The 57,671-nt window shown below is 43.6% G+C and carries 45 protein-coding genes, 1 tRNA gene and 1 pseudogene (1 of these 47 running past the window's edge); 16 read left to right on the forward strand and 31 right to left on the reverse strand.

The features are described from left to right. A pseudogene (locus tag FN815_RS18970) lies at positions 1 to 313 on the forward strand (IS110 family transposase); the annotation flags it as partial. A gap of 284 nt (positions 314 to 597) precedes the next feature. Here FN815_RS18970 and FN815_RS15520 read toward each other — a convergent pair. The 5 genes from FN815_RS15520 to FN815_RS15545 form a co-directional block, all read right to left on the reverse strand. Beyond that, complete coding sequence (locus FN815_RS15520) at positions 598 to 1,683, reverse strand: TolB family protein (RefSeq protein WP_142455575.1); 1,086 nt, start codon at positions 1,681 to 1,683, stop codon at positions 598 to 600. Positions 1,684 to 2,171: 488 nt separating this feature from the next. Continuing rightward, positions 2,172 to 4,655 carry a TonB-dependent receptor gene (locus FN815_RS15530; RefSeq protein WP_142455576.1) on the reverse strand — a complete coding sequence of 828 codons (2,484 nt, stop codon included), beginning with the start codon at positions 4,653 to 4,655 and terminating at the stop codon, positions 2,172 to 2,174. Then, positions 4,636 to 6,006 (reverse strand): HTTM domain-containing protein, encoded by a 1,371-nt coding sequence (locus FN815_RS15535; protein ID WP_142455577.1) that lies wholly within the window; start codon positions 6,004 to 6,006, stop codon positions 4,636 to 4,638. The genes FN815_RS15530 and FN815_RS15535 overlap by 20 nt, the downstream gene beginning before the upstream one ends. A gap of 153 nt (positions 6,007 to 6,159) precedes the next feature. Continuing rightward, positions 6,160 to 7,269: an imelysin family protein gene (locus FN815_RS15540; RefSeq protein ID WP_142455578.1), complete on the reverse strand. Its 1,110-nt coding sequence runs from the start codon at positions 7,267 to 7,269 to the stop codon at positions 6,160 to 6,162. A 72-nt stretch (positions 7,270 to 7,341) separates the two neighbouring features. Next, positions 7,342 to 8,511 carry a DUF4856 domain-containing protein gene (locus FN815_RS15545; RefSeq protein ID WP_246075325.1) on the reverse strand — a complete coding sequence of 390 codons (1,170 nt, stop codon included), beginning with the start codon at positions 8,509 to 8,511 and terminating at the stop codon, positions 7,342 to 7,344. Between the two features lie 329 nt (positions 8,512 to 8,840). On the opposite strand from FN815_RS15545, the gene FN815_RS15550 reads away from it, so the two are divergent. After that, positions 8,841 to 9,272, forward strand: a complete 432-nt coding sequence (locus FN815_RS15550; protein WP_142455580.1) for a sll1863 family stress response protein — start codon at positions 8,841 to 8,843, stop codon at positions 9,270 to 9,272. A gap of 8 nt (positions 9,273 to 9,280) precedes the next feature. Here FN815_RS15550 and FN815_RS15555 read toward each other — a convergent pair whose 3' ends face one another. Continuing rightward, complete coding sequence (locus FN815_RS15555) at positions 9,281 to 10,780, reverse strand: hypothetical protein (RefSeq protein ID WP_142455581.1); 1,500 nt, start codon at positions 10,778 to 10,780, stop codon at positions 9,281 to 9,283. Positions 10,781 to 11,460: 680 nt separating this feature from the next. Between FN815_RS15555 and FN815_RS15560 the strand changes: the two genes are divergently transcribed. Continuing rightward, the gene (locus tag FN815_RS15560) at positions 11,461 to 11,829 is read left to right on the forward strand and encodes a carboxymuconolactone decarboxylase family protein (protein ID WP_142455582.1); all 369 of its coding nucleotides are present in this window, start codon (positions 11,461 to 11,463) and stop codon (positions 11,827 to 11,829) included. A 19-nt stretch (positions 11,830 to 11,848) separates the two neighbouring features. On the opposite strand, the gene FN815_RS15565 is transcribed toward FN815_RS15560, so the two are convergent. The 3 genes from FN815_RS15565 to FN815_RS15575 all read right to left on the reverse strand — a co-directional run bounded on the left by FN815_RS15565 (position 11,849) and on the right by FN815_RS15575 (position 13,394). Next, positions 11,849 to 12,196, reverse strand: a complete 348-nt coding sequence (locus FN815_RS15565) for a HepT-like ribonuclease domain-containing protein (protein WP_142455583.1) — start codon at positions 12,194 to 12,196, stop codon at positions 11,849 to 11,851. Then, a complete protein-coding gene (locus tag FN815_RS15570) occupies positions 12,186 to 12,473 on the reverse strand; it encodes a nucleotidyltransferase family protein (protein WP_142455584.1) in 288 nt (95 codons plus the stop codon). The genes FN815_RS15565 and FN815_RS15570 overlap by 11 nt, the downstream gene beginning before the upstream one ends. A gap of 99 nt (positions 12,474 to 12,572) precedes the next feature. Beyond that, positions 12,573 to 13,394, reverse strand: coding sequence for an NAD-dependent epimerase/dehydratase family protein (locus FN815_RS15575; RefSeq protein ID WP_142455585.1), 822 nt, complete (start codon positions 13,392 to 13,394; stop codon positions 12,573 to 12,575). A gap of 196 nt (positions 13,395 to 13,590) precedes the next feature. On the opposite strand from FN815_RS15575, the gene hemH reads away from it, so the two are divergent. After that, complete coding sequence (gene hemH, locus FN815_RS15580) at positions 13,591 to 14,661, forward strand: ferrochelatase (RefSeq protein WP_142455586.1); 1,071 nt, start codon at positions 13,591 to 13,593, stop codon at positions 14,659 to 14,661. A gap of 66 nt (positions 14,662 to 14,727) precedes the next feature. After that, on the forward strand, positions 14,728 to 16,068 hold the full coding sequence (hemG, locus tag FN815_RS15585; RefSeq protein ID WP_142455587.1) for a protoporphyrinogen oxidase: 1,341 nt from the start codon (positions 14,728 to 14,730) through the stop codon (positions 16,066 to 16,068). Positions 16,069 to 16,361: 293 nt separating this feature from the next. On the opposite strand, the gene lat is transcribed toward hemG, so the two are convergent. Both lat and rocD read right to left on the reverse strand, forming a co-directional pair. After that, the gene (lat, locus tag FN815_RS15590; RefSeq protein WP_142455588.1) at positions 16,362 to 17,699 is read right to left on the reverse strand and encodes an L-lysine 6-transaminase; all 1,338 of its coding nucleotides are present in this window, start codon (positions 17,697 to 17,699) and stop codon (positions 16,362 to 16,364) included. A 142-nt stretch (positions 17,700 to 17,841) separates the two neighbouring features. After that, on the reverse strand, positions 17,842 to 19,104 hold the full coding sequence (gene rocD / locus FN815_RS15595; RefSeq protein WP_185957327.1) for an ornithine--oxo-acid transaminase: 1,263 nt from the start codon (positions 19,102 to 19,104) through the stop codon (positions 17,842 to 17,844). A 120-nt stretch (positions 19,105 to 19,224) separates the two neighbouring features. Between rocD and FN815_RS15600 the strand changes: the two genes are divergently transcribed. After that, positions 19,225 to 19,297 (forward strand) — tRNA-Met (locus tag FN815_RS15600). Positions 19,298 to 19,485: 188 nt separating this feature from the next. Here FN815_RS15600 and FN815_RS15605 read toward each other — a convergent pair. The 12 genes from FN815_RS15605 to FN815_RS15660 all read right to left on the reverse strand — a co-directional run bounded on the left by FN815_RS15605 (position 19,486) and on the right by FN815_RS15660 (position 37,060). Beyond that, positions 19,486 to 20,109, reverse strand: coding sequence for a hypothetical protein (locus FN815_RS15605; RefSeq protein WP_142455590.1), 624 nt, complete (start codon positions 20,107 to 20,109; stop codon positions 19,486 to 19,488). 271 nt (positions 20,110 to 20,380) lie between these two features. Next, complete coding sequence (locus FN815_RS15610; protein WP_185957328.1) at positions 20,381 to 21,514, reverse strand: BT4734/BF3469 family protein; 1,134 nt, start codon at positions 21,512 to 21,514, stop codon at positions 20,381 to 20,383. Positions 21,515 to 21,603: 89 nt separating this feature from the next. Further along, complete coding sequence (locus FN815_RS15615) at positions 21,604 to 22,587, reverse strand: AAA family ATPase (RefSeq protein WP_142455592.1); 984 nt, start codon at positions 22,585 to 22,587, stop codon at positions 21,604 to 21,606. Continuing rightward, the gene (locus tag FN815_RS15620) at positions 22,577 to 22,807 is read right to left on the reverse strand and encodes a hypothetical protein (RefSeq protein ID WP_142455593.1); all 231 of its coding nucleotides are present in this window, start codon (positions 22,805 to 22,807) and stop codon (positions 22,577 to 22,579) included. The genes FN815_RS15615 and FN815_RS15620 overlap by 11 nt, the downstream gene beginning before the upstream one ends. Continuing rightward, positions 22,804 to 23,097, reverse strand: coding sequence for a helix-turn-helix domain-containing protein (locus FN815_RS15625; RefSeq protein WP_142455594.1), 294 nt, complete (start codon positions 23,095 to 23,097; stop codon positions 22,804 to 22,806). The genes FN815_RS15620 and FN815_RS15625 overlap by 4 nt, the downstream gene beginning before the upstream one ends. A gap of 99 nt (positions 23,098 to 23,196) precedes the next feature. Beyond that, complete coding sequence (locus FN815_RS15630) at positions 23,197 to 24,375, reverse strand: hypothetical protein (RefSeq protein ID WP_142455595.1); 1,179 nt, start codon at positions 24,373 to 24,375, stop codon at positions 23,197 to 23,199. After that, complete coding sequence (locus tag FN815_RS15635; RefSeq protein ID WP_142455596.1) at positions 24,375 to 25,601, reverse strand: site-specific integrase; 1,227 nt, start codon at positions 25,599 to 25,601, stop codon at positions 24,375 to 24,377. The genes FN815_RS15630 and FN815_RS15635 overlap by 1 nt, the downstream gene beginning before the upstream one ends. 615 nt (positions 25,602 to 26,216) lie before the next feature. After that, a complete protein-coding gene (locus tag FN815_RS15640) occupies positions 26,217 to 27,434 on the reverse strand; it encodes a RagB/SusD family nutrient uptake outer membrane protein (RefSeq protein WP_142455597.1) in 1,218 nt (405 codons plus the stop codon). An 18-nt stretch (positions 27,435 to 27,452) separates the two neighbouring features. After that, complete coding sequence (locus FN815_RS15645) at positions 27,453 to 30,341, reverse strand: carboxypeptidase-like regulatory domain-containing protein (RefSeq protein WP_142455598.1); 2,889 nt, start codon at positions 30,339 to 30,341, stop codon at positions 27,453 to 27,455. Between the two features lie 290 nt (positions 30,342 to 30,631). Then, positions 30,632 to 32,095 (reverse strand): SusD/RagB family nutrient-binding outer membrane lipoprotein, encoded by a 1,464-nt coding sequence (locus FN815_RS15650; RefSeq protein WP_185957329.1) that lies wholly within the window; start codon positions 32,093 to 32,095, stop codon positions 30,632 to 30,634. A gap of 41 nt (positions 32,096 to 32,136) precedes the next feature. Beyond that, the gene (locus FN815_RS15655; RefSeq protein WP_142455600.1) at positions 32,137 to 35,508 is read right to left on the reverse strand and encodes a SusC/RagA family TonB-linked outer membrane protein; all 3,372 of its coding nucleotides are present in this window, start codon (positions 35,506 to 35,508) and stop codon (positions 32,137 to 32,139) included. Between the two features lie 127 nt (positions 35,509 to 35,635). Beyond that, on the reverse strand, positions 35,636 to 37,060 hold the full coding sequence (locus FN815_RS15660) for a GWxTD domain-containing protein (protein ID WP_142455601.1): 1,425 nt from the start codon (positions 37,058 to 37,060) through the stop codon (positions 35,636 to 35,638). A gap of 166 nt (positions 37,061 to 37,226) precedes the next feature. Here FN815_RS15660 and pyk point away from each other — a divergent pair, with 166 nt between their 5' ends. Together pyk and porW are read left to right on the forward strand one after the other, a co-directional pair. Then, a complete protein-coding gene (gene pyk, locus FN815_RS15665) occupies positions 37,227 to 38,660 on the forward strand; it encodes a pyruvate kinase (RefSeq protein WP_142455602.1) in 1,434 nt (477 codons plus the stop codon). Between the two features lie 31 nt (positions 38,661 to 38,691). Further along, positions 38,692 to 41,511 carry a type IX secretion system periplasmic lipoprotein PorW/SprE gene (porW, locus tag FN815_RS15670; RefSeq protein WP_142455603.1) on the forward strand — a complete coding sequence of 940 codons (2,820 nt, stop codon included), beginning with the start codon at positions 38,692 to 38,694 and terminating at the stop codon, positions 41,509 to 41,511. Here porW and FN815_RS15675 read toward each other — a convergent pair. Then, on the reverse strand, positions 41,498 to 42,526 hold the full coding sequence (locus FN815_RS15675; RefSeq protein ID WP_142455604.1) for a quinone-dependent dihydroorotate dehydrogenase: 1,029 nt from the start codon (positions 42,524 to 42,526) through the stop codon (positions 41,498 to 41,500). The two genes, porW and FN815_RS15675, sit on opposite strands and share 14 nt — an antisense overlap. A 99-nt stretch (positions 42,527 to 42,625) precedes the next feature. On the opposite strand from FN815_RS15675, the gene pabB reads away from it, so the two are divergent. The 5 genes from pabB to FN815_RS15700 all read left to right on the forward strand — a co-directional run bounded on the left by pabB (position 42,626) and on the right by FN815_RS15700 (position 49,047). After that, positions 42,626 to 43,867 (forward strand): aminodeoxychorismate synthase component I, encoded by a 1,242-nt coding sequence (gene pabB / locus FN815_RS15680; protein WP_246075326.1) that lies wholly within the window; start codon positions 42,626 to 42,628, stop codon positions 43,865 to 43,867. 59 nt (positions 43,868 to 43,926) lie between these two features. Continuing rightward, complete coding sequence (locus tag FN815_RS15685) at positions 43,927 to 45,411, forward strand: magnesium chelatase ATPase subunit I (protein WP_142455606.1); 1,485 nt, start codon at positions 43,927 to 43,929, stop codon at positions 45,409 to 45,411. A gap of 471 nt (positions 45,412 to 45,882) precedes the next feature. Next, positions 45,883 to 46,095: a 50S ribosomal protein L31 gene (rpmE, locus tag FN815_RS15690; RefSeq protein WP_142455607.1), complete on the forward strand. Its 213-nt coding sequence runs from the start codon at positions 45,883 to 45,885 to the stop codon at positions 46,093 to 46,095. A gap of 99 nt (positions 46,096 to 46,194) precedes the next feature. Beyond that, a complete protein-coding gene (locus FN815_RS15695) occupies positions 46,195 to 46,788 on the forward strand; it encodes an MBL fold metallo-hydrolase (RefSeq protein WP_246075328.1) in 594 nt (197 codons plus the stop codon). A gap of 108 nt (positions 46,789 to 46,896) precedes the next feature. Next, complete coding sequence (locus FN815_RS15700) at positions 46,897 to 49,047, forward strand: T9SS type A sorting domain-containing protein (protein WP_142455609.1); 2,151 nt, start codon at positions 46,897 to 46,899, stop codon at positions 49,045 to 49,047. Between the two features lie 99 nt (positions 49,048 to 49,146). Here the strand turns inward: FN815_RS15700 and FN815_RS15705 are convergent, their stop codons facing one another. The 4 genes from FN815_RS15705 to FN815_RS15720 form a co-directional block, all read right to left on the reverse strand. Then, on the reverse strand, positions 49,147 to 49,770 hold the full coding sequence (locus tag FN815_RS15705; RefSeq protein ID WP_142455610.1) for a tetratricopeptide repeat protein: 624 nt from the start codon (positions 49,768 to 49,770) through the stop codon (positions 49,147 to 49,149). 55 nt (positions 49,771 to 49,825) lie between these two features. Next, a complete protein-coding gene (locus tag FN815_RS15710) occupies positions 49,826 to 50,341 on the reverse strand; it encodes an LPS-assembly lipoprotein LptE (protein ID WP_142455611.1) in 516 nt (171 codons plus the stop codon). Continuing rightward, a complete protein-coding gene (locus FN815_RS15715; RefSeq protein ID WP_142455612.1) occupies positions 50,328 to 51,623 on the reverse strand; it encodes a sigma-54 interaction domain-containing protein in 1,296 nt (431 codons plus the stop codon). The genes FN815_RS15710 and FN815_RS15715 overlap by 14 nt, the downstream gene beginning before the upstream one ends. Before the next feature lie 150 nt (positions 51,624 to 51,773). Continuing rightward, positions 51,774 to 52,256 carry an Lrp/AsnC family transcriptional regulator gene (locus tag FN815_RS15720; RefSeq protein ID WP_142455613.1) on the reverse strand — a complete coding sequence of 161 codons (483 nt, stop codon included), beginning with the start codon at positions 52,254 to 52,256 and terminating at the stop codon, positions 51,774 to 51,776. Positions 52,257 to 52,481: 225 nt separating this feature from the next. Between FN815_RS15720 and serS the strand changes: the two genes are divergently transcribed. The 3 genes from serS to FN815_RS15735 all read left to right on the forward strand — a co-directional run bounded on the left by serS (position 52,482) and on the right by FN815_RS15735 (position 56,835). Continuing rightward, the gene (gene serS / locus FN815_RS15725) at positions 52,482 to 53,750 is read left to right on the forward strand and encodes a serine--tRNA ligase (protein ID WP_142455614.1); all 1,269 of its coding nucleotides are present in this window, start codon (positions 52,482 to 52,484) and stop codon (positions 53,748 to 53,750) included. 194 nt (positions 53,751 to 53,944) lie between these two features. Next, positions 53,945 to 54,700, forward strand: coding sequence for a hypothetical protein (locus FN815_RS15730; RefSeq protein ID WP_142455615.1), 756 nt, complete (start codon positions 53,945 to 53,947; stop codon positions 54,698 to 54,700). 101 nt (positions 54,701 to 54,801) lie between these two features. Continuing rightward, positions 54,802 to 56,835 (forward strand): S9 family peptidase, encoded by a 2,034-nt coding sequence (locus FN815_RS15735; protein WP_142455616.1) that lies wholly within the window; start codon positions 54,802 to 54,804, stop codon positions 56,833 to 56,835. 88 nt (positions 56,836 to 56,923) lie between these two features. On the opposite strand, the gene FN815_RS15740 is transcribed toward FN815_RS15735, so the two are convergent. The 3 genes from FN815_RS15740 to FN815_RS15750 form a co-directional block, all read right to left on the reverse strand. Further along, a complete protein-coding gene (locus FN815_RS15740; protein ID WP_142455617.1) occupies positions 56,924 to 57,271 on the reverse strand; it encodes a type II toxin-antitoxin system PemK/MazF family toxin in 348 nt (115 codons plus the stop codon). After that, positions 57,271 to 57,495: a hypothetical protein gene (locus tag FN815_RS15745; RefSeq protein ID WP_142455618.1), complete on the reverse strand. Its 225-nt coding sequence runs from the start codon at positions 57,493 to 57,495 to the stop codon at positions 57,271 to 57,273. The genes FN815_RS15740 and FN815_RS15745 overlap by 1 nt, the downstream gene beginning before the upstream one ends. Before the next feature lie 64 nt (positions 57,496 to 57,559). After that, positions 57,560 to 57,671, reverse strand: the 3' portion of a protein-coding gene (locus FN815_RS15750) for a hypothetical protein (protein WP_142455619.1). It continues 89 nt past the right edge of the window; the window shows 112 of its 201 coding nt (coding positions 90–201); the start codon falls outside the window, past its right edge — the gene reads right to left on this strand; it ends in the stop codon at positions 57,560 to 57,562.

Genomic DNA, 57,671 nt, shown 5'->3' on the forward strand with positions numbered 1-57,671 from the left:
CGGGAAACCGAAAATTTCCAAACAGGGCTCCAAATATATTCGTCGGGCAATGTTTATGCCGGCGGGTGTAGTGGTGCGAATGGGAAAAGGGCCCATGTATGAGTTATATGAGCGGTTGGTGGGTACCCATAACATTAAGATGAAGGGGCATGTGGCGGTCCAGAAAAAACTCTTAACCTATATGTACACCCTGTGGAATAACGGGCAGATATATGATCCGCAGGTGATCAAAACCCACCAAGCCACCCATAAAAAAAGTAGCCCTGCCGAAGGCAAGGCTACTGTAGATACATCACATGCAAAAGCATCATGATGTTCTTTGAAGTCATAAAAATAGAAGTTTCTCTTGATTTTTAACACAGTACCTGACGATTAAAGAAGTGCGGCCTTTATGCTTTAACAACGCTGGCATATGTGTACGGTCCGTACACTTCAAAATAAAAAACTACCCGTAACGTGTTTACCGGTTAGAAGATCACATGTAAAAGAAAATCCTTAAAGCGATTTATTAACCGACTAGTGTCCCGAATAACTCGGGGCGGTAGGCTGGGGGATATTGACAACCGGTAAACGCATTACCCTCAATTAAAAGCACATCTATTCCACCCAGTCGGCAACAAAAACATTAGTAGAGCGGGTGCCACCATTGTTACGGTTTGATGAAAACACAATCTTTTTGCCGTCGGGAGAAAACATCGGGAAGGAATCAAACATGGCATCAAAAGTAATTTGCTCAAGACCGGTGCCATCCACATTAATCATGAAAATATTGAAGGGAAATCCCCGGCTGGATTGGTGATTGGAGGAGAATACAATTTTCTCGCCGGAAGGATGGAAGTAGGGCGCCCAGTTTGCGTTGCCTAATTCTGTGATTTGTTGAAGTCCGGTTCCTTCCACATTCACTATGAAAAGCTCCATGTTGGTGGGTTCTACCAATCCCTGTTCCAACAGGTTTTTGTATTTGGTGATTTCTTCTTCGGTTTCAGGCCGGGAGGCACGGAAGACCAATTGAGTACCGTCAGGTGAGAAAAAGGCTCCGCCGTCATATCCTAATTCATCAGTAATTTGAATAACATTTGAGCCATCGGTATCCATGATGTACAGTTCCAGATCCCCGCTGCGGTCAGAGGTAAACACAATTTTATCGCCTTGGGGTGATACAGTGGGTTCAGCATCGTAGCCGGGTTCATCGGTAAGTTTGGCGATGATGTTGCCGTCCATATCCGCTTTGTAAATATCATAGGTATCGTACACAGGCCAAACATAAGCTCCTCCGGCGCCGCGTTCGGGAGGAGTGGGGCATTCCGGCCCAGATGCATGGGTAGAGGAGTAAACAAAGGTAGAATCACCCGGCAGAAAATAAGAACAGGTGGTGCGGCCGTTGCCTGTACTGATCATAGGCGATTCAAAGCCGGGTTCTTTAGACGAGATATCCATGGTGAAAATCTGGTCACATTCCACGCCCCACTCGGGGTTGTTGGATTGAAAAATGAGTTCTTCACTGTCGTAGCTCCAATACGCTTCGGCATTATCACCTCCGAAAGTTAGTTGCCGTACATTTTGAAGGTGTACCTCTTGCTCGTATTTGAGTGTATCATTGGCTGGATTGTAGGTTTCTTTTGGGGATTCTGAGGTACAGGAGATAGCAATTAGCAATAACAGTGGGACAGCAATGTATTTCATGAATAATGGGATTGGGATATCAATTGAGAAAATAAAGATAACGAAAATCACGCAGGCTCCGAGAGGTTTTTTGTAAGGAAAGGGGGTGAAATCGCTCTTACCTCTAATCAACTATCATAAATCTATTATGGAATATTGGAGAAAATCGATTCGGTTAGATGGTTGGGATTACAGATACCCATGGTATTATTTTATCACCATATGCACCAAAAACCGGGTTCATTATTTTGGAGAAATCCCATGGGATTTCCCCACAGAATAGAAGGGAATTTGGAAAACCCAAACCGGGATCATTATCTGTTATTCTAAATCAATATAAGGGAGCAGTTAAAAGATGGTGCAATCAAAACAATTATGAATTTGTGTGGCAATCCCGGTTCCATGATCACATCATCCGGAATTACAAGGCATTGCATAATATCAGGGAATACATCAAGATGAATCCTGAAAACTGGTAAACGGACTCAGAGTAATAGGTCAGACATAAATCAGTTCCCAATCCTCAATTGCAAGGTCACATAAAAGGTACGGGGCGGGGAGGGAATGATGCCCGGGCCGGGGTAACCGGTAGCACGACGTGTGAAATACCAGTCATCCAGCACATTATTAATACCGGATTCAAGGCTAAAGTTTTTCCAAGAATAAGAGGCCGATACATCCAGTACATCATAAGCGGGAATCTCGCCGCGTATACCGCTTTGGTTGTCACGGGGATTTTGGCGGGCATTGGAGGCATCGGTATACTGGCTGGATACATAGGTGTATTGCAGACTCGCCAACAGGTTTTTGTAGCCGAAGGTTACTCCTGTTTTTAGGTTGATGAGGGGCACAAATTCTACATCATTTCCTTCCACACCGGGGATTTCAGAATCCAAATATTCGGATTGGGTGAGCGCAGTGTTGAGGAAAAGACTGAATTTTAGATCTTTGCGGTTGTTGCCCATCAAAGGCAGCATATTCGTTTCTATTAGACTCTCAATCCCGTACATAAAAGCCCGACCAATATTTCCGCGAAAGCGTACTACCCGACCGGTTTCTTCCTGTTCGCCTTCAGCATTGACACGGGTTTCAGCACGTAGCACTTCACCAATGCGATTATCGTACATCAACCCAAAGCCGCCAATATCATACGATATAGCGCTTCCCAATTGACCACGAAGACCGAAGTCGGTGGTGAATCCGCTTTCGTCGGTGATGTCAGAATCTACCTGGAAAGTGGGGTTTACAATGCGGATGTCGTTAAAAGTTACCGAGCGGTAATTCTGTGAAAAGTTGCCGTAAAACTCTGTATTGGTATTGGGTAGGTAGCTCAATCCGGCCCCAAGCAGTACGAAGCTACGTTCGAACTTACGATTATCCTCAAAGGTTTGGTTTTGGATGGGGTTCCCGGCGAGATCAAAATTGACACGCTTGAAAGTGCCTATGCTTTGGGTTTTGATGTACTCAAACCGGAAGCCCGGAGTGATGGAAAGGTTGTCTTTCAGGTAAAAAATGTTCTCTCCGAAGAAAGCCACATTCTGGTTGGGAAAGGTGAAGTCAGACTGGTTGGGGTAGTCTGGGAACTGAGAATCTGCCAGTGAAAAGTCTGCCCTAGAACTGGCTGATCCGGGACCTTGAACGGATGCATTTTCAGAATCATAATATTTGGCACCAACCAGGAAAACAGAATTTTTGGAGCCAATGGTATACCGGTTTAAAAAACGGATTTCTGTTCCCCAGTTGTTGAAGTCGCCAAGGATGAGATCCCGGGGGGCATCCAGGTCATCCTGCTGGGAAACCCTGTTGGTTCGGAAACCCACGGATTTACGGGAGGCATCCAGCCCAAAAGCCATCACACTGAGACGCGTTTTGTAGGAGAACCGGTGCTCAAGTTTCAGGGAAGCGAGTTTCCAGTTTACTTCGAACCAGTTGCGGGTGCGATTGCTGACCGTGGGATCGCGATAGAACTGGGCATCCGTCAAGCCGCCGGGCTGCTGGGCGAGATAATACAAGTACGTAAAATCGCCGCTCAGGGTAGTGTTTTCACCGAGCTGGTAATCGGTGTAGAAATAAAGGTTTTGGGATTCAAAATCAGAATTGGGACGAAATCCATCCCCGCGTTTATAGTTGAAAAAGCTGTAGTAACCGAGCTTGCCGGTCGTTCCGCTCAGGCTGTTGAAGGAGGTGAAAAGTGCATTGGAACCGGTGGCCTGACGTGACACCAGCTCAATATTTTTATCCCGGGCCGGTTTTTTCATCCTGAAATTTACCAGTCCGCCAAACTGGGTGCCGTATTGCAGGGAGGCGGCCCCGCGAATCACCTGTATTTCTTCGAGTCCTTCGGCGGTAGGGGTGTAGTAACTTTCGGGGTAGCCAAGGACATCAGCGCTGATGTCGTAGCCGTTTTGACGGATGTTGAAGTTGGAGGAACGGTTGGGATCAAGTCCGCGCCCGCCGATGTTGAGCTGCAGCCCCGCATCATTGGATTCGAAAATGTTGAGGCCTGCAATTTGTCCGTAGATTTGCCGGGCATTGTTGGCAGAGGTGTTTACCACCATCTGATCCAGGTCAATCACTTCGTTCTTTTTGCCGGCATAGATGGAGGTGCCTTCAACCTCACGCATTCGTTTGATAGCAAAAATCTGCTCACGCTGATCAATCACCGCTACTTCCGACATTTCCCGGTTCAGCTTTTCCATGCCGATGCGAAGTTCTACATCTTCATCTTCTACAACTACCGGTCGGTTTATAACCTCAAAGCCCAGCTCAAAAATATAGAACACATAAGTGCCGGAGGGCAGGTTTTTGATCTCAAAATAGCCGTCTTTATTGGTGATAAAAGATTTGCCGGCTTTATTATCGTAAATCTCTACCCCTTCCATAGGCTGGCCGGTTTCCTGGCTGGTGATGTAGCCGGAAATTCGGAACTGAGCGAGGGCGTTCATCCCCATCAACCCAAATAATAAAAACAGACTAAAGGCCTTTAATCTCATCGTTGAAGGGGTGTATCCAGTTTCGGTGTTTTAATGAAGGTTCTATTTCGGTCAGGTCTACATCGGGATCAACATAAGGCCGGCTTCGGCGTCCATTCAAGGCTACGTAGCTTTCTACATAAATCTCAGGATTTTCAATGCCTTGCTGTTGATAGTGATCTTTCAGAAAATGAGCATATTCCAGGATAAAATCGGGTTGGGTAGACATCTGTTTTTCCTGGAAGCGAGTTAGAAATTGGGTGTTATCCACATAAAAACGTTGTCCGTTTTCCGGGTTTACCACTTTGAAATTGGCATAGCCGGCTTTCTCCATCAGCATCACCCGCCAGGAGAAACGATAGCCTTCTTCGGTCCAGAATAGTTCCCCCGGATACAACATATATCGAAAAGGGAGCAGAAGCTGCAGCACGAAAAAAGCGGTGATGATGCCCATGGATCCCTTTCGCTGCCAGGCTTTTGGAAATTGGTAGATACGGCTATTATCAAACAATGATTTACTGATATTGAACCACCCGGAAATTTTGGACAGGATGCGGTTGTGCAGATTGGCATCAAAAAAGATGAGTGCACTGCCAATCATGATGTAGGGAAACATCCCAATGGGGAATAAAACTCTGGTGAGTACATGAAATATCACTACAAAAATAAAAGCAAAGGGACGCGTTTTGCGGTAGAGCAGCAAAAAGGGAATGGAAAGATCATAGAGGGCGCCCGACCAGGCAAAGGCATAATGGACCCAGGTTTGCTGCAGCAAATCTCCCAGTAAGGGAATGGAATATTTGGCAGGCAGCCAGATTTGCAGCGGCATGGCTTCAAGCAGCCAATCGGAATTCAGTTTGGCCAGCCCGGCATAGAAATAGACGATGCAGATCAGGAGTTTGATGGCATCGATGGACCAGGCAGGAACTTCCTGCGAGCGCAATTTTTCATCCCGCCACGCATCGACGGAATAGTAGGTGTGGGCCGGCAAGAAAATCATCAGGAAACTGAGGATGCTGATGAAATAGTAATGGTTCAGGTAGGTGGTTTTGTCCATCAGCTCGATGTAGCTAAAGCTGAGGAAAAACAGGATGATGGATATCCGGTATTTAAAACCCAGAGCAACAAAAAGAGCAGATAATCCACAGATTATGAAAATGAGATAGGTCCAGCCACCTAAGGGCTGAACCCATTTAAATCCGTAGTAAGAAAAGAAGAATTGCGGTTCAATATACAGCTTGTAAATCCAGCCGTAAGCGGCAAAACGGATGATACTTATTAGCATCAGCAGCCCAAACAAAATCCGGAGAACGGCAAGGGGCGCCGCATTTTTGGTGCCGGAAAGATATGAGCGTAAGGATGAAGTATTCACACTTTGCAGTGGTTGTTGGTTGATTTGTTAATGGTTGAGTGGGTATCCAAGGTATTATTTCTGATCTTATTTACTAATAAACCCTTAACAAATAACGGAATAAATTTTCTGTTTTTAAGAACATATTAACTCATACTATCAGCACAAAGCACATTAATCCCCGTCGGCGTCCACATAATCTACATTGATATTTAGGGCCTGCAGCATATCCACTTTCATAAACACCACGTTTCTCTGGAGCTCATCATAAGTTGATAGCATCAATGAATTATCAGATTCAACTTGAGCCGCGAAGTCAGGGTTCAAGTTCTCTGCTTCACTGCGGGCGCTGTCAAACTGTGTGTTGATAAGAGTGGCAAGACCACTTCCTTCTTTATCAATTTCCAAATATTCCAGGTAATCATCCAGGCTTTGGCCGTTTTGATCGCTATTGAAATGGGTACCATTGAAAAAATTGATGCTTGCCGTCAGGGCTTCGTTGAAAAGAGCCTTAGAAAAATCATCGCTGTAATAAGCTTCTACATGTCCGCTTAGGGGAGATCCTGAAAACACACCGGCCGGTATGCCAATTTTGCCAGCGCGGAGATGTTTCTCGTAGTAATAGATGTAGTCGTTTACCATCATGTCGAGTGAGGCATTGGCATCGTTGCCTGTATTGCTTACAAACTCATCCCGGTAGCCTGAGGTCCAGTGGTTCAGTACTTCCTTAGTGAGGCTGTCAATGCGCTGGCTTAGGTCAACCAGGTAAGTGCGATATCCTTCAGCATTGGTATTAGTAGTGTAATAGTTAAGAATTTCTGCATCGTTTTCTCCAAGGCCATACAGTAGGTAATCCAAAGCAGGAAAGCCCTGACTGTCTAAAAGGGAGGGTAGTGCAAGATTATATTCTCCGGATTCAATACTACCTTCAATTTCATCCGTATCGGTAGGATAAATATTCAGGTTATTCCGGTAATTCAGTTCCATGGCTTTGCCCATCTCAAACATGGAAACGTGCTGAAAAGCGAGGTACGATTCTTTCCAGGCCTCGCGAAGTGCCGTCAGGTTTTGCGGAGAAGGTGTTTCAGAAAACGCCTCGGCTTGAACCTGAAGTTCAGCGGTGGTTTCAGCGAAATGGGTAAAACCGGGGATGATAAGATTATTTGCCCAATTTTCAAGAATCGCTTGTCGGTCAAAATCATCTGCATTTGGACCAGAGGGGGCGTTATTGGTACATCCCCAAACCACGAATACGGTTAATAATAGAAGTGAAAATTTCTTCATGATAGCAGGTTTGTAAAATGAAAAAAGCTGACAGTCTGCTAAGACTGTCAGCGTAACACATAAAAAGTTTATTTAGTTGGATGCCGCTTCTTGAATGGTAAACTCAAATTTCACGGCTATTTGTGCTGATATTTCGTCCAGCGTAGAGGGCTCAACATCCCAGAGACCGTTTTCGCCATCACTTAGTAGTTGTGTGAGCAGTCCTTGTACTTCACTACTGGTTAAGTAAGGCTGGTCGGAGCCGGCAACGCGGGTAAATTGCAGGCTGTAAATAAAACCGTAACCCTCGGATAATGAATGAAAAGCAGCTCCGAGATCTCCGGCCTCCATTTGTCGTTTACCAGCCTGCAGGTAATACACGGCGCGAATACCAATAATATTTGAAACAGCTTCGCGGATGATGTTTGCCTGTTCGTCGCGGATATCATATTCGCCAGCTACAATAGCGGCACGTCCTTTTTTGAAGGCATTGTAAATGTCTTCGTCAATAGATTCGAAATCCTCATCATTGGCTACCCGGGCGGTATATTTGTTGAGAAAAATGTCGTCCTCGCCAATGGTTGCATTGGGGGTAGCTGGATCAGCAGCGGTGCCATAGATATATCCATAAGCTTCATCCCATTTGTGCTCCATGGTCGTATAGTTGGAACCTTCTGCGGTTTCCCCGGCGGTGTTCTCTTCCCGGTTTGTGCTTTCATCCAGTACTGAAGTACTTAGGTAGTTATTGAGCATCTGGTCCACCATAAGGGCGCCAATCAGGCCCTTGGCTACCATTTGGTTGTACTCGAGTCCTTGGGCGTTGATGTACCGTGCGCTGGTGCCATCCACAATTTGTCCGGGCACTCCTGGTTCTGCTTGCTGATTCCAGTTAGGGAATACTTCATTAACCTGTCCGCTCATCCAGGTTTCAAAGTCATTCTTAAGTTCGGCACTTAAGGTTGCATTGGATGCAAAATAATCGCGGGAGGCAGCTACTTTACTTTTTATGCTTTTGGATGATTCGTTAAGGGCTGCTTCAGAAAATGGGTCGACATCAGAACCGTCTTCTGACAGGTTGCGATACATTCTCAGGAGATCTTGTTCGGTTGTTTGCTCAGGAGCAGACATAGCCTCGAAAAGCTCAGTGCCCATTTTGATGCGGGTGGTTTGCCCGGAAAAAGAGACGGTGGATTCGCCGTTTCGGGTAAATTCATAGGTTGCAGGTTCATCCAATTGCACATCATTATTGGAATCGCAGGACATAAAAAACCCCGTTATAAGGGCTATAACAATCAGGTGGTTAAGCTTCATTTTACTTGCTGAATAGTTGTTCTTGGTTGGTCTAACTTATTTAGATCAAGTCTAAGTTAAGAACTGTTTGCAGGCTTGTCAAAGCTTATTTGTAACAAATCTAAATTAAAGTAACTTTTGCTGCATGAAAATTCCTCTCTTGTCTTGTTGAGAAGACGGTAGCTATTGGTGTTGGGTTTTCTGTCTAAGATTTGGTGTAATGAAAAAGGGATTAAAAATTGGAACATTCACAATTGGAGCCTATTCAAGGAGGATAGAAACATCAATAAAAAACTAAATCCATGACATATAGAATAATTGCAATTCTGTTAGCAGGAATGACTTTCATTTTTACCGCTTGCTCTGAAGATACCAAGCAGCAAGCTCAAGAGATGAATAAAGAAGTTGAGCAAACCGTTGAATCCGCTACACAGGATATGGAACAAACCAAAGAAGAATTCATAGCTGAAGCAGAAGAGACGCTGGAAAACCTGAACGAGGATATCGAAGAAGCGGAAGAAGCGCTTAAGGATAAATCAGAAGAAGCTCGTGAAAATGCTGAGGAGCAAATCGAAGAGCTGAAAGGTGAGCGTGATACCTTCAAAGAAAATCTTGCCGAACTGAAAGAGTCTGGAGCAGACCAATGGGAAGATATGAAGGATGAAATGAATGACGGGCTTGAAAATCTCAAAGATGAGTATAACGAAATGCTTGAAGAGCTTGAGATTGGGTAACTAGCTCGTTAGTCGGTTTGTCTTGGGGAGACCATTTCCATGGCTTGCCCCAGGACATTTTTACCGATTTTGAAGAAACGCTCCTGATGGCCCATAGCCAGAAAACGGAGTACATGGCGTAATTCGCTTAACAATTTAGGTGGATTAGATATGAGGGAGTCTTCCGAAACTACTTCATCCCAGTTGATCGGGTGTTCAAAATCTACTCCTGCTCTCGCCATAGTTTTTAGATATACATTCGCCATAAGTCCATACCCGATGGTAGTAGGATGTAAGCCATCGAGGCTAAATATCCCGCCTTTGTAGATTTTTTTATTCTCATCCAGCCGTAAATAATCCGTAGTCAGATGTACCTCTCCATTCTCATCTACTAAATGCGCAGTGCTTTCCTTATTTTTCAACGCCTTAGCCAATCCCCGTGGCAAATCTCGAACCAATTCTCCCCCAAGCCGACGACGTGCCAGGCCGGCAACATTCTTGGCCATGGGCACCACGTGCCAGCCATATTCATCCGCCACTTTTTTTATGATGTGATTGTATTCATCCATGGTCGCATCCAGTTCCATAGCCTGCTCTTTAGTAAGAAAGGCATGCTTTTCGGGATCAAAATCTTCATCCCAAATCCAGAAGCGGGTGTAGTAATCAAAGTAGCCCTCATGTTTCTCAGACAGGTCAGAATTGACTCCGCGTATCACCGGTGGAATGGTTACATAGGGCAGGGTGGGGACGAACACCCGCTTTGCACCTAGCGCACTAATTTTGTGAGCCAGTTTCCGGTATTGTTGCTCAAAGTGTTCCGGCCGGTACACGGTATGTTTGCGCTGACCGGGAAAAACTTCAAGGTTATCATCCTCCGTCCATATGATTTTTAAATCGGTGATGGCGGCAATCATATTATTATGACCGAGGCAAACAATCAGGTTATCTATGCCGCCGTCGTCAGCAAGGGCCTGGGCGTTATCAATCTGTGAGCGTGTTTCCAGTTCTTCTTTTAAAGGAGGATTTAAAACCAGTCGGGCTGTGGTGAATTTGGCATGCTCGGGGAGCATATCAAAAACCGTAAACCGTTCGGGATTATTCTGAATGTGTTCCCGGCTGTTCCGCTCATTTACTACCCAGCTGTCACTGATATTAAATCCCCAAACCGATTGGTTGTGAAAAGGGGTGTCGCGTTCTACAGATAAATCTTTAAGGCCGCCTTCCCAGTATTTCTTGATGCGTTTAAGGGTCTTAACCGTATAACCAGCCGCGGGCAGTAGTTCTTTCCAGTTAACCTCATCCCCAAATTCTTCACTTAAACCACGAACCAGCATTTCCAGGTTAAGAGGGATGCCAGTTTGGGCAGTAAAACTGGGCTGATCAAACCGGGGTTTGGGTTCAAAACACCGGTGCAACAAGGCGGGAAAGTTGATATCGGTTCGATAAATTCCCCCGTTGTTAAATCCTTGGGAAAGGCTGTCTCCAATTACAACCAATTTGTGTTTTGCTTCTTTTTTATTCCAGAACATCTTTTTTCACTAAATCATGAAAGCATAAAAAGATAACCAAGTGCAGGACGATTCAAAACGGGATTATATAGGAAAAGGTTATCGAGCGGCGATTTATGAAGAATCCCGTCAGCGGTAACCGAATGTAGCTACACGGCTTTAGTATGCTGTCGGCCTTAGTGTGTTTGCAGACCTGTCAGGTTTTGATTCCAATCCATGCGTTCAAGGCACGTTTCTATAAAACCTGACAGGTCTTTACCCATCACTTTGACTTTGACATAACATTGGCCCGTGGTTAAAAAGGCGAACTACAAAGCAAAGTCCCTACGGGACGACCTACTGGCTGGCATTATTGGGACATTCCTCACGGAATTTGTCTTTTGTAGGGCTAAATACCACGGAGTGAACTCCGTGGCTACATTCGGTAGTCCTTAACAGGACTATTTCTCAGATCTTTCCAGTCTCTGTCTCTCTCAAGTTTACAAAGATCATAGAGAAAACCTGCCAAGAAATAGAAATAGACTTTCATGAAAATTGCTATTAGCGGCAAGAACCTGTGTCCCTTAGGAGGGACCGAAAAATCAACTTGTTGATTTTGCAGGGAGGGCAGTTAGCAATCAAATTCTTCCATCCCTTCTCCAAAAACTCCCTATTTTATGGTTCGTTATTTAGCGGAAAACAATGGACAAACAAACACCCCTATGTCAGACAAAAACCGGTTAGAACAATTCAGAGAACAGCGTGAAATCCAAAATGAAAAAGTGATGGATTTAGATCACCTTGGCATCAAACGCTTCTTCAATATGGATACCAACACGTACCGCGATGGCGCGCTGCCTAAGCAAACCAAAGAGCTGCTGGGCTTGGTAGCATCGGCGGTGCTGCGCTGTAATGATTGTATCGATTATCACCTGGAGCAATGCGCTAAAACCGGCTCAACCAAAGCTGAAATTGTGGATGCGCTAAATGTGGCTTTAATTGTTGGCGGAAGTATTGTAATCCCGCATCTGCGCCATGCCACCGAAACCTTGGAGATACTGGAAGAGGAAGGGAGTTTAAAGGTTGAATGAAATGAATGTTGGAGCTACTCTAAAAATGGTGTTTCAGAATCTCATGAATCTGTTCTTTAAGTTTGGGCAAATCATTTTGTGCTACCTCCCATACAATTCTCTCGTCAACCCCAAAATATTCATGAATTAAGATATTTCTGATGCCAATTATCTCTTTCCAGGAAACCTTAGGGTAAGATTCTTTAATTGCGGAGCTTATGTGATTCGATGATTCCCCAATAATTTCTATTTGTTTTACGGTGGCATACTTTTTCATAGAATCTGATGCAAAACTATCAAAGGAATCATTTTCAATGTATGATTCAATCTCAGCGATCGCATCTAAAATATGTTTTAATCTTGCTTTATCACCCGAACTACCTTTCATAAATCAGCTCTTTTTTTCGTTCCACTTCCGGAAGAATATATTTTGATAAAGATCGGGCGGTCACTAAATCAACCTTACTATTTAAGAGCTCTTCGAGTTCTAATTGCATTCGCACAAACTTGAGTCCTATAGGTTGACTATGATCAAGTTCTACCAAAATATCTATATCGCTGTTTTGTGCAGATGTCCCGTTAGCGTGAGATCCAAACAAGTACGCCTTAAGAACTGGCTTATCTTTAAAAAAGCCTCTGATCTTATTTTTAAGAATTGCATCCATATGAATTCATTTTATAGAATGTAATAAAAATGAATATTGTAGAATAGGTAGTTTTATAGCTGTAATCTCAAAACTGACTAAACGACTCTTTCAGAATGTTCAAATTTTGGGCGAAAACTCCATTGGATCAGGATGAACAAATTCAAAGTTAAAGGTATCCATTAATTTTTGGGGTGATACCACTTTTCCATCGGCTCCTCCATCCTGATATACCGGTGGCTCTAAATTCAGTTTTTTTGCCATGGCCGGATAAATCTTCTTTTTAGCAGGATGTTCAGGGCTGCACACATTAAATATTTCACCATGGACATTCTCTTCAATCATTAGCTCAGTGGCCCGGATGATGTCTTCGCGATGAACCAAATTAACCGGGGCATCTCCGTTTTTCAGCTCCGTTTTGCCCGCAAGGTAGGTGATAGGATGGCGGTCATCTCCACACAAACCGGTTAATCGCAAAATAACGGCTTCAGGCATTTGGGCCCGGAGCTCTCCTTCTGCAGCTAAAATAGCGTGATCATTTGCCGCATCCGGAGTAGCATCCTCTTCCGTTTTAACGCCGGTAGCGTCTCTACCATACACACTGCTGGAACTATACATCAGCACTTGTGCGTTATCATCACCCAAAACCCGGGCAAGCTGTGCAATGGCTTTCGGATAGTGACTGCGATCGCCCTGCCGGCTGCCCGGAGAGATTGAAACCACTACAGTGTCGGCCTCGGGAAGCGTAATGTCGGAAGGGTCATTAGCAGGAAGTTCAAGTTGAACGGGTTCTATGGAGTGCTCTCTCAAATCAGGAAAATTGGATTGAGAACGAGTGGTTCCAAAAACTGTGTACCCTTTATAATTAAGATACTGGCCCAGTTTTTTCCCGGTCCATCCGCAACCAATAATTAATACCGCCTTGGTTTTATCTGATTTCATACTTTATTCACATTCATTGGAGTTCTTTCTTGGTCACTAAAGAAATGATTAGGTGGTCGAATACCAAAAATTTACCCTTTGGATTTCCTTTATTAACCTGATTGCATCTAAAGATATGCAGCCAAAATGATAAAAGGTTAGTTTTGGACGGTATATTTTAAAGCCAAAGGCGCTCAATAAAACAGAACATTCTGATATGGAAAAACAATCAAAGACAGGCATTTTATTAGTTAATTTAGGGTCACCGGACAGCTATGAGCCGGCAGACCTGAAAGTATATCTGAGAGAATTTTTAACGGATAAGCGGGTCATTGATTTACCTACGCCTCTGCGCAAATTTATAGTAGAAGGAATGATTTTACCTTTTCGTCCCAAAGAGTCTGCTGAGGCTTATGAGCTTATCTGGTGGGATGAAGGGTCGCCGCTTATTGTGATTACCCAGCGTGTGATCGACAAGCTACAAAAACGCCTGGGAGACCATGTTCCGGTATCCATGGGAATGCGCTATGGCAATCCCTCTATCGAAGCAGGCTTTGACGATTTGATGGAGAAAAGTCCCGATTTGGAAGAGGTATTTGTGATTCCTTTGTATCCCCAATATGCCATGGCTACTACCGAAACGGTTATTGAAAAGGCCAAAGAAGTGTGGCTGGAGAAATATCCCAATCTAAATGTGAAGTTTAAAGAGGCTTTTTACGATGATCCCCTGTATGTGAAAGCGTTGGGCGAAAGCATTAAGCCGTATATCGAAGAGCATGATGATATTGATCACTTGCTATTTTCTTATCACGGAGTTCCTGAGCGTCAAATCAAAAAGCGGGATATTACCGGAGATCATTGCCTGAAATGCGAAGATTGCTGTAATGTGAACTCTCCGGCACACACGTTTTGCTACCGCCATCAGGACCTCATGACCACCAAAAATGCAGCCGAGTACCTGGATCTCGACAATAAAAAATTCACCTACAGTTCATCTTTCCAATCTAAGTTGGGCATCGATCCCTGGTTGACCCCTGCCACCGATGCCGAGCTGGTTCGCCTGGCCGAAGAGGAGGGGGCTAAAAAGGTAGCCGTGTGCTGCCCGGCCTTCATCTCTGATTGTATCGAGACGCTGGAGGAAATCGGGATTCGCGGTAAAGAAGATTTTGTAGAAGCTGGCGGGGATGATTTGATTTTGATCCCTTGCGTAAACGATAGCGATCTTTGGATTGATGCACTTGAAAACTGGTGTGGAGAGCTGTTGGAGCCGGCGGAGCAGATTACCTGATTTCTTGATACTGATGAACCTGTTGGATAGAAATTGGTATTTAATTGAAATAGTTGGGTCAAAGGAATGAAAAAGCAGGAAGACCATGTAGAAGTGTTGGTTTTGGGCGGAGGGATCTCCGGACTGGCAACGGCATGGTATCTTCAGAAAGCAGGTATTTCTTTTAAGCTCATAGAGAAAGAAGCTGAAACGGGAGGGGTGATTTCCTCAGTTCGGCTAAAGGATACCGTGCTCGATTTTGGCCCCAATTCCCTGCGCGACCGTGATGGTTCTATTCGAAAGCTGGCGGAAGAAGTCGGGATATCCGATGATATCATCCAGATTTCAGAGGCTTTTAAAACGCGTTTCATTGTTCGGGATGGTAAACTTCAGGAACTCATTCCTTCACCCAAAACACTGTTTACCACGAAGGTACTTTCAGGTAAAGCAAAGTGGCGGTTACTGGCAGAACCTTTTATGGGAAAAGGGAAGGCAGGTGACGAAAGTGTAGGGACATTTCTAGAACGTCGAATCGGGAGAGAAGCTGTAGACTATCTTGTTGATCCGGTTTTTTCCGGAATTTATGCCGGGGATGTGTATCGGATGAGCAAGAATCAGATTCTACCCAAACTGGCTCAAAATGAACAACAATTTGGATCTCTGCTAATGGGAGCCTTTCGTTCCGAAAAGAAAAAAAGTGAGGTTAAACCGATGGTACTCACTTTTCGAAATGGTATTCAGCAATTAACGAATGCCATGGAGCAGCGTCTTGGTGATGGTATTGCACATGAGAGCGTCACTGGAATCATCAAGTCAAATGATGGATTTGAGGTTCAAACCAATTCCGGAAGTTGGCAGGCTAAACAAATAGTATCCTGTTTGCCGGCTTATGTATTGGCTGACTTATTGAGTGAGGAAGAGGAAGATGTCGCAAATCAGCTATCAGAAATCCCTTATTCTCCCATGCTTTCTACTCAGCTAATTTTTGACAAAAATGATGTGGAGCTCTCGGCCTCAGGTTTTGGTTTTCTCATTCCACGAAAAGAAAATATTCGATTATTGGGTGCTATCTGGAAATCAAGCATCTTCCCGGAACTGAGTGGTGAGGATAAATTGCATTTCACGCTGATGACCGGGGGCGCTCATGATCCTCAGATTTTAGATGAGCCGGTTGAAAAGGTTGAAGAGCAAGTGCTGAGAGAGTTCAAAGCATTAACAGGGATTGAGGCAGAACCCGAGATCATAAAATCAAAATTGTGGGAGAAAGCCATTCCTCAGTTTGAAGTGGGATATCAGTCTGTGCTCGACAAAATAGATGAGGCAGAAAAAGACAATCCGGGCTTACATATAGGGGGAAACTTTCGGTGGGGCGTATCAGTACCTGATTGCGTTGCCGGTGGTAGGGAATTGGTTGCCAGTATGAAGTAATACACGGAACACGGTTTACGCTGATCTGGCGAATGTCAGTAGATACATTTTTCTTTTCCCAAGATCTTTTGAAGTTGCACTTCAAAAGCCAAGTACATAAAGGCTGAGCCTTGTCTGTCTTAACCATAGGTCAGATTCACTTATCCTCCTTATCACTGCAACAAAGAAATCAATTTCAGCTCAACCCGTATAATCCTTGATCTATTCGAGGCCAAGGCTTGGTGAACGTATCCAAAACGTTTCAAGACAAGCATTTACAGTAAACTAAAACCTTGCACCTAACACCTTGCTTCTTATTTCTCCAGTACAGTCTTACACGCCTTCTCTAAAATATCCAGGCCTTCATCAATTTGCTTTGTTTCAATGGTGAGTGGGGGACGGAAACGTACGGTTTGTGGTCCACAGGAGAGAATCATCAATCCATTATTTACGCATTCTTTGATCACGGCATTACGGATTTCAGTACTCGGTAAGTCGATGGCGCAGAAAAGTCCTTTACCGCGGGGATTGCTAAAATGTTCGTGATTGTCAGCCAAGGCTTCCAGGCGGGTTTGCAGGTAATTGCCAACGGTAGCTGCATTTTCTACGAGATTTTCTTCTTCGATCACATCCAGGATCTTACCAAAACGGACCATGTCCACCAGGTTACCACCCCAGGTTGAGTTGATGCGTGAGGAAACGTGGAAGCAATTGGTTTTGACTTCATCCACGCGCTTGCCTGCTAAAATACCACACACCTGTGCTTTCTTTCCAAACGCCAAGATATCGGGTTTAACAAAATGCTCGTGCGCCCAGAATTTTCCGGTCATGCCTACGCCCGTTTGTACCTCATCATAGATAAGCAACGCCTCATGTTTGTCAGCCAGGTCACGCAGGGCCTGATGGAATTCAGGGCGGAAATGACGGTCACCGCCTTCTCCCTGAATAGGTTCTATCAAAATGCCGGCAATATCGTCCTTGTGGGTTTCAAAGTATCGTTCGGCTTGTGCGATGGCCAGTTTTTCCTGGGTAACAGTGGCTTCCAGATTTTCTCTGGTAGCAGGGAAAGTCATGGCTGGACTTACTACACGTGGCCAGTCAAATTTTGGGAAATATTTCACCTTGTCGGCAACCGTATTCGTCACAGATAATGTGTAGCCAGTACGCCCATGAAAAGCTTTTTCAAAATGCAGGATCTTATGCCCTTTTTCTTCCCGGTAGCCTTTTTCGAAATTCTTCTGCACTTTCCAGTCGAAGGCTACTTTCATAGCATTTTCTACAGCCAGGGCTCCGCCGGAAATGAAAAAGGAATAAGGCATATAATCTGGAATGCCGACCCGGTCAAATGATTCCATAAACAGCGCCATATCTTCGGTATAAATATCCGAGTTAGAGGGTTTGTTAATGGCTACCCGGCCCAGTCGTTGAACAAATTCATCATCACCTGCCAATTTGGGATGGTTCATACCCAGGGGGTTGGACGCGAAAAAAGTGAAGAAGTCGAGGTATCGTTCGCCGGTTTTGGCATCGTACAAATAAGGTCCTTCACTTTCTTCGAGGTCCAGTACCAATTCGTAGCCATCAGTGAGCATGTGCTTGCTCAAAATGGATCGTACATTTTCCGGGTTGATGGTGTGAATAGCTTCGGGCATAATCTATCTCCTAATAATTTTTTCGCCTGTATATGAAGCTACCAAATACACCTCAAGGCCTCAATAGCGTTTAAATTCACTAAAGTTAGAATAGGGCTTTTTGAAGGGCCCTCCGGTGCGGAAGAGCCCTCTTTTGTACATGCTATTTATCGAATTCCAATACCGTTTTTCGAATGATTTCGACACAATCCATAAGCTGATCTTCAGTCATAACCAGGGGAGGGGCAAAACGAATGATGTTACCATGGGTAGGTTTGGCAAGCAGACCGTTGTCTTTTAATGCTACACAAAATTTCCAGGCGGTTTTGCTATCGGGTGAATCATTAATCACTACGGCGTTGAGTAATCCTTTGCCACGTACTTTCACAAAAAGGTCAAATTCCTCTACCAGCTTTTGCATTTCATCTCTGAAGATCTTGCCAAGCTTGCGGGCATTTTGCGCCAGTTTTTCATCTTTAACCACTTCAAGCGCGGCAATAGCTACTTTACAAGCCAGAGGGTTCCCGCCATACGTAGAACCGTGCTGCCCGGGTCTTATGACTTCCATGATTTCATCATCCGCTAAAACGGCAGATACCGGATAGGCACCCCCAGAAAGGGCTTTACCCAAAATCAGGATGTCGGGTTTGGTATAGGTCGCTTGTTGTTCGCAGTGGCCCTGGCAAGTACAGTCTCCACATACAGCCAGCAGGCTGCCCGTACGGGCAATGCCGGTTTGAATTTCATCGGCTATAAAAAGCACATTGTTTTTCCGGCAAAGCTCAGCTGATTTCCGGATGTAATCATCATCGGGCACTACAACGCCTGCTTCGCCTTGTATGGGCTCTGCCAGTACGCCAGCTACGTTAGGCTTCTGTAAGGCTTCTTCTAAGGCCTCAGTATCGTTATAAGGTATTTTGATGAAGCCTGGAGTGTAGGGACCAAAGTTCTTCCGTGCATCGGGATCATTTGAAAAAGAAATGACAGTGGTAGTACGTCCGTGAAAGTTATTCTCCAAGACAATGATCTGTGCCTGTTCTTCGGGGATGCCTTTTTTCTCATAGGCCCACTTCCGGCAGATTTTGATAGCTGTTTCCACTCCTTCGGCCCCGGTGTTCATGGGCAGCACTTTATCGAAGCCAAAATATTCGGTCACATACTTCTCATATTCGCCAAGTACGTTGTTGTAGAAAGCTCTTGAAGTGAGGCTGAGGGTATTGGCCTGTTCAGTAAGTGCTTTATTGATTTTGGGATGGCAATGCCCCTGGTTTACTGCAGAGTAAGCGGAAAGAAAATCATAGTACTGGTTGCCTTCCGGGTCCCATACATGAACACCTTCTCCTTTGGCTAATACCACGGGCAGGGGATGATAGTTATGGGCTCCGTATTGGTCTTCCAGTTCAATGGTTTTTTCGCTTGTGATCATAAATAGTAGCTTTAAATTTTTCTTTGAAAATAAAGAAAGGTTGACTGAAAGATTAATGAATATTTTTAAAATTTTGTTTGATATCGGGTGGAAATGATTCGTATATTCTTGTCTCGACATCGCGGGGTGGAGCAGCTGGTAGCTCGTCGGGCTCATAACCCGAAGGTCACAGGTTCGAATCCTGTCCCCGCCACTACCTAACAGGGGTTAAGGCTTTATTAATCATAGCTTTAACCCCTTTTTTATTTTGGCGCTGTGTAACTATTGTGAAACAAAGTCGCTGTTTTCTTCCTTTTCTCTCCGTGTAATAGGGGTTCGATTCGTTCAATTCTCCGAACTATATCGCAGTATATTTCCGTAAATAACCTAAAACTTTAAGGATTATAGTTCAAAGTCCGGCCAATTATCCCTTAACACTTTCGGCATATGTGCCGGGGTAAATCGCAGATAGTCGGCTCTCTGCTGTTTCTCTCTTAAGCGCTCCAGTCGTTTAAAGCGCCGGGTTGGTTTGCCGTTATAATGGGTTTGGTTTCGTGTTTCCTCTTCCAGCTTTTTAATTTGTTTATCGAGTCGCCAATATTCATCACAGTATTTGTAAATCTTTGAGCTTACCTGTGAAGGGTAAAAAATAGTGCGGTTGTAAGCGCCCCGGCTTTTCCATATCGGGGAACCATAGGCTTTATATAGTATCCGGCATCTGTTCCCGGATTCGGGGCAAACAAAATATGGAACCTTTCCTTTGCCTAAATTTGAAGGAACAAAGGTTAGCTGAATTTTATAATCGTAGTCGGTTTCTTTTCCCTCCCATGAAGTGAGTGTATAGAAAAGCCGTATATACTGCTCTTTATCAGTGTAATGGCATTCAATACTAATCCGGCTCCCATCCGTCCAGTTCATTTGTCCAGCAATAATATTACCCTCTCTGATAAAGCCCTTTTTTAAAAGATAGCTCAATTCAATTCGGCGGGTTTCTTTTGTGGTGTTTCCTGTTCTATCTCTTCCCATGTTACCAATCAGTTTCTAACGGTTCTCCTAACGAATGGGAAACGCCCCGTACTTTTGGCAGTACAAACGGCATCAATTTTAAAACAATTAACTGATTCCGCAAATCTTTGGTTATCACTTCATTCATGGTTCTTTCTCTGTTTTAGTTTCTGTTTATTTGAATCAAAATCTTTACTCCAATGGTCGGGAGCGGTTACCTTTTCAATGCGTTTTCGCTTTCTCTTCTTTTTTCGTGTGGGTTGGTATAGTACTTTCGCCATTTCATGGCCGTTCATTGTTCTGTGATTAGTTCGGGTTCAAACGTTTCATCTATATGTTTTAGAATTGGGTCGGCATCCATAGCCCGGTAATATTCTGCTTCTGCGTATTCAGCCGTACCCGGTTCCGGCGCTTCGATTTCATCCCATGAAGCCGGATACCCCCGTTTATCGAATATTTCCCCGGTATAGGGATTGAAGCCGTTAGGGGCTAAAATTTGGCTTCCATACTTTCCTTCTCCGGCGCTATCTCTCCGGGGTGCATGGTTTACCCTTGCTGAATTTCGGCTAATTGTATCCGGGGTGCGGGGAGTCTTTGTTCCGGTATCAAAACCGCTGTTTATGGTCGCCCGTACTTCATGGCTTTTCAATCCAATGGAGAGCGCCGTTTGTTCGAGTGCCTGTTTTACTTCAAATTCGTTAAGCATCCCCCCGGCAACCAAGCCGGCTAAACTTGCTGAACTTTTGAAAAGCTGATTATTTCTATTTCCTTTTTGAGCGGTTGACAGAATTTCTATTTCATCTTTGAATGCTGTTTCTGCGTAGCTGGAATAATCGTTTGAAATGTGAACCGGTGTCGGGGAATATATTTGTACTGGTTCCGGTGGGAGTTTCTTATAAACCGTGAATGAATCTTTAAGAATAGCGCCGGGGTCGTAACTGTAAAACCGAGCATCATTTGGGTTTTTTCCTTTGGAGCTATCCAGAACAATTCCGAACCCTTCAAAATCTTTGATAAGCATCTCGAAATGGTCGGCTTGTCTTTCCGGGTCGGCTACCTTAACAAGCGCCCAAACTCCAGCACCCCCGGTACTCAATCCGGCAAAGGATACATTCTTTATCTTTGCCACTTCATCCCGGATACGTTCGGCATCGGGTAGGTGCTGGTTATCTTTGCCGTCAATGTCTAAGGCAATCCATCCGGTACGGTTTACCACGTTCTCCAGTTTACGGCCATTAGAACAGACAGCGCCGACGGTTACAAGGGGTAAACTCTTCTTTAGGGAGTCGGCCTTTGTATCCCGGTACTTTAGCACTTGTTTGGCATATCGGGAACCATGTTTACACACTTTCAGCCATTGGTCTAAAGTGATTGTTTTAGGTTCGGAATGGAAGTTCTCGAATACGCTTACTTTGTCTTCAAACATGGCGTTCATGTTTTTGTTCACGGGTGAACATTAGTGTGAACAGAAGGTGTTCACGTTCATATAGGTATGTGAAATGAACAGTGAACATATTATCCGGCGCTTAAATCCTGTTCACTTATATTGGAATACTTTGAGACAGTACCTACTCCAATATCCAGCAAGTCGGCAATTTCGCGGGTCGATTTCCCTTCATCTTTTAGCCGTTGAACTTCCCTTATTTTATGAAGCCTTTTTTCTTCTTTGGTTTGAGCTTCCAGCTCCGGCGAAAACATACGTTCCGAACGTGTTATTTTTAATTCATTCATAACATCATTGAAATATATTTCCGCCCGGAGTGGGGAAAGGGGTTTAGCGCTCCGGCTTTTCACACATTGCAATTCAATTAGGTTGGAACCGTCTTTTTGATATTCGCTTTTAAGTCCGAAAACAAAATCTGCTTTGGTTCCAAAAACGCGGGAGTCCGAAATGTCTTCCACGTTGTATTCATTCTTAATTTTTGAACCTTTGCGGGTGTGAGTAATAAGGATAACGGCTACATTTGCCGAACGTGCCAAACGGGTAAACCTTTGCATGGTTATGTTTGCTTTTTCCGCTTCGTATAAATTCCCTTCGTGGAAGTCGGCAAGCGTATCAAAAATAACGGCATCAAATCCCTGGTTTTTTATTTGGTGCTCCAGTTCTCCCATGAACTCATCATTTGTGGCTACACAATACAAGCTATCGGGAAGGGGAACAGTGTAAAGTCCATCATTCGATTTGATAGCCTTAGCCCGTCGCCGAATTTCGCTTTCAGATGAATCGGCTCCAGTTAGATATATCGCTTTCCCTTTTTGGGTTGGCAATAGTTCATCATTTCGTTTTTGAAATAATATTTGATTGAAAAGAGATTTCCCACTCCCGGCGCTCCCGCCGATTACTGTGATTAATCCTTTAGCACAATAGCCATCTACAATGAACTCCAGCGGGGGAACATTAGCTTTCAGCGGGTCGGAAATATTGAACCATGTTTCCGGTTCATTATCCATTTCATTCAAATCTATATTTTCGGGGATTTTCAGTTCATTAGTTTTCATTATGAACCCCCTCAAAATTAGACTGTAAGCCTTCCAATACTTTCAGATATGTGATATGTCCATTTACTAAGGTGTGCTTTAGTACGGTTATTCTCCGGCGCTTAATAGCATTGTTTAAGCCTTTGGGATTGCCTAAATTAGTAGTGCCAGTTTTAAACTGGTTACCAATATTAAGGCCGTTCCCTTTCGCCGGGGTTCGGTCTTTTTTCTGCTCTCTCATTTTGGCTCCCCGTTGCTATTTACTTTTCCCTTGTTCAAATAGGCTTCTACTTCTTCGATATTATATCGGATAGTTCGGCCATTCTGTCGATAAGGCAACCGCCCGGAGTCTCTTAGGTGTTGAACGTGGCGACGGGAACATTGTAAGATGTCCATTACTTCGTCGGTCGTTAACCACTTTTTGCGGGTGGCTTTTCGGATAGCGCCGGGGAGAGAATCGTTTACCGTTTCTTTTACGGCATCCCGGATAAGTTCCTTTAAATCGTCTTTGGTGGGTATGTATGCGTGCATTTTATCAGTGATTAATTAATGTTCACTGATAATTTGCATTCACTTAAAAAAGGAACTCAATACCCCGTATAACTGGAATTTAAACCGGAATAACCGGAATTAGTGTTCTGTTTGCGCTTGGTCGGGTTTGTATTCATTCCAGTAAAACTTAACCCATCCATCTATGGTTTTTAAATCGGTTTTATTCAATATATCGGATTGGTTCTTAACCTCTTTTGAAATGGTTCTTACCTTTCTGTTTATAGAATCAAGTTGTTCATCAAAAATGTAATTCCTAACTATTTTTAAAGCCGTAGTAATAATTTCAGAGTCATATTTTCCAGCTTTATTTTCCTCTCTGTTACAAAATTTATCAGCTACTGTTTCGGGTTCGGGTAGCTGTTTAAATCGTTCATCAAGTTCAAATTGAATTTTAGGTTTAACACGGTCGTTTAAAAAAGCATCTTCGAGAATGCTTTCTAATGGATTGATTTTATGCGCTAACTGTACCGCCATATCTATTATCGGGTCTTTCTTTTTGGAAAGAGTTAGAACTCCGTGAATAGTGGTATCAATCAGATGTTCAGGTATATATTTGTTCTCTTTGAGTTTTTCCAGCAATGAATGACGTTCAATCAATTCTGTTTTGGCTCCGCTTAATATTAGGGCCTCAAACAGGTTTCTTATATTTCTTAAAACGTTGCTTCGGTCTTTTACTCTCTGTTCAATCTCTTCATCTGGATTTCCTTTCAGAATGGCTTGTTCCGACTCGTAATAATACACTTTTAGAACATTAGATATTTCTTGGTTCCATTCATTAAGCTGTTCGGCTTGTCTATGGAGCTGTTTTAAAATTGTATCTCTGTAATTTGATATAACGGGTAATTTTTCCGGGGGAATGGTTCCGTTTTCACTTATCCCAAACGTTTCCAGTGCCTGTTTATATTCCTCTCCCTTAAATCCATATCTGTTAATCTGAATATTTATAAAACTGAACCGGGGAGTTAAATATCCCGTTGGTTCAGATTGTGGAATCTCTTTAATTACAGGTTCTATACCGTGTTTCTTTGAACCGGGGAATTGTACCTTTTCTGTTTTACCGTTGGGTCTATGTGAACTTTTATAATTAATCGGTTCCGGTATATCAAAGTACCCATTCCAGTTAAAATCTGGTTTATTCAGTTTCCTATCATTGGATTTATTCCAATGGTAATAAATACCCCCATTCGCAGAAGTATAGGAATACTTACCCCCTAATTGAGCGCCTAAACTTTCATTTATTTCATTCCAATCATCCATCAAAACACCTTTTTCATTGCTTTATCTGCCAGCTCTTCATTCAGGCTTTTCAGATAGGATTGAGTCGTTTCAATTTTGGAGTGCCGGAGCGTTTGCATCAGTTCATATACATCTAAGCCCTTTTCAGAAACGGCATATTGTGCGAATGAATGTCGTGAAACGTGGAAGCTAATGTTTTCATCAATCCCGGCCATCTTTGCAATCAGTTTTAAACCGGTTTCGGCTCCCTCTTCTTTTTTACCGTTTACCCTCACATTATTGGAACTGATAGCCCGGCGCAATTCTACCGGGTCGCTGTAATCTTTATGGCTATTCAGAAACGGGAATATGTATTCATCAGAAGCGCCGGAGTACCTGTTCAAAATATCTTTTTGGTACTCGTTTAATTCGGTACTGAATGGCTTTTCATTTTTGTTCATCTGATAGGATAGTTTCCCGTTTTTCACATTCTGCCATTGAAGCCCGCAAATATCCCCAAAACGTATTCCCCCGCTGTAAAAGCTGAACAGGAAAGCGTTCCGAACGTGCCATTCCCAAGAACAAGGTTCAAGTTTTAGCGCTTCAATATCCTGTATCTGCTCAAAGGTAAGTTTTACTTTCTGTTTGGCTCTGCTCCGTGTGGGTACTTCATATTCTTTGAATGGGTCGTTTGCCATCAAATGAGATTTTAAAGCCCTATATATGATTTTGCGTATCGGCTCAAAGTTTTTGTTAATAGTCGAATCGCTGTTCCCGTACTCTGTTCTTAAATGGTTTTCAAACTTTTCGAGATACCCGCCATCTATCAGTTTCAGCGGGAGAGAGCGTTCCCCCTCAAACTCTTCAAACTTCTTTAAAACTACTTTCAGCGTTTTGGAAGCATAGTATTTTTTATTCGCTTCAAGCTCTTCGAGTAGCTGTTCCCCTAATTCAAAAAAATCAGCCTTTTGAGTAATTTTAATTCTCTGCCGGATAGCCTTCGCCGTTTCATGGCCGTTTCTTCTCAATTCCGTTTGAACCCGCCGGGCTTCACTTATTTTAAGCTCCAGCATTTCATTTAAAGTTTTATAAGTATCGTGGTTCCGCCGTACCTCTTCCGCTTCCGGGTTCCAGTGTTTCTTTTTAACAGATACCCCGGTACTTATATACTTATGTTTCCGGTTGTTAGTGATTCGCAGATAGATAGGATATTCGCCGTTCTTTTTCTGAAAATCTGTTCTTAGATATAGATGAAATGAAGTCGCCATGTTTTCGCCGTTGGTTACCAATTTGTTTTAAAGTGTATTCCAATATAAAGCTATTTGGTTTTACTGTAAAACTATTGTGAAACATTTTTTGTATTTAGTACTTTATTGGGAGTATTCAGAAACTCTTAATATACTCTATAAACGGCGTTTTTGTAAGTGTGAGCGTATTATTAAGGAACTGAAATGAATGGTTAATTAGTCCTGTCCCCGCCACTACAAAGGCTTCTTGATTCAGTTCAAGAAGCCTTTTTTATGGCTTATCTTTTTTTCATTACGATTCAGTTGCTGCACAAGAGTAATCTTTTGAAGTGAATTTAGTAGTATAAACTCTGCAGGCAGGGAATCTGAGACACACCACTCATTCAAAGTTTGTATCCTGTTAACCTATTAGGTTTTGGTCTCTTTCACACGTTTTACAAAACAGGTAGAAGTTGAATGGCTTTAGGGATTGTGCTAATATGATTCTTCCAGATCAAATTTTCGATTAGAAAGTGTGGATGGGCGAGTTTAGTAGAGGTGGGTAAAGGAAACAGATAATCAAAAAAACAGTGGGCATAAAAAAAGCCCCGGAATTAACCGGGGCTTTATAAGCTTTTCAGAGCTTTTGGATCCTAATTATTCGCCAGTACAGCAATTAGGATTACCGTTTCGCTCACTTTGTGTTACCGGGAAGTACTGCCATGTACCAGCACCTAAATGCCAGTTGCCAGTTCTGCGTTGGTCAATAACACGGTTACCAGTCTGCATGAGTTCTTTGTCTCGCTCTACAAATAATGTTTCCATGTCGATAGAAGCAAGAGGAGAAATGTCGTGGCTGGCACGCACTTCGTTAACCAGACCTAAAGCGTCAAGAGAACCGGTCAGCGTTCCGCCTTCCAACTCAACTTCAGCCAGCATCAGGTTGTTTTCTTGCCAGGTAATGATGTTGATTGGCGTTTCTGGCCCTTTAGTGGATCTCCAGTAGGAAAATCCGCTTTCAAGCACAACTTCTTCAATCTCCAAACGGTTTGCTTCTTCCGCATTATCAGCAATGTAGTCAGCAAATCTGCTGGCTACAGAATACTGCGTACGGCTGGCACCGGCCTGAGTGTAGAATGCATTCTGAGATTCCAGACTATGCTGAGAAGCGAATGCATCATCACCTGGTTGCAATCCAGCTTCTAAGTAAGGCTGAGCAGCGCTATGCTCGTTTTGGTAGATGTAAATTCTCCCAATCAGAGAATTAACCAGGCGAGTTTCATAATCAGAAGAGGCATTAGCTAATGCCGTTTCCAGATGAGTAACAGCCTGATCATAAAGCTGAGCTGAAGGAATAAAGTCACTGTTATCAACCGGTGACCCACCTTGTGTTGGATTAAGACCGAAATATGATGCGTAAGCTGCACGGGTTAAACCTGCGTAGAGGTTACCGTTAAACAGAGCAGCAGTTTCGAGATCAGCATCGCTGAATTCGATCTGTTCAACTTTACTTAACAGGTTGTCTGCTAAGTAACGAGCCTGCCCTAAATTAGTGTAAGGTCCGTCAACACTGTTGTTGTCGATAGGAATTTCACCTAAGTCAATTTCCTCAAAAGTTGGGAAAGTGGCATTAGGTACATTTCGGTCAAATACAAATGCATCTGAGAGCCCAACTGCAATTACAGTTAAGGCATCGTGAGTTATGTGAAATCGTCCGGTTACACCGTCCATCAGAAATTGGACCTGATCTTCAGCGACCAAGTTTTCCTCAGGAACCAGGTTAATGGGATCGTCCACATTCTGAACGTAATCTTCGCAAGACACGGCTGCAAATACTAAGACAACCAGTGCCAGTAATGTTTTGTTAAGTTTCATAATAAAATCCATATCTGATTATAGTCCGAGATTTAAAGTGGCGTAGAATACGCGTGGTACCGGCAGCGTCAGGAAGTCGGCGCCACGAGTCAAGCTTCTTGCACCGTCAAAGTTAACTTCAGGATCGTTACCTGAATAATCTGTCAGTGTAAATACGTTTCTGGCCGCAACGGAAAGAGACAAGTTACGGATAGAACCACTGAGTGGAGTTTTTTCAATCAGGTTGTTGAAGTTATAGGTGAGACTCATCTCACGAACTTTCAGGTAGTCAGCTCTTTCAATGAAGTTGCCGTCGTAGCTGGTATTCAGATTAGCAAGGTTATCTGCTGCTTCCTGATATTCTTCAGATCCCGGAGTAGCATTGGCGAAGGTGTTTGAATATTCAGCATATTCTACATCGTTACCAAACTGTATCATAAAGGATCGGGTGTTGTTATACACGTACAGGTCAGCAGCCCAGTCAATCAGAGTATAGAACTGGAATCCACGAAGGAAGCTGAAGTTCAGACGAACAGAGCCGTTATGAGTTGGGTATGGATTCCCAAAATGAACGCGCTCGCCGTTGTTAACAACATTTGGTACCGGAGCACCACTTGCAGTAGTAACTACATTACCGTTTGCATCACGGGCAGCGCCGTCAACATCCAGTACGTAGAAAGCTGCCTGAGGAAGACCTTCACGAATAACGTTTACGTCAAAGCCGTCAAAGATGGGCTGTGCACCACCTAAGTCAGTAACTTCGTTTTTCTGATAACTGTACAGAATGTTGAAGTCGAACTGGAAGTCACGGGTACGAATCGGTGTACCGTTTAATCCTACTTCAACACCATAACCTTCGGTACCACCTACGTTTAACGGAGGATCATCGAAAGTAAGACCAGAAGAAGGAGACTCTTCAAAGTCAATAATAGACTCTTGTGCTTGACGGTAGTAATAAGTTAACTCAACGCCGTAAGCATCAAGGAAGTCGGCATCAACACCTACTTCAAATTCTTTAACTCGCTCGGGCTCAATTTCCTGGTTACCAATTTCTTCAGGAATTGCACCACGGCCAATAGCATATGGCTCAGCAGTCCAGAGTACAGAAACACCATCATAAATTCCAGGAAGCTGGCCGGTCTCACCGTAAGCAGCACGGAATTTCAGAAGGTCAAAGAACTCGGGAGTAAAGTCGAACTGATCCAAACGTACAGAAGTACGTGCCTGTGGATAGAAAATTACAGGAGCTTCAGCACCGTTAGCTGATGCATAGTCAAGACGACCACCAAGAGAAATAATGTAAGTATCCATCAGGTTGATGTCATGCTGAGTAAAGATACCAGCTTCACGAGTGTGAAGGGCTGTTTCATCAGCATCTACAAATAAACCACCTGAACCAACATTAATGATAGAGCTGGATGCAAAGTCATTCTTTTGAACGAAAGAAGTATATCGTTTACGGTCAAAGATTTGAGAACCTAAGATAGAAGTAACGTTTACATCTTCATTAACGTCATATTGGTATGTAGCGTTAACGTCATAAGTAGTTTGACGGTTTTCACGGTTATAAAGGGCTCTTTCACCATTTATAACACCTGAATAATTAAAATTCGGGCTAAATACCTGAGTCTGACGTAAGTTACTACCGTCATATCCAATAGAACCTTTCAGGGTTAAACCAGGAACAGGACGGTAAGATGCAGAAACAGAACCGATGAATCGGTTGATGTTATTTTCATCGCTAATGCCTTTAATTGCTTCTTTGGGGGTGAAGTAATAAGTGTTTCCGCCTGGTGCCAGAATAAGGTTACCTAACCATCCAAAAATGTTGTTATCATTTTGTGGGCGCTGGATTTCGTTCAGGGTAAATGAAGTGTTGGCTGTAACGGTCAGTGCTTCGTTAGGATAAGCTTCAAAGTTAGCACGGAAGTTTTGGCGATCCAGTGAGTTGTCAGGACCAAGTCCTTCTTCATAACGTTGTCCCAGAGAAGTATAATAACGCAGGTTGGCAGTACCGCCGCTTACGCTAAGTTGGTTCTCATACATTGGGCTGCTGTCGATAACTTCGTTGGCTTCTTTAGCACTAATCAGCTCATCAGGATCATAATCCTGTTGTTTGGTGTTCATACCATAAACGCTGCGGTAGTCAACTTGTACATCGTTGCCAATACCACGGCCGTCTTTGGTAGTAATTAAAACAACACCGTTAGAACCACTGGTTCCGTACAGGGCTGCAGCTGCTGGGCCTTTCAGTACGTCAACACTGGCAATGTCGTTGGGGTTAAGGTCAGCTAAAGCGCCAATACCTTGTCCACCAACAGCAAAACCTTCAATTTGAGCGTTATCAACGCGGGTTCCGTCAATATAGATGATAGGTTGGCCGTCGCCACCAAGACCAGCACCGGAACGCATAACAAAGCGGATACCACCGCCAGGGTTACCGGATGCAGGCTGCACGGTTAAACCGGCAACTTTACCACCTAACAGTTCACTTACACCAGTATAGGTGTTAGCAACCTGAAGTTCTTCAGCATCAATTTTAGAAATTGCAACGGGTGAAACAGCACGTGAAGTACTGGAAGCAATACCGGTTACAACAACTTCTTCTAATCCGAGCACGTCTTCTGACAGCTCAATATTTAAAGTTGTAGTTCCGGAACCCACTTCTACAGTGGTTACGAACGATTGGAATCCAACAAAATTAGCTCTTAACCTATAAGTACCGGACTCTACGCCGCTGATTTCATATTCACCGTCGAGATTGGTAGCAGCACCCATGGTGGTGCCAGCTAATGTGATGTTTACACCGATTAATGGCTCTGATGTAGCAGCATCAGTAACAGTACCGGTTATGGTTCCTGTTTGTGCATAAATACTTGTACTAAGTACAAACACAAAGAGGAACAACATTTGTAGCTTTTTTAACATAGTAGCCTCTATTTAATAGTTTATGTTTAGCATGTCCCGCTTAATTTTAGGCAGGACTTTTAAATATGAGGAGAAGTCAGTTTTATTACAAGAAAATTATTCCGGCATTTATTTTGGGTAAAATCGGAGGGTTTAAATACCTAATCAGATATTTTTCTTTTCCCCGTCATTTTAGTCGTAATAAGTGGTAGGCATATGCTAACCAACACAATAAAGGGTAAAATAAAAAAGGCCAATTATTTAAAATTGGCCTTTTTAACTATCAATAATTCAGTAAGTACTAAAACTATTTAGTTAGCATCCCACCAAACTTGAGTGTAAGGAGTGTCGGGTCCTTGCGCATCTACAGCGGCATTGTAATTCTCGGTGTTGTTTGAAACCTCAGAACTTGGATAAGTAAATCTGAGTGGAATTTCCGGGAATGATGCAGCCGCAAATGGGTTAGGTGCCAGTTGTGGATACTCTAACCTTCTCCATTCTGACCATGCTTCGTAACCAAGTGGGAATAATGCTACCCATTTTTGATTACCAATTTTTTCATCCCACTCTGCGGAGGAGTAAGCTACGTCAGCTTGGGCAATGAAATCAGCATAGGCCGCTTCGTCGTAAACACCCCATTGGTTCCAGGAAGCTTCGATACCACTGTAATAGTGATCTTCTGCAGATCCGGAAATCCAGCCACGCTCTACAGCTTCAGCCATAGAGAAGTGTAATTCTGCCAGGGTGATAATAGGTAAAGGGGCACTTTGCTGACCTACGCTAGGTCCGCCGGCACCGATAGCAGCACCAGGGAAAGAAATTTCAGCATTTTCCAACTCGCCAGCGTTTTCGAGAAAAGGCATGCCACGAATTTCATCAAAGGTGATTACATCGTTGCCATCAGAGTAGTTAGGAGCAGGGTTGGCATAAACCAGTACACGGGGATCTTCCAGATCCTTCATGTAGCTTGCAATGGTCTCGTGGATGGCATAATCGGTACGAGTGCGAAAACGAGTATACCAGGGATTCTCGTTATCAGCATCGCTCAGGTAAGGATACATAACGTCTTCCTGAATAATACCATCGTTGATTGCATCGGCAAATTCTGCTTCTGCTAATCCAGCATCCGATTCTGATAATCGGAGGGCAGCGCGGGCTCTCAGGCTATTGGCGAAGCGAATCCATCGCTCCATGTCTCCGCTGAACAGGATATCACCGTTTACAGCCGCAGAACCTGTGTTGATTTGTTCGGCAGCTTCTTTCAGCTCAGTGATGATGTCTTCGTAGATAGCAGACTGACTATCGTAAGAAGGTTGTAGGTTGTCCCGGCCTTGCAGGGCTTCAGAATAAGGAATCATGCCCCAGCGGTCGGTAATCATCTGCATGTAATAAGCCTTAAGAATACGAGCTACTGCAATTTGGTTCTCATTACTTCCGCCGGAAAGTACATCCCCGCGGGTTTCTTCGTTCGTATTCAAGTCAATGATGGTTTGAAGATCCTGCAAAGGACCAGTATACCAGCCATTAAAGTCAGCATTGGTATTACGGTACTCCTGGTCTTCAGTATATTGCGTTTCGGCAATGTACTGAACCCAGAGCGTTCCCATAAATGCTCCGACTACATCGCTAACGTCTCGTTGAGCGTTAGTGAGTAGAAGTTCTGTTCGTACTTCTGACGGATTATTTGGATCTACGTTCGTACTTCCAAAATCGTCACAGCTTACAAATAGCACTGTCATTAAAGCGACAACTGCTATTTTTCTATATAATCTCATATTAAGTGTATTTAAAATATTCATAATTCAACTCCTCTCAATTAAAATCCAATGTTTACGTTGAATCCAATGGAGCGTGTGCCCGGCAGTGTACCGCCTTCCCAGAATCCAAAGCCATTGGCGTTGTTTTGGATAGCTGAGGGGTCAACACCATCAACACTGGTGTAAATCAACAGTGGATTGCGCATTTCTAAAGTCACACTTGCATTAGCGATAGGTAACCGGTCTGTCAGGTTAACTGGCAGGTTGTAGGTTACAGAAATCTCGCGGAGCTTAACGTAACTGGCATCTTCTAACCACTCTTCTTTATTATAGAACATGTTGATAAAGTGTCCTGAGGCTTCGTAGAGGTATGCTACTTCATTTCCACTTTCATCAACTCCTTCTACCAGTACTCCACCTGAGTTATCGGCGGCTTCAGATAATGAAACAAAGGTTTGAACATCGCCATTGGCGTCTCTTACCGGATCTCGCAAAGGGTTGCCAAGAGTGTTGTTACCTACGGTTTCTTCACCGAGGCCAGAATAGGCGTTAAACATGCGGGAAACAGAATAGAACTTGCCTCCTTTTTGGAATTCAATGAAAGCACCCAGTGAGAAATTTTTGTAGTTCACACCAAGGTTAAATCCACCATTCCAGTCAGGGATAATGCTACCTAAGTCTTTATTATACTCAAGAGCATAATGTCCCGCTTCGGTGTCAATAACTTTGTTGCCGTTTTCGTCACGCACGTAACCACCATAACTGCTGGTAGTAATGGCACGTCCCCAGGTCTTGCCTTCTTCAGCATATAACTGGATTCCGAAATAAGCACTTTCTAGTAAGCGGGTGTCGATACCTTCGGCTAGCTCATTAACCTGGCTGTGAGTAGTGGCCCAGTTTACATCTACATCTACAGAAAGATCTCTTCGTTGAATAGGGGTGGCGCCAACATATACTTCCCAGCCAGAGGTGGTGAACTCACCAGCGTTAACCAGTGTGGCTTCAAAACCACTGGAGCCAGGGGCATCCAATTCAATGATTTCGTTTTCACGAACAGAGTGGAAGTAGTTGATGTCTGTTCTGATTTTGCCTTCCAAGAACCGTAAATCTGCACCAAACTCATAATCAGAGGAGATGGCAGGTTTAAGTTGTGTGTTAGGCAGAACATTGGGAATGGTTTGTGTTGGATCGCTTCCGTAAGGAGTGGAGGTCTCGTAGGTTTGCTGGATTTCATAAGGCTCCAGATCATCACCCACCTGTGCAATAGAGGCGCGTAATTTACCAAAGCTCAGGATACCCTGATCATTAAAGGCATCAAGCTCTGTAAATACAAAGCTACCTGAAAGACCATAATAGAGGTAAGAGTTGTTGCCTTGCGGCAGGGCTGAAGACCAGTCATTTCTTAAGGTCCCATCCACATAAAACATATCTTTATAGCCGATGGTAGTAGTTCCGAATAAACTCCTAACTACTTTCTCCTGTTTGAAGCTCTCTACATCCGGACGGTTGACAGAGGCCGCAATATTAAAGTAATTGGGAGTGGATAGTCCACCTACGGTTTGTTGGATTTGATACTTATAATCCCGGTTAAGGATGTTACCACCGATGTAACCACTAAAAGAGAAGTCCTCAAAGTCTTTATTAAACTGTGCTCCCCCTTCGTAGTTAATTTCGCGTTTGGTACGGTTGGATACATAGTACCAATCCTCTTCAAGTCCACCTGATGCAATTCTGTCTTCTGCAACAAAAGAATAAGTATCCAAGTGAACTTTACCTACAAACTCAACATTGTCATTTAACTGATAGCTGAGGTTGTAATTTCCATATAAACGGTCTCTTTCGTCATTGGAGACATTTTCATTAACGGTAAAATATGGGCTATCCCAATAAAGAGGACGCACATTTTGAGGAGACCGAATATTCCAGGACATAACGGTACCATCGTCCTGACGGTATTGTTTAAGCTTATCCATATCCAGCTGGCGTTGGAACCACTGGTTAAAGGATTGTAGCGGGTTACCCTGCGGTGCAGAATAACCGGTAGCAGGACGTCCTTCAGCCTGGGTATTTACGTAATTAACATTTACCCGAGACATGAATTTATTGTTATGGCTCAAGGCACCACTAAAGTTAACAGCCGTTCTGTTTAGTTCGGCATTAGGCATTACACCATTTTGGAGCGTATTAGAAACGCCTGCACGGTAGGATGCATTCGTTGAACCGCCGGAAATAGAGAGTTTGTTTGATACCCGAATACCGGTATCAAAGAAATCCCGGATATTATCTTTGTTAGGTTCCAGAGGGATTTCGGTTCCAAAATCACTTTGGCCGTCTCCAGTAAAGTCATGATCAAACCAAGACCACCACGGACGATACATCGTGCCATCCATTCTTGGACCCCAGCTTTCATCAGCTGCGTAATTTAATGTATTGTCAACATCGCCAGTCCACTGATCACTATAGGTTTCTGAATCACTATCATAGCCTAAGTAATAATTTCCGTCATCAGGATTAAAGTTCAGGCTTCTTCCGTCTGGTGTTACACTACCAAAACTTTGAACATACCCACCGGCATATTGATTCTGGTATTCAGGTAGAACATAAACTTGTTCAAACTGTGTATTGTTTGTGTAGTTGATTTGCATGGGTTGTCCTTCTCCCATAGAACCTTTTTTGGTGGTAATCAGGATTACCCCGTTGGATGCACGGTTTCCATAGAGAGCTGCGGCTGCAGCACCTTTGAGCACCGAAACGTTTTCCACATTGCTCAGGTCAATATCTGAAGCCAGATTACCTAAGTCACGGCCCCGTGCATTTTCGTCACTCGCGCCAGCACCAATAGTAAAGGCATCATTGGTAATAGGCGTGCCATCAACGACAAAGAGTGGTTGGCCGTCGGAAAGGCCGTTAACTCCACGAATACGAATTCTTTCGGAGCCGCCAAGGGTTGTACTTCCGACTACCTGAACACCGGCAACTTTACCAGCTAAGGCACCCACAATATTGTTCTGATCAACGCGTGCAAGCTCTTCAGCCCCTACGTCTTGAACAGAATAACCAATGGATTTTTGTTGACGGCTTACACCAAATGCCGTTACAACAACGTCTTCGAGTTGCTGTACGTCGGTTTCAAGTGCAAAATTAAAAGTGTTATTGTCTTCGTCTACGGTGATTTCGCGAACCATTGTTAAGAAACCGACAGAACTAATACGGAGTGTGTACGTTCCATAGTCGACATCTTCAATAGTGTATTCACCGTCAAGATTTGTAGCAGCACCGGTTTGCAGTTCCTCTAAGAATAGAGCAGCTTGCGGAATTGGTTCACCCGTTTCTGCATCTGTAACAGTACCAGTTATAGTTCCAGATTGTGCGTAGATACTTGTACTAAGTACACACACAAAGAGGAACCACATTTGTAGCTTTTTTAACATAGTAGCCTCTGTTTATTAGTTTAGATTTAGCATACTTACTTATTTTTTTAAGTAAGCGCCCCTAATATGATGAGAAGCTACTTTTATTACAAGGAAAGAATCGTATAAATTTTCTCTAATAAATATATCAGAGATTATAATTTAAAATAAGCCCTGTACGCCATCTTTCTATTTGTTGTGACTGAATATTATAGTAGAAATTAGAGCGCTGAAGCAGAAAATTATCAAAAGGATAATATTTCGAATTCAGTTTTGTTTTATTGAAATAAAAGTTTTTTTCCGGATCTTCGCGATTATAAGAGTAAGACCAGTACATTTCATCAGAAAAAATGTCCGTGTACCAAGGTGGGCCAAAGAGTATATACATCATGCCCGGATCGGTCTTCCAGCCTTCTTTAAAGTTCGAAAATTGTTTGTTCGCCTCTTCCACACGTTCGTAATAAAGAGAGATTACACTGCGCGCCATGTTTGAGTTTTGAATGTTGGATAACCAAAACCGGTCGATAGCTTTTTTTAACGAATCGGGATCCTTAATGGCCATTAGGTCCTTGTATTCATTTCTTCCCATTAAATAGTAAAGCGGCCGTGCTAATTCTTCCGGGGTTTTAAGGGAGGGATAATTAGGGCTTTTGATACCAAAATCCCTGCCCTTGAAGATTTCGTTATCGCTTCCTTCATTGCCAATCACTTCCAGCCGGTAATTTCCACGTTCCAGATCGGTAAAGGCAAACTCGATAATCACACTCCCTGGCTGATTCAATTGCCGTGTGGAGGATTGAATGACGTCATACTCATCGTAATCAATGCCCTGATAAGGCAGGCTGGAGGGAGAGTAATTGTTAAAATTCATGGGCCGGGCAATACTGGTATCAGACCGGAATTTTAGCAACCGGGATTCAATCTCAATAGGTCGGTCAGGATTGTTATTGGTCACCTGGAATACAAATTTGATGGAATCCTGGCTGGATTGAATATCATAGGTAGTGGCAGGCTTAAACTCACTATCGGGTAGATTATTATTTTTTGTGAGTATGCGTACCTCAGTGATATGGGAGGTATTCTCGGAAGGATCAGGGATGGAGGTTTTGGTAGTACGCAGGGTTTGTTGTCCCGAGGATTTGTCAATAACGCCTACTCTTACTATATAATTACCGGCGGGGATATCAAATTCACGTTCAAAACTATATACATCCTGGCTGTCTATTACACGCTGGTTTTGGCTGGTTAGTGTTTTGGAGAAGGTAGTGCGTTCTACGGCTCGTTGTTGCTCAGTATCTTCAATGATTTGTATTTCAATTTCAACATCGGCGGTAAAAATATCGTCTTTCCCTGAGTATACAAGACTGCCATACACAATATCTCCGGCAACATTGATATAGGTGTTGCTGTTTTCACTCACGTATCCGGTGGCTGCCAAACGCAGTTCCGGATAACCCGGACGGTAGTTATAGCCCTCACCGCGGTCAATATTGTCATAATAGTTTCTTGCACATCCTGCTATAATAAAACCCAGAAATAATAGCAGAAAAAAAACAGGACCTGATCTCTTCATATGATATGAAATTTAACTTCTCTTAAGTAAAATACACTATCTGCACTAAATAGCTCTGTTATATGAATAAAAGTTTTTTAAAAAACATTTCACAATGATAACAACATTTAGCCTATCTTTAGTACAATTAAAATTCAGCTATATCTAATTTAAATATTCACTCTCTATGATTTCTGCAAGGCGCCGCACAAAAATTGTTTGCACCATTGGCCCAAGTTGTAACACCCAGGAAAAAATTGAAGACTTATTATTGCACGGGATGAACGTAGCCCGGTTAAACTTTTCGCACGGTTCGCACGAAGACCATGCAAAGGTGATCAAACACATTCGAAAAGCTGCCCGCAAATATCAGTATAGTGTACCTGTTTTAATGGACTTGCAGGGCCCCAAAATTCGCGTGGGAAATATGAAAGACGGAGCACAGAAAGTTGAGAGTGGCTCCACTATAAAAATCACAGCTGAAGATGTTGAGGGTACGAGTGAAGTGGTACCCATCGATTATAAAAACCTGATCCATGAAGCAGAGCCCGGAAATACCATTTTGCTGGACGACGGACTGCTTGAGTTTAAAGTCACCGAAAAACACCCTGATTCCCTGATGGCAGAGGTCATCATCGGGGGGATGTTGAAATCTCGCAAAGGGGTGAACTTGCCTAATGTACGTATTTCTATTCCTTCCTTAACGGAGAAAGATCTTAAGGATCTTCAGTTTGGTATCGAACAGGATGTGGATTTAATTGCTCTTTCATTCGTGAGAAGCGCCAAAGATGTACGGGATATCATCTCAAGGGTAAGGGCGGCTGGCAGCCAGGCAGCTATCATTTCAAAAATTGAAAAACCGGAAGCTTTGGAAGTGATTGATGAGATCATTGAAGAATCCGACGGAATTATGGTGGCAAGGGGTGATTTGGGTATTGAGATCCCAACTGAGCAGGTGCCGGTGGTGCAAAAAAGCATCATCGAAAAATGCCGAATGGCTGGTAAACCGGTAATTACGGCCACGCAGATGCTTGATTCTATGATCAATAACCCGCGCCCAACCCGTGCTGAAAGTTCAGATGTGGCCAATGCTGTTCTGGATGGTACGGATGCCGTAATGTTATCCGGAGAGACGGCGGCCGGTGAATATCCGATGGAGGCAGTAAATGTTATGGATCGAATCTGCCGTTCTATAGAAGATAAGCGCCCTCAAATCTACAATAGCCTGAAATATCGCAAGCCGGAATGGCGTGAAAAACAAGTGATAGAATCTTTAGCGTACTCGTGCGTTACCATTTCCGATAATGTGGAAGCTAAGGCGATAAGTACTATCACACACTCAGGAAACACCGCACGGCGAATTGCGAAGTTTCGCCCGAAAGTGCCTATTGTAGCTTTTACGGAAAGCCAGAAAGTTCGGCGCCAGCTTAACCTGGTGTGGGGCGTATATTCCGTTCGTCTTGATGAGCTTTTTGATACAGATCGCAGTGTCCGTTTGATGGAAGAATATCTGCGGGATAACGGCTTGGTTAAAACCGGCGACCGGGTAATTGTAGCAACAGGAATGCCCATTGCTAAACGCGGCCGTACTAATATGATTAAGGTAAGTACGATTGACTAACATCGTGCGTTAAAGCAGCACAATTTATTTTATGCGCAATTTTGTAATACTTATTTCTCTGGCCATTTTGCTAACCGGATGCGGGTCTGCCCTGAAATCCAACTGGAGGAATTTTAATGCCTATTACAATACATTCTACAATGCTACGCAAAGCTACGAATCGGGGCTTGAAAAAAACCTGAATCAGTCACGGGATTATAATCCCCTTCAGCCTATACGTATTCACCAGGAGCCTGTAAATGCCGGAGCCCAGGAGTTTGATAAAGCCATCACCAAGGGTGCTGATATCCTCCGTAAATATAATGATACCAAGTGGGTTGATGATGCCCTTCTGCTCATAGGTAAATCCTATTATTATCGGCAAGAATACTTTTCAGCCGATCAGAAGTTTAAAGAGCTGTACGTAACTACCGAAAATCCCGAGATGAAACAGATTTCGGTTTTCTGGCAGGGACGCGTACTGTTAGAAATGGAGCTGTATAATGAAGGGATTGCTTTTTTATCTGAGCAGATTAGTTTGCTGGAAGAGGATGAGGATGGATGGAATGAACGTCACAAAGCACAGGTACAAGCGGTATTAGCCCAGCACCATGTTGAATTGGAAAACTGGCAAACTGCAGCCGATCAGCTTTCTGAGGCTTTGCCTGATCTGCCAAAAAAGGAATATAAGGAGCGAGGCTACTTTCTTTTGGGACAAATCTATGAGCAACTGGATGATACCGATGCCGCTTTTGCTGCTTACGATAAAGTCAGTGACCACTATGTAGAATACAGGGTGCAGTACCTGGCGCTGCGTAAAACAGCTGAAGTAGCCAGAAGGCTGGGGCGCCTCGATGTAGCGTACTCTATTTTTGACAATATGGTACGGGATGATAAAAACCTGGAATATAAGGCAGAACTTGATTTTGAACTGGCCCGCACAGAACAAGATCGTGGAAATATCGAGCGTTCGGAACGATTGTATAATTCTGTGCTTCGTAATCAACAAAATAAAGCCAGTGCGGAGATTAGAGCCCAGGCATATTACGGGCTTGCCGAAATGTATCGGTACCAATATGATGATTTCAAAAAAGCAGCTGCTTATTATGATTCAGCTGCTCAGCAAAATGTAGCTCCCGAACGATTACCAGAGGATTTTAAGGCTGGTGAATTGTCTGAATCGTTTGGAGAATATGCCCGTTTACGCTCTCAGGTTGCTTTACAAGACAGCCTTCTGCGGCTTGGACAAATGTCGGAAGCGGAATTTGATTCTGCGATGGCTGAATTACGTAAGAAGAAAATTGCTGAAATAGAGAGACAGCGCCGCGAACAGCGTAACCTGCAAAACCAAATTGTTAACACCAACAACCGCCAACAGCGCGGACAGAATACAGGAAGCCTCAATAATGGCTTTCTGAATTCAGATAATCCTTCCTTACAGCAAAATGAAAAAGCACAGTTTTTAGCTATTTGGGGAGACCGTCCGTTGGCTGATAACTGGCGTGTGGCTTCTATGATCTCAAATACAGCAGGTAATGCCGACGAGAACTTATCGGAAGCCGAAGGTCAGCAGCAAACACAGGATCAGGTCCGGGTGAATATTGATATTAGTAATATTCCTTTTAAACCAGCTGAGCAGGACTCTGTTCGTAAACTTATTGCTTCTTACCAGTATGAATTGGGTAACCTATTCTTTTTATCACTGAACATGCCCGATAGTGCCTCTTATTACTTTAATGAAGCGCTGGAAAACCCTGCTACCCAAAATGTGAATATGGTTTCTCTTTATGCACTTTCCGAATTATATGCTATGCAGGAAAACCAAAACCAGGCCGTAAGATATGCTCAGCTGTTGGTGGATGATTATCCCTCATCAAACTATGCTCGCCGGGTAAGTGAAAAGTACAATTTTGAACGAGAAACTGAGGAGGAAGCCAGCGGCATAGATACGGTTCAGGTCTTCAACCTCATTCAGCAAAACGACACCCTCTCTACCTTGGAAAAAGCAGGACGTTTGGTTCAGTTTGCCGATTCTTTCAAAACACACCGCTTAGCCCCTTTGGCCCAGTTCCAGGCCATTCAGGACTACATGGAGGCTGGGAAGCAAGACTCGTTGTATAAGTCTCAATTCACCAACTGGGTGCGGGTCAATGAGACTTGGGAAGAAAGAAAGCGGCTTTTGGCGGAAGAAAAAGATTCCGCCCGTGTAAGATTAAACGATACAACCTTAACCCAGGAGCAGCGTGCGCCTTTTCAGGCTGTTATAGATTCTACCCTGGAAGAGCCTGATTTTGCCGAGTATTTTCCCTACAAGGGAGCCGACTGGGACAGCGCCCGTGCAGCTATAGATACTTTTCTTGTTCATTTTGATACTTCGCGCCTAAAGCCAAGAGTCACCGTTTTAAAACAAGAGCTGGCCAAACCCTCTGATCAGAAAGAAACAGAAAGGCCACGCGAAGAAGAAGTACCAGTGGTGGAAACTGCCCCTGGAGAATACAGGCGCTGTGAGGAATTGGATATAAGCCTTGCAGTACGAGGAGGGATGGAGCAATTCCTTGCTGAAGTTACCAATACGGTAGACGCCGGGGTGAACGAAATCAGTTACCGCTTCCGGATTAACCAACGGGGTATTGTCGAGGATTATTCACTGCTGAGCGCTCAGCGTCAAGATTCTTTGATTCAATCCGATTCGTCTGCTGCAGATTCTATGGCGGCCAGTTCTTTGGCTGTAAATTCAGACTCACTGAATGCAGAATGGAGAACTGCCTTCGAAGAAACAATTGAAAATAACCTGCTATTTGAACCGGTTCTTTACCGCGGGCAGGCCATTAAAGCGGAATGTGTGGTTACTTTCCCGCTTAAAGACGAATAGCTTTTTTTAATTCTCTAACTAGGCCGGGTCCTTTATAAATCATTCCCGTGTAAATTTGAAGTAAGCTTGCTCCGGCTTCCAGCTTTTCAAGGGCCGCTTCTGCTGAATCTATTCCCCCGACTCCCACAATTGGTTTTTTCCCTTCGGTAATTTCATGCAGCCATCGTACTACCTGGGTGCTTCGCTGCCGAATAGCCCGGCCACTTAAGCCACCATTTCCAATGGTTTGCAGGCGGGCATTACTGGTGTTTAAACCTTCACGAACCGAGGAGGTGTTGGTAGCTACGTATCCCGATATATCATAATCCTCGCAAATTGAAACCAGTTCCGCAAGGTTTCTTTTATCGATATCTACAGTGAATTTTACAAGCGAAGGCTTGCGTCCGGCTTTGGCTGGCTCCAGTGTTTGCAGAAGATCACGGAGAGCACTTGGGTCTTCAAATGTTTTCCCTTCACCGGTATTTGGGCACGAAATATTGATGGTGATATAATCCGCTACCGGCTGGGCTTTTTCGTAGCTATACAAATAGTCTTGCAACGCTTCGTCACCCTCTATGGTTGCATCATTCGTTTTAGCTATGTTTACGCCAAGGGGGATATCCAGATCAAGGTCGGCAAGACGCGCCGTGATAACATCGGCCCCTTCGTTGTTCAGTCCCATCCGGTTAATAAGGGAATGATCCTGGGGTAACCGAAAGGCTCGTGGTTTAGGGTTTCCTTGTGAGGGCTTAGCTGTGATGCTGCCCACCTCAACAAATCCAAAGCCGAGGGCTTGCATGGCACGGGGTGTGGTTCCGTTTTTATCGAAACCGGCGGCCAGTCCAACTGGATTTGGAAACCTTAAGCCAAAGAGGTTTTGTTGAAGTCCCGTATCCGGTTGTTTGTATATGGCAGAAGCCAGTTCCTGCAGCACGGGATTGCGGTGGGTTAGTGATGCCATTAAGATAGCCATCTCATGAGCTTGCTCGGCATCCATTTTAAAAAGGAGTGGTTTTAACAGTCGTTGATACATCATTTGGACAATGATACGAAAAAACGTTCAAAAAGAGTGAAAGAAGCCTTATTATCGGGCGCAAATACTATGAGATTATCATCCCCACAAATAATAAACCTATTGCGAAACTTGCGAAGCGAAGGTCCGGTAATTTTTCTGGATTCGCAGATGCAAGGCCATCCGGCGAGTAGTAAAAGCTATATTGCGGCCCGACCAAAGCGCTGGATTAAGTCTATAGATGATGGAATTGAAATTTATGAGGGAGATCAAGTTCGTCAAGAGAAGGGTAATCCCTGGGGGTTACTTTCCCGGTTTTGGCAGAAAAGCTGGTTATTTGGTTATCTGGGATACGACCTGAAAAATCACCTCGAAAAGCTCTCATCAAAAAATAAGGCTGAGGTGGATGTACCCGACTTATACTTCATGGAACCCGAACTGATTTTAGAATTAGAAGAAGACGGAGAGGCGAAAACAATTAAAGGGAAGGTTCCGGAAATAAAATCTTCGGAAAATATAAGCGGTGAATTTCATATCAAGCTGGAAACACAGATTTCGGAGCATGAATACAAAGCCAAAATTAAGCGGGCTCAGCAGGATATTACAGAAGGAGAATACTATGAAATCAATCTTTCACATCCGCTGGTTTTTGAGGTTACAGGGGATAGCCTGGATTTATACCAGGCAATGAAGCAGGTGGGGCCCGTCCCATTTGGGGCATTTCTGCAATTGGATGATGTATCGGTCTGCTGTGCCTCTCCCGAACGTTTTTTAGCACGAAAAGGGCAGCGGGTTTGGTCTCAGCCTATTAAAGGGACGGCTTCGCGGGCAGGACATTCTGCCTCCGATCCTGCCATTGAGACACTTCTTAATTCGGAAAAAGAGCGTGCAGAAAACCTGATGATCGTGGATCTGGTGAGAAATGATCTGGGGCGGGTCGCTTTAAAAAACTCGGTACAGGTCTCTGATTTATTTGAAATTCAGACTTTCGAAACGGTACACCAAATGGTTTCTACGGTGGAATGTACGGTGAGCCAACAGGCCAACAGCTTTGATGTTATTAAGGCTTGTTTCCCTATGGGCTCGATGACCGGCGCCCCAAAAATTGCGGCTATGAAAGCGATTGAGGAGCTGGAAAGTTATCGTCGGGGAATCTACTCCGGAGCTATTGGATACATTCAGCCGAATGGTGATTTTGATTTTAACGTGGTTATCCGGTCAGCAATAAGAGAAGGCCGTAAACTTGTATACCCAACGGGTGGAGCCATAACCAGTGATTCGGATCCGGAAGCTGAATGGGAAGAAACCCTTGTAAAAGCGCAAGCTCTTACCCGGATTTTAAATAATATGGAAAGTGCTGAATGAAGTAGACTCATTATCGGTTTTAAAAACAGAACTAATTCAGATATGAGGAACGTATAATAATGAAGGCAAGCACGTTAGGCGAGTTGAAAGATAGCGGGTGGAAATCCGTTTCGGTTAAAGAAGAGATTAGAAATAACCTGATTCAAAAAATTAAAAACAAAGAGGAGCTGTTCCCCGGCATTCTGGGTTATGATAAAACCGTACTTCCCCAGATACAGCACGCATTGCTTTCTAAGCACGATATGATTTTGCTGGGATTGCGCGGTCAGGCTAAGACTAAGATTTTGCGCCTGCTGGTTAATTTCATGGATGAATACATCCCGATTGTAGCCGGCTCCGAGATCAACGATGATCCACTGAACCCTATTTCAAAGTATGCCAAAGATTTAATAGAAGAGAAGGGAGATGATACCCCTGTTGAGTGGCTGCACCGATCCCTCAGATATGGCGAGAAGCTTGCCACTCCCGATACTACCGTCGCTGACCTGATCGGTGATATTGATCCCATTAAAGCAGCTACTAAAAAGCTGACTCTGGCTGATCAAAGCGTGATCAATTTTGGATTAATTCCACGTACCAACCGGGGATTATTTGTGATTAATGAGTTGCCTGATCTTCAGCCCAGAATACAGGTGGCTCTGTTGAATATCATGCAGGAACGTGATATTCAGATTCGTGGCTTCAACGTACGAATCCCCCTGGATGTATCGATGGCATTTTCAGCCAACCCTGAAGATTATACTAATCGTGGGAATATCATCACCCCGCTAAAGGATCGTATTGATTCACAGATCATCACGCACTATCCCAAAGAAATTGGCATTGGTGTAGACATCACCCGGCAGGAAGCCTGGCAACACCGTGAGTCTGGGGTGGATATTCATATCTCTGAACTATTTCGTGAAATCATTGAGAAAGCAGCATTTGAAGCCCGTGATTCTGAATATGTAGATCAGAAAAGTGGTGTGTCAACTCGGATGACTATCACAGCTCTGGAACAGGTAGTTTCATCTGCAGAACGCCGCGCCATTGTAAATGGGGAAGATTCTACGGAAATCCGGATCGCTGACTTGTATCATATGGTGCCGGCGCTTACCGGTAAGATTGAGCTGGTGTATGAAGGTGAACAGGAAGGTGCATTAAATGTGGCCAAGCATATTTTAGGCAAAGCAATAGGGAAGATATTTAAGATGCATTTCCCCGACCCGCAAAGTAAAGCCGATGAGCAGAAGAAAGTGTACAAAGAAATTACCGACTGGTTTGCCGATGGTAATGAAGTAAATATTTCGGATACGGTCAGCACACAAGCCTATAAAGAAGAATTGGATAGAGTAAGCGGCCTCAAATCCCTTGTGAATGAGCACATTGATGATGCTAATGAAACTGAAACATACGTGTGGATGGATTTTGTGCTTGAGGCTCTGCACCAGCATTCTATGCTAAGCAAGCAGGATCTGGACGATCAAACGCTTTACACCGATATGCTCGGATCTATGTTTTCTTCTCTGGGAGATATAGATGATGACTTTGACGAGTTTGAGTGATATGGTTGATTGAAGATTAAAAATTAAAGATTCAAGATTGGATAAAGCTCCGGCAACCATCAAAGTGTTGTTTAAGCTATCCTGAATTATTGGGATCTTTTGAAGGATTTTAATTCTCATCTACTCTCACTTATAGAGGTCATTAATGGTTGGAATAAGAGACCGTATTTGTTGAAGGATTAGCTATTAGATTATTTTTGAAATTTCTTCAGTCATGAATTTTAAATCTTTAATTTTCAATCTTTAATAAATTTAAAACCTCGCCCCACACGCTCTGCGTTGGAGCGCAACAGGTGAACCAATAAAATTGTTTTCCTCAGACGTAAATCCACATATTTATGTAACTGGTTCAAGCGTCCGCTTGGACCAAGTAATGTGATGTTCAATTTTCCTTACAAATAAATTGAATTCAGTTTTTGATAGTGTTATCTTTAAGGCCTTTGCAAATTTCAAGCAAGACAGCATAAGATCATGAAGAAAGGAATTCATCCAGATTACAAAGAGATTACGGTAGTGATGAGCGATGGTACCGAAGTAGAAACCCGCAGCACTATGGATACCCAAGATGGGGTATACCGCAGCGAGGTTGATTCTAAAAACCATCCGTTTTACACTAAGAGCAATACATTTACCTCTACTGCCGGACGTATTGATCGCTTTAAGCGACGTTACGGCAAAAAGTAAGTTTTGTAACTTAATTTTATACAAAGGATGTATCTTATCGGTACATCCTTTTTTTATTTCAGGCATATGGAACTGCATATTTTTGAAGTTGGCCCATTCATGGAAAACACCTATCTGCTCACAAAAGACGGGCAGCACCTGCTGATTGACCCAGGCTTTTCCAGTGCAACGGAGTATCAAGAGTTCGAAGAAAAGTTAACCGGAGAATTGGTGGGTGTGGTTTTAACACACGCACACGTAGATCACGTGATGGGGCTTAGCCGGGTTAAAAACGATTACGACGTACCTGTCTATCTCTCCGATGAAGACCGGTTTTTGTGGGATAATTTCGGGAGTCAGGCCCAAATGTTTGGCTTGCGTCAACCTGATTTCAACTTTACTCCAAAAGCCTTGCCATCGGGAGGTGACTTTACGGTAGGTAACTTTGAGTTCGAATGCCTGTACACGCCCGGACACTCCCCCGATCATATTTCCCTGTATTTCAAAGAAGAGCAATGGGTGATTGCGGGGGATGCCTTATTCAAAGAGAGCATTGGTCGCACCGATTTATACAAGGGCAATTTTGAGGTTCTCGAAAAAAGCATCAAAGAAAAGCTCTACGTTCTACCGGAAGAAACAAAGGTATATCCCGGACATGGCCCCGCTACCACTATTGGCCATGAGAAGAAGCACAATGGGTTTGTGAAAGGGTAAGCCGCTGGCAAATAAGGCGTATTCTATCTCTTTTTGATTATCCCGGAGAATTTATCTAATGTTGATTTGGTGTTACCACTTAATATTAGAGAGTTAAGGGATTGAAATATGGTACTTCTACATACTTTTTTCCGGGTTATAATGATTGGGATTCTTGCCACTTTTCTTTTAGAGGATAATCCAGTCCAAGCCCAAACCTGGCAATCTCTAAATGGGCCATTGGAGTCCAATATTTCCAAAATTATAGTTCAAGGAGACTCCATTTTTGTAGTCTCACATGAATTAGATGGCTTCTTTAAAAAACATAAAGATGCAGATCAATGGTTATTTGTGCATTTTTCAGTTTCGTATGGTAGCTCTGCTCCCGAGATGTTTAATTCTCTAGAAGTAAAATCAGACGGAACATATTTTGCCGGTCTTCCCGGTGGCGCTGTTCCTGTGAAAACTAATGAGATTGATTATTTTTACACATCCGATGATTTTGGGGAATCCTGGAAGCCTATGGGAGATGGGCTCGGGTACTGCAGCGGAGGCATTTACCCTGGGGTAAATGCCATAATAATATCACGAAAAGGAAGCCTCATTGTAGATTGTGGATATAGCATCTATAAGTATTCTGATGAAGAACAAATCTTTAAAGAAACTTCCGAAAACCTTACCATATCCTCAAACCCTGTGTTCTCCTTCTATGAATTCGAAGATACGCTTGCAGCGGGTAGAGCAACTGGAATCGAATACTCAACTGATGACGGAGATAGTTGGACGACTTCTTCTTTCGATTCGGTTGAGGTGTTTGATTTCGAATTCATGAGTGGAAAGTGGTTTGCAGGAACCAATGCAGGTCTTTATAGCAGTAACTCTATCACCGGAGCATTTAAAAAGGTTAATGAGCTGCCTGAGTTAGAAGTTTATGCTTTGTATAGATACAAAGATCATCTTTTTGTGGGAACAGGTTCCGGGGCATTTCGAATCAATCCAATGGATGCCAGCGTACGTGCCATTTTCAATGATTCGCACGATGGTGCCATTAAAGCCTTAAATAGCGTAGAAGACATGCTCTTACTTGGTACTGAGGAGGGGTTATATGAATGCAGTACAGGTGAGGAAAATTGTACGTTAACAGGTGTGCCAAACGCCGGAATTCGAACGATTAATTTCCAGGGAGAGGATACTCTTTGGGTAGGAACCAGAACGGGTGTTCACCGCTATTTTAAGCAAACCGGGCAATGGGATTCTTCCTTTGTACCTATCAGGGGAACAACTTTGAGAGGTAATATCATCCCCTTAAGTGATAACCGTTTTTATAGTTTTGGGCGGAATTATTTCTACAGTTGTTCTATGGTTAATTCCCGATGTGATAGCACCCAGGTAGATCCGGGGAATACAATTTTTGATGTAAAGAAAAATACGGAAGGAGATCTGTTTTTGGCTACCCGGAGACGAGTTTTTAAATCGATCAATAAAGGAGAGAACTGGGAGCTGATTTACAGTAGTCCCGAAGGGCAAAATTTTAGTTTAAATACATTTTCTGATTCTCTGTTATTCATCAATAGTGATGCCATCAAATATAATCTGATCGATAACAGCTATGAGAGTATCGATAAAACAGTGTCTCTTGTAACACAGGATGGAATCCTCTATTCAAGTAGTAATGGGATACATAAAAGTACGGACTTTGGCGAAACATGGACTACTATTTTTCGGAGTTCAGATATTTCAAATCAAGATTTAGGCGGGATAAAATTTCTCTTGAATAATGAAGATGAAAATAAACTATATGCCATAACTACGGAGGGAGCAGTTTTTGTATCCGAAAACCAAGGGGAATGGGGAGTAAACAAAGAAATGTATCCAGTGTATACAGAGAGTGTGGCAATTGGACCGGGTGGTACTTTGTATCTTGGTACGAGCACTGCCGGTGTTTTCTCCAACACCAAACCCCTCAATCCGCCCATTACTATTTCTAATGAAGAGAAAGCAAAAGGCTCTATTCCCAGGCAATTCAATCTAAAGCAAAACTATCCCAACCCGTTCAATCCAACCACCATGGTACCTTATGAACTAAGCCAGGCTGTGGAGGTACGTATTTCCCTGTATAACATATTTGGGCAAAAAGTAAGGGAGTATAACCTTGGGTTGCAACAACCTGGTGCATATCAACATCCAGTTGAGATGAATCAGCAAGCAAGTGGAGTGTACCTTTTAAAGATGCAAGCGGGCGAGCATTCGGATGTTGTTAAAATCTCTTTTATAAAGTAGAGGAATTCCCTGCTTTTGGCCAAACTCATTTAGGTTTTTTAAACAGGTATCGTTGGGGAGTTTTTTGCTACACTGTTCAATGAGATAGCACCCAACTATTTAACCCGAAGCATCCTCTTTCAGCTTCGCAATGGCTTCCTGAAAGTCCTTTTCTTTTTCCGGCTTTTTAAGGATTAGTTGCTCGTACATCTTGATAGCCTCTTTATGGCGTCCCTGCTGAGCGTGTATTTTTGCCAGAGTCTCAGAAATTACATCATCTACTTCTTCGGCTTGTTTGCTCAGATCTTTACCGTCTGACTCATCGTCTTCTTTATCGGGAATTTGTATGCGTTGGGATTCCGCTGCCTCCAGCAGTTCAATCAGTTTATCAAGGTCGAGCACCGGCGAAGTCCGGGAACCATGTTGCAGCTGTATTCGGGATGAGGTGTAAGAATGTTCGGGGATGGCAGCTTCAAATTTTTCGGGGTGAACCAGGAAGTAATGCAGGTGCTCCATTAGTGGACTGCCCGGCGCATAAGTTTTTGCCTTCAGGGCTTCTTTAACGGCTTTTTGTTGCTCATTTTGCAGATGATAAAACCAGGCGAGCAAAAAGTGTCCCACCGCATCCGGTCCACGCCTTTTAAGGTGCCGCTTGAGCTTTTTGATCACCTCATCGGGTTCATCGTCAAACTTCTCGGCGTAAGACGAAAGTGACCTGGGTATGTTAAAAGGGAGTTGCTGCATAAGTTTAATTTCGGTGCACAATAATAAAGTGATGCGGCCTTACTATCAAAACAAATTACCAATTACTTACGGCATCGTTGAACATATTATTAGCGACCTGTTCGAGGGCTCCGTCGGCGGCCAGGTCTTCGCCTTCAATGGGGTTTTCATTGGGATCGTAGGTGAATTCTCCCGTAAATGATTTATTCCACTCCGGTTCTTCTTCAGATGCATACACAAAGGAGGCCCGAACCGTGATGCGCACCTGGTTTTGGTTGGCCCGTTCGTCACCTCCAATACTAAAAGGACGGTTGCTGTAACCGGTAATCACTCCATCGAGTACCGCATCGGCATCTTCTTCGCTATTTGCCAGCTGTAGCTTGCTTTGGTTTACAAAACGCTCGATAAGTGCCTGATTTAAACGGTCACTTAAATCCCCCAAACCACTGTTTGATTGATCAGGAAAGAAAGGAATGAAGATAGTGTTTACGCCCGGAGGGATAGAAGCCCCGGTGAAACTGTAACGCAGGCAACCGGTCAGGCTTAAGGCCGTAATCAAAAAAACAAACCACCGTAGTTTAATCGAGCCCATACTGATCCAGTTTTCTGTAGAGCGTGCGTTCACTTACTCCAAGGGTTTCGGATGCTTTGCGGCGGTTCCCGTCAAAGCGTTTTAGGGCCTGCTGAATGAGAAACTTTTCGGCATCCTCAATAGAGGGAATGTCATCGCTGTCGAAAAAGGTACTCAGTTCTGATTCTTCTACTTCTTCAATATCTTTTTGGCCGGGCATGGATTGCATCCCAAGAGAACCACTGTCGCCAACGTTGACGTTTACACCACCAACTTCACTATTATCCATATCTACTTCGTCACGTACAGACGCAGGCAAAGCTTTCAGGTTTTTCTGGGAAAAAGTGGAATACAGGAAGTTCGCAAACATCTTTTTTACATCGGCGATGTCATTGCGCAATTCAACAAGGGCGCGATAAACCAATTCACGGTCTTTGCCGTCAAAATCATCAGAGGACTGCTGTTGTTGCTCCCGTGGTTTCTCTGAAAGCATAGGCAGGTTGTCGGCGCTTCCCTCATGCTGCCGGCCTTTGAGGTACTTCTGAAGCTTTTCCTTGTCAACAAATTGGGACTTTTCCAGCACTACCAATTGTTCAGCCACATTACGCAGCTCACGGATGTTACCCGGCCAGCGGTAAGAGGTGAGCAATTCGCGTGCTTCGTCAGAAAATCCCTTAAATACCGAATCGTATTTGGCGGAGTACTCTTTTACAAACTTGCGGAAAATTGGAATGATGTCTTCTGGACGTTCCCGCAATGGAGGCAGCTTGATCTTTACGGTATCCAGTCGGTAGTAGAGATCTTCTCTGAAGGAACCATCCTGCACCATTTGCCATAAATCCTGGTTGGTGGCTGCAATTACACGTACGTCGGTGGTCTGTACTTTACTGGAACCTACACGAAAGAATTCACCGTTTTCGAGTACCCGCAGCAGTTTTACCTGCACATTTTTTGGGGTATCCCCGATTTCATCCAGAAAGATGGTTCCTTCGTCCGCTTTTTCGAAATAGCCCTGGCGGGATTCATTGGCTCCGGTAAAGGCGCCTTTCTCGTGGCCAAATAATTCACTTTCGATGATACCCTCAGGAATAGCGCCACAGTTTACAATAACCAGGTGGTTATTCTTGCGCTCGCTCATGGCATGAATGGCCCGTGCCGTAACGTCTTTACCAACGCCACTTTCACCTTGTAAGGTTACGGTGATGTCGGTTTTGGCCACCTGCATAATTTTATCAATAACCTGACGCATAGCATCCGAGCTACCGAGCAAGCCATATTGTTCCTGAAAGACTTCGCGATCCATAAAAGATGTGTAGTTGCAAAATTAAAGCTTCGCCAAACTGCTTAGATAAATTGTAGACGAAGCTTTGTTAAACTTACTGCCAGAACGACATAAGTTAATGAATATACCCGTGGTAAGTAAGTAAAATGTAGGAGGAAAAAGTGAAGCTATTTACGACTTTATCAGCTCAACAGCATGCTCTACGGGAAGCTTACGGGTTTCTTTAAAACTGGAAAGCACAAGGTTTGAGCGGGTTTTACTCACCCCTTCCCAGGCTTGGATACGGGAAAGAAGACTTTCAAACGAGCCGGTATTTTTTGTGCGAACTTTTAGAAAGTGCGATCCGTCACCGGTAATAGAATGGCACTCAAGTACTTCGGGCTCCACAATGGCTTTGTCTACAAAATCACGGTAATTTTCAGAGCCGTCCACTTGAACGAAAATAAAAGCAGTGATATCAAAGTGAAACTTTTTACTGTTAAGAATAGCATTGTATCCCTCGATTAATCCACGTTCTTCCAGTTTTTTCATTCGCTCTGAAACAGAAGGAACCGAAAGATTTACCAGTTCTGCAATAGTATTACGCTGTGCACGCCCATTGTCTTGTAAATGATTGAGAATAGCCAGATCGGTATCATCTAATAAATGACTCATGATAAACGGTTTTAAACCTAATAATTATTGGTGTGGTTAATAATAACCTTAATTATTTAGGTAATCAATAGTATAAGCGCTTCCAATCACATTTTAATAAAACTTTTACAGGCATTGAGTTTAATATATTTAGTGGTAACAAAATATTTTGCCAAAAAGGTGCTACAAATACACGAATTACCTCTTATCTTTGGGGCCTAATCGCAAACGTAAGAAACAGTTCACATGCTTGACATTAATTTCATTAAAGAAAACCCTGCACAGGTAGAAAAAGCGATCCGGGATAAGGGGGAAGAAGATATTTCCATTGTTCAAAAGCTACTGTCAGTGGATGAAGAATGGAGAACCAAGGTTCATAAAGGTGATACCCTTCGCAGCGAGAGCAATACCAAGTCAAGCAAAATTGGTGAGTTGATGGGCAAGGGCGAGAAAGAGAAAGCCCAGGAAATCATCAAAGAGACTTCTGCGATGAAAGAAGAGATCAAAAAAATTGATGAAGAAGTAAAAGCCCTGCAGGAAGAACGCGAGAAACTTCAGCTACGCATTCCAAACGTGCCACACCCAAGCGTGCCTGTGGGTGCTACCGAAGAAGACAACGAAGTTTTCAAAACCTGGGGTGAGCCGGATCAGAACGAATGGCGGAAGCCACATTGGGATCTCACTGAGCGCCATGGCTGGATTGATTTTGAGCGTGGAGTGAAGGTGACCGGAGCTGGATTTCCTTTTTATGTGGGAGCCGGAGCCCAGTTGCAGCGCGCGCTGATTAACTATTTTATCAACACCGCCGTGGATAACGGCTACACGGAGTTACAGGCGCCATATTTTGTGAATGAAGATTCAGCCCGGGGCACAGGACAAATTCCCGACAAGGAAGACATGATGTATGTTATTCCCCGCGATGGCTTTTTCACAATTCCCACGGCCGAGGTTCCTGTAACTAACTTTCACCGGGACGAAATCCTGGAAAAAGGAGAGCTGCCCATACGCTATGTATGTCATACACCATGCTGGAGACGGGAGGCTGGTTCTTATGGCAAAGATGTTCGCGGATTGAATCGCCTGCACCAATTTGATAAAGTAGAGCTGGTGAAAATCGTTAAGCCGGAAGATTCTTATGATGAGCTTGAAAGTTTGCGTGAGCATGCCGAAGGATTGCTGGAAGCATTGGAGCTGCCTTACCGAACATTGTTGATGTGTACGGGCGATATGGGCTTCACCCAAAGCAAAAAATACGATTTAGAAGTTTGGAGCCCCGGTCAGCAGCGATGGCTGGAAGTGAGTTCCTGCTCCAATTTTGAAGGATTCCAGGCACGTCGTATGCAACTGCGTTATCGCAAAGAAGAAAAACAGATTGAAATTCTGCACACGCTTAATGGATCCGGCTTGGCGCTGCCACGCATTGTATCTGCTATTCTAGAAGCCTACCAGGAGGAAAATGGCAAGGTTAGAGTCCCCGAAGTGCTGAAGCCATTTATTGGCCGTGATTATTTGTAGGATTTAGGTGATTGGGTGATATAGTGATTGGTGGATAAGGCATTTTAGCTTTTCCACTTTCAAGGCTATAGATTTTGTCTTCCACCATGGTATCGACATATCAAATCGCTAAGCCAATCTTCAGTTCTTTGAGGGTCTATATTGCTTAAATGACCGGGCTTTGCTAAAATCCTTTTGAAGAAAATGGAGAGATTATGGGAAAGTCAAGAATCACGGTCATAGCATTATTGCTTGTTATTTTTAGCTTGGGGTGTACTGCCGATGTATATCTGTCTAACTCACACAACATTCCCTTGTTAGAAGAAAAGGGCGATTTAGTGGTAAATGGAGGGCTGAACTATATGGGGGTTGAAAATAACCCTGGTTTGGGCTTCAATGCGGCCTATGCCATTACGGATAATTTGGGTGTAGGAGCCGGGGGGTTATTTCTGAACTATTCTCATTTAGATGAAACGCATGATATACCTATTGAAGATGTACAAGAGTATAAATACGGTGAGTTATCAGTTATTTATTACCTAAAACCTAAAAGCTTTTGGAGAGCTGAATTACTGGGTACTGCCGGTATAGGTAAGGGGAAAGCAGTAGAAGAATTTGCTTTTATATGGGATAAGGTTGCCACCCGTCATGAGGCTGAGGATAGATTTTACAAACTTGCACTACAGTCAAATGTAGGAATTGGAACCGAATATTTTAATATGGGTTTAGCTCCAAGCCTCGCTTATGTTGATTTTTATGATTATTCAACGAATCAAATTTCTTTTCCATCTGAGAATACTTCCGCTTTTTTCCTTGAACATTCCTTCTTTGTACGTTTTGGAGTAGATCCGATTAAGTTAGATTTTCAGGTGAGTAATTCTAAACCACTTAGGAAAACAAAGTTTTATTACGATACGGGGATCACTAAGCTCGGCCTCAATATCAAACTGGATCAGCTTTTCGGCTTTTGACAGAATTTGTCCCATCACTTCTTTTAACATCCTATACATTTGATTTAATAGTGCTGATAGTATATTTAGGTCTGTCTGTTTAACTAATCCTGATATACCTCATGCAAAAAACGTTACTCACTCTTTTAGCACTCATCGTATCCTTTTCTGCCGTAGCTCAAAAACGAGCTATGACTACCGACGATTACATCAACATGGTAAACCTGCGTTCTTCCTACCTGTCACCGGACGGGGAGTTTGTGATTTTCGGGAAGTCGAAAGTGGATTGGGATGAAAACGAATACAACACCAAATATTACTACATCCCGGCTGATAGCGGCGATAGCTACCAGTACCTGGGCGAGGAGGGAGGCAGCGACATCAAGTTCTCTCCCGATGGGAAATACATCTCCCTGAAACGCCGGGCTGATAAAAAATCCCAGATCTTTCTGCTGCCCACACAGGGAGGGGAAGCCGTTCAGCTCACCGAACACAAAAGCAGTGTGGGAAGCTATGAATGGGGCGCAGATAGCAAAACCATTTATTTTGAATCGGATGTTCCAAAATCATCCGAAGAAAAGAAAAAATATGAGGCCGGTTACGACCACTTTTTTATGGATGAGCCACCTCATGGCCAATCTGAAGGCGAGTGGAATCACCTTTGGAAATTTGATATCGACAGTAAAGAAGAAACCAAGCTAACACATGGTGAGTTAATTATTGGAAGTTTCACCGTCTCGCCAGATCAAAAACGATTGCTCTATACAGCCAAATTTCAAAACCGGAGAAACCTGGGTAATAAATCTGAGATTTATCTGCTGCAGATTGGCGATTCCACGGTCACACAACTTACCGATAATGATGCCCCTGAAGGAAGCCTGACCTGGTTGCCTGATAACAAGCATTTTGTATATAGTGCTCCTGATGATGAAGAGTGGGAACTTCGCCAAGATAAACTCTGGAAAATGAATGTAGATTCTAAGGAATATGAAATGATTTCCGGGAATTATAATGGAGATATGCGTGGGTATTACGTATCTCCAAACGGGAAAAAAATCTATTTCCAGGGAACTGAAAAAACCAATACGAACCTATATTCTTTGAATGTTGACAATGGCCGGGTGCAGCGACTATCGGATGTTACCGGCACGTTTAATGTGATGGATTTTGACAAGAAAAGAGAGACCGTGTTGTTCTCTAAAGAAGATATTGTAACCCCGGCTGACTTATATGTAGCTGATTTAGGAGATCTTGAAAATCCAACCCGTCTCACCGATTTAAATCCCTTTGTGCGAGACAGCCTGCAGTTGGCCGATTACGAAGTAGTAAGCTGGGAAAGCTACGATGGTCTCGAAATTGAAGGCATCAAATATACTCCGGCTGAAGTAGAGAATGATGGCTCTGCTCCATTCCTGCTGCACATCCACGGTGGACCGGCGGGTGTGTTTACCAATTCATTCTCGGCACGTTACCATGTGTGGGCAGGTCTGGGTTATGTACAGCTGGCGCCAAATGTAAGAGGAAGTACGGCTTATGGCGATGAATTCCTTCAAGGCAATATGGAAGATATTGGCGATGGCGACTACAACGACCTCATGAGTGGCGTGGATATGATGATTGAAAACGAAGAAGTGGATTCCGATAAAATGGCTGTTCGGGGATGGAGTTACGGAGGTATTTTAGGTGGAACCGTGATCACCAAGACTGATCGTTTCAAAGCTGCGTCTTTAGGGGCTATGGTATCCGATTGGTCTTCTGAATATGGGCTGGGTTTCAATTACGATGTGCGTCTTTGGTACATCGGGGGAACTCCCTGGAACAATCCGGAAGATTACCGCCACCGTTCACCTGCAACCCACGCAGCTGATGTAACTACGCCAACCTTGTTTCTACATGGGCTCAACGATCGTGTGGATACACCCGCACAAAGCCAGATTTTCTTCACCTACCTGAAAGACATTGGTAAAGTGGATACGCGCTACATAAAATTTAAGCGTGAAGGCCACGGCTTCCGGGAACCCCGCAACCAGCGCACCCGTGATATCGAAGAGATAAAATGGATTCAAAAGTACACGCTTGGCTTAGATTGGGAAGCTTGGGAGCGAGCTGAGAAAAAAGACAAGAAAAGTGATGAAGAATCTGAAAAGGATAGCTAACAGAGATTCTCAACGTTATTTGTAGTAGTAGAGTAGGGCGGGCCGTGTGTCCGCCCTTTTTTATTTTTGAATATCCGGGGCAAATAAATTAAATATCCAGCAGGATGGCTAAATTATTGAGCACTTTCTCTTTACTACTTTCTGACAAAGAACCAATCCTTTTTATCAAGCGCTGATTATCAATAGCGCGGATTTGGTCCATCATAATGTCGCAATCTTCATTTAAACCATTGTCTCCGGCAATCAATCCTACTCTCAAAATTTTGGATTGCGGCTGAACGTTTGTTGTTAATGGACAGATTATAGTAGAAGGGTGCCCGCTTTCATTCAGTAAATCAGTTTGAAGAACCACAACAGGTCTTCGTTTACCTGCTTCAGTACCCATTCTTGGATTAAGATCAGCAATCCAGATATCAAACTGATGTATCCTTTCCATCAGTCCTCAATGGTTTCAAATTCTTTTAGTACGGTGAGAGATTCTTCTTTAACTAATTTAGATTCATTTTTTAGCTGCTGCTTTAAATCTTCTCTTTTCTGCTTACTATTGTAGGCTCTGATGGCCTCAGAGATATATTTATTTCTGGAAGTGTTCTTTTGTGATAAGATCTTCTCTGTCTCTACAAGTGTTTTTTCGTCTATTTGAAAAGAAATGGTCTTCATGATCCTGTCTTATTTTCAACTAATGTAATTTCAAATTGTGACAGATTCAAAGAAATCATGAGCGCTAGTTCCTTTTAGCCAGCCATACCACTCCCCAAATCAATCCAACCAAAGCCAAAGCCAGACCAAAACCTCCGAGGAAAGCATACAGCAGGTAGGGAATGATGATACTTACA

Origin of the sequence: Gracilimonas mengyeensis (assembly GCF_900182705.1) — a bacterium.
Classification (GTDB): domain Bacteria; phylum Bacteroidota; class Rhodothermia; order Balneolales; family Balneolaceae; genus Gracilimonas; species Gracilimonas mengyeensis.

What these genes read in the sequence shown, in the direction of transcription:
- FN815_RS15695 (WP_246075328.1), top strand. Translation starts at nt 46,195, where the DNA reads ATGGAAAACACCTATCTGCTCACAAAAGACGGGCAGCACCTGCTGATT.
- FN815_RS15700 (WP_142455609.1), top strand. Translation starts at nt 46,897, where the DNA reads ATGGTACTTCTACATACTTTTTTCCGGGTTATAATGATTGGGATTCTT.
- FN815_RS15705 (WP_142455610.1), bottom strand. Translation starts at nt 49,770, where the DNA reads ATGCAGCAACTCCCTTTTAACATACCCAGGTCACTTTCGTCTTACGCC.
- porW (WP_142455603.1), top strand. Translation starts at nt 38,692, where the DNA reads ATGCGCAATTTTGTAATACTTATTTCTCTGGCCATTTTGCTAACCGGA.
- FN815_RS15565 (WP_142455583.1), bottom strand. Translation starts at nt 12,196, where the DNA reads ATGAAAGGTAGTTCGGGTGATAAAGCAAGATTAAAACATATTTTAGAT.
- serS (WP_142455614.1), top strand. Translation starts at nt 52,482, where the DNA reads ATGCTTGACATTAATTTCATTAAAGAAAACCCTGCACAGGTAGAAAAA.
- FN815_RS15555 (WP_142455581.1), bottom strand. Translation starts at nt 10,780, where the DNA reads ATGTTCTGGAATAAAAAAGAAGCAAAACACAAATTGGTTGTAATTGGA.
- hemG (WP_142455587.1), top strand. Translation starts at nt 14,728, where the DNA reads ATGAAAAAGCAGGAAGACCATGTAGAAGTGTTGGTTTTGGGCGGAGGG.
- FN815_RS15625 (WP_142455594.1), bottom strand. Translation starts at nt 23,097, where the DNA reads ATGCACGCATACATACCCACCAAAGACGATTTAAAGGAACTTATCCGG.
- FN815_RS15715 (WP_142455612.1), bottom strand. Translation starts at nt 51,623, where the DNA reads ATGGATCGCGAAGTCTTTCAGGAACAATATGGCTTGCTCGGTAGCTCG.
- pyk (WP_142455602.1), top strand. Translation starts at nt 37,227, where the DNA reads ATGATTTCTGCAAGGCGCCGCACAAAAATTGTTTGCACCATTGGCCCA.
- FN815_RS15720 (WP_142455613.1), bottom strand. Translation starts at nt 52,256, where the DNA reads ATGAGTCATTTATTAGATGATACCGATCTGGCTATTCTCAATCATTTA.
- hemH (WP_142455586.1), top strand. Translation starts at nt 13,591, where the DNA reads ATGGAAAAACAATCAAAGACAGGCATTTTATTAGTTAATTTAGGGTCA.
- rpmE (WP_142455607.1), top strand. Translation starts at nt 45,883, where the DNA reads ATGAAGAAAGGAATTCATCCAGATTACAAAGAGATTACGGTAGTGATG.
- FN815_RS15560 (WP_142455582.1), top strand. Translation starts at nt 11,461, where the DNA reads ATGTCAGACAAAAACCGGTTAGAACAATTCAGAGAACAGCGTGAAATC.
- FN815_RS15660 (WP_142455601.1), bottom strand. Translation starts at nt 37,060, where the DNA reads ATGAAGAGATCAGGTCCTGTTTTTTTTCTGCTATTATTTCTGGGTTTT.
- FN815_RS15635 (WP_142455596.1), bottom strand. Translation starts at nt 25,601, where the DNA reads ATGGCGACTTCATTTCATCTATATCTAAGAACAGATTTTCAGAAAAAG.
- FN815_RS15655 (WP_142455600.1), bottom strand. Translation starts at nt 35,508, where the DNA reads ATGTTAAAAAAGCTACAAATGTGGTTCCTCTTTGTGTGTGTACTTAGT.
- FN815_RS15605 (WP_142455590.1), bottom strand. Translation starts at nt 20,109, where the DNA reads ATGGGAAGAGATAGAACAGGAAACACCACAAAAGAAACCCGCCGAATT.
- FN815_RS15640 (WP_142455597.1), bottom strand. Translation starts at nt 27,434, where the DNA reads ATGAAACTTAACAAAACATTACTGGCACTGGTTGTCTTAGTATTTGCA.
- FN815_RS15650 (WP_185957329.1), bottom strand. Translation starts at nt 32,095, where the DNA reads ATGAGATTATATAGAAAAATAGCAGTTGTCGCTTTAATGACAGTGCTA.
- FN815_RS15710 (WP_142455611.1), bottom strand. Translation starts at nt 50,341, where the DNA reads ATGGGCTCGATTAAACTACGGTGGTTTGTTTTTTTGATTACGGCCTTA.
- FN815_RS15530 (WP_142455576.1), bottom strand. Translation starts at nt 4,655, where the DNA reads ATGAGATTAAAGGCCTTTAGTCTGTTTTTATTATTTGGGTTGATGGGG.
- FN815_RS15740 (WP_142455617.1), bottom strand. Translation starts at nt 57,271, where the DNA reads ATGGAAAGGATACATCAGTTTGATATCTGGATTGCTGATCTTAATCCA.
- FN815_RS15745 (WP_142455618.1), bottom strand. Translation starts at nt 57,495, where the DNA reads ATGAAGACCATTTCTTTTCAAATAGACGAAAAAACACTTGTAGAGACA.
- FN815_RS15540 (WP_142455578.1), bottom strand. Translation starts at nt 7,269, where the DNA reads ATGAAGAAATTTTCACTTCTATTATTAACCGTATTCGTGGTTTGGGGA.
- rocD (WP_185957327.1), bottom strand. Translation starts at nt 19,104, where the DNA reads ATGATCACAAGCGAAAAAACCATTGAACTGGAAGACCAATACGGAGCC.
- FN815_RS15575 (WP_142455585.1), bottom strand. Translation starts at nt 13,394, where the DNA reads ATGAAATCAGATAAAACCAAGGCGGTATTAATTATTGGTTGCGGATGG.
- FN815_RS15610 (WP_185957328.1), bottom strand. Translation starts at nt 21,514, where the DNA reads ATGTTTGAAGACAAAGTAAGCGTATTCGAGAACTTCCATTCCGAACCT.
- FN815_RS15550 (WP_142455580.1), top strand. Translation starts at nt 8,841, where the DNA reads ATGACATATAGAATAATTGCAATTCTGTTAGCAGGAATGACTTTCATT.
- FN815_RS15615 (WP_142455592.1), bottom strand. Translation starts at nt 22,587, where the DNA reads ATGAAAACTAATGAACTGAAAATCCCCGAAAATATAGATTTGAATGAA.
- FN815_RS15730 (WP_142455615.1), top strand. Translation starts at nt 53,945, where the DNA reads ATGGGAAAGTCAAGAATCACGGTCATAGCATTATTGCTTGTTATTTTT.
- FN815_RS15685 (WP_142455606.1), top strand. Translation starts at nt 43,927, where the DNA reads ATGAAGGCAAGCACGTTAGGCGAGTTGAAAGATAGCGGGTGGAAATCC.
- FN815_RS15735 (WP_142455616.1), top strand. Translation starts at nt 54,802, where the DNA reads ATGCAAAAAACGTTACTCACTCTTTTAGCACTCATCGTATCCTTTTCT.
- FN815_RS15630 (WP_142455595.1), bottom strand. Translation starts at nt 24,375, where the DNA reads ATGGATGATTGGAATGAAATAAATGAAAGTTTAGGCGCTCAATTAGGG.
- FN815_RS15570 (WP_142455584.1), bottom strand. Translation starts at nt 12,473, where the DNA reads ATGGATGCAATTCTTAAAAATAAGATCAGAGGCTTTTTTAAAGATAAG.
- lat (WP_142455588.1), bottom strand. Translation starts at nt 17,699, where the DNA reads ATGCCCGAAGCTATTCACACCATCAACCCGGAAAATGTACGATCCATT.
- FN815_RS15675 (WP_142455604.1), bottom strand. Translation starts at nt 42,526, where the DNA reads ATGATGTATCAACGACTGTTAAAACCACTCCTTTTTAAAATGGATGCC.
- FN815_RS15520 (WP_142455575.1), bottom strand. Translation starts at nt 1,683, where the DNA reads ATGAAATACATTGCTGTCCCACTGTTATTGCTAATTGCTATCTCCTGT.
- FN815_RS15645 (WP_142455598.1), bottom strand. Translation starts at nt 30,341, where the DNA reads ATGTTAAAAAAGCTACAAATGTTGTTCCTCTTTGTGTTTGTACTTAGT.
- FN815_RS15620 (WP_142455593.1), bottom strand. Translation starts at nt 22,807, where the DNA reads ATGAGAGAGCAGAAAAAAGACCGAACCCCGGCGAAAGGGAACGGCCTT.
- FN815_RS15545 (WP_246075325.1), bottom strand. Translation starts at nt 8,511, where the DNA reads ATGTCCTGCGATTCCAATAATGATGTGCAATTGGATGAACCTGCAACC.